Annotated in this window: 62 protein-coding genes (2 of these 62 running past the window's edge); 29 read left to right on the forward strand and 33 right to left on the reverse strand. The window is 64.8% G+C overall.

Annotation, left to right across the window (positions count from 1 at the left end):
• Positions 1–252 carry the beginning of a Y-family DNA polymerase gene (locus tag ACLI1C_RS19530; RefSeq protein ID WP_411399237.1) on the reverse strand. It extends 1,416 nt beyond the left edge of the window, so only the first 252 of its 1,668 coding nucleotides appear in the window; it begins with the start codon at positions 250–252; the stop codon falls past the left edge of the window.
• On the reverse strand, positions 137–943 hold the full coding sequence (locus ACLI1C_RS19535) for a hypothetical protein (protein WP_411399238.1): 807 nt from the start codon (positions 941–943) through the stop codon (positions 137–139). Before ACLI1C_RS19535 ends, ACLI1C_RS19530 begins: the two co-directional genes overlap by 116 nt.
• 240 nt (positions 944–1,183) lie before the next feature.
• Between ACLI1C_RS19535 and ACLI1C_RS19540 the strand changes: the two genes are divergently transcribed.
• The gene (locus tag ACLI1C_RS19540) at positions 1,184–1,624 is read left to right on the forward strand and encodes a TerB family tellurite resistance protein (protein WP_411399239.1); all 441 of its coding nucleotides are present in this window, start codon (positions 1,184–1,186) and stop codon (positions 1,622–1,624) included.
• 3 nt (positions 1,625–1,627) lie between these two features.
• Here ACLI1C_RS19540 and ACLI1C_RS19545 read toward each other — a convergent pair whose 3' ends face one another.
• On the reverse strand, positions 1,628–2,170 hold the full coding sequence (locus tag ACLI1C_RS19545) for a hypothetical protein (protein WP_411399240.1): 543 nt from the start codon (positions 2,168–2,170) through the stop codon (positions 1,628–1,630).
• A 125-nt stretch (positions 2,171–2,295) separates the two neighbouring features.
• Between ACLI1C_RS19545 and ppa the strand changes: the two genes are divergently transcribed.
• Together ppa and ACLI1C_RS19555 are read left to right on the forward strand one after the other, a co-directional pair.
• Positions 2,296–2,829, forward strand: coding sequence for an inorganic diphosphatase (ppa, locus tag ACLI1C_RS19550; RefSeq protein ID WP_411399241.1), 534 nt, complete (start codon positions 2,296–2,298; stop codon positions 2,827–2,829).
• Positions 2,830–2,832: 3 nt separating this feature from the next.
• The gene (locus tag ACLI1C_RS19555) at positions 2,833–3,432 is read left to right on the forward strand and encodes a chloramphenicol phosphotransferase CPT family protein (RefSeq protein WP_411399242.1); all 600 of its coding nucleotides are present in this window, start codon (positions 2,833–2,835) and stop codon (positions 3,430–3,432) included.
• Here the strand turns inward: ACLI1C_RS19555 and ACLI1C_RS19560 are convergent.
• On the reverse strand, positions 3,429–3,965 hold the full coding sequence (locus tag ACLI1C_RS19560; RefSeq protein ID WP_411399243.1) for a cytochrome b: 537 nt from the start codon (positions 3,963–3,965) through the stop codon (positions 3,429–3,431). The two genes, ACLI1C_RS19555 and ACLI1C_RS19560, sit on opposite strands and share 4 nt — an antisense overlap.
• A gap of 74 nt (positions 3,966–4,039) precedes the next feature.
• Between ACLI1C_RS19560 and ACLI1C_RS19565 the strand changes: the two genes are divergently transcribed.
• Entirely contained in the window at positions 4,040–4,480 is a 441-nt protein-coding gene (locus ACLI1C_RS19565; RefSeq protein WP_411399244.1) for a MarR family winged helix-turn-helix transcriptional regulator, read from the forward strand.
• 4 nt (positions 4,481–4,484) lie between these two features.
• On the opposite strand, the gene ACLI1C_RS19570 is transcribed toward ACLI1C_RS19565, so the two are convergent.
• The 10 genes from ACLI1C_RS19570 to ACLI1C_RS19615 form a co-directional block, all read right to left on the reverse strand.
• Entirely contained in the window at positions 4,485–5,042 is a 558-nt protein-coding gene (locus tag ACLI1C_RS19570) for a dihydrofolate reductase family protein (RefSeq protein WP_411399245.1), read from the reverse strand.
• A gap of 583 nt (positions 5,043–5,625) precedes the next feature.
• Positions 5,626–7,770 (reverse strand): sodium-translocating pyrophosphatase, encoded by a 2,145-nt coding sequence (locus tag ACLI1C_RS19575; protein WP_411399246.1) that lies wholly within the window; start codon positions 7,768–7,770, stop codon positions 5,626–5,628.
• Between the two features lie 295 nt (positions 7,771–8,065).
• Positions 8,066–8,398 carry a DUF167 family protein gene (locus ACLI1C_RS19580; protein WP_411399247.1) on the reverse strand — a complete coding sequence of 111 codons (333 nt, stop codon included), beginning with the start codon at positions 8,396–8,398 and terminating at the stop codon, positions 8,066–8,068.
• Positions 8,399–8,403: 5 nt separating this feature from the next.
• Positions 8,404–8,694: a YggT family protein gene (locus ACLI1C_RS19585; RefSeq protein ID WP_411399248.1), complete on the reverse strand. Its 291-nt coding sequence runs from the start codon at positions 8,692–8,694 to the stop codon at positions 8,404–8,406.
• Positions 8,695–8,984: 290 nt separating this feature from the next.
• The gene (locus tag ACLI1C_RS19590) at positions 8,985–9,593 is read right to left on the reverse strand and encodes a DedA family protein (RefSeq protein ID WP_411399249.1); all 609 of its coding nucleotides are present in this window, start codon (positions 9,591–9,593) and stop codon (positions 8,985–8,987) included.
• 158 nt (positions 9,594–9,751) lie between these two features.
• A complete protein-coding gene (gene typA, locus ACLI1C_RS19595) occupies positions 9,752–11,566 on the reverse strand; it encodes a translational GTPase TypA (protein WP_411399250.1) in 1,815 nt (604 codons plus the stop codon).
• A gap of 366 nt (positions 11,567–11,932) precedes the next feature.
• On the reverse strand, positions 11,933–12,316 hold the full coding sequence (locus ACLI1C_RS19600) for a VOC family protein (RefSeq protein WP_411399251.1): 384 nt from the start codon (positions 12,314–12,316) through the stop codon (positions 11,933–11,935).
• Positions 12,313–12,951 carry an RNA polymerase sigma factor gene (locus ACLI1C_RS19605; protein WP_411399252.1) on the reverse strand — a complete coding sequence of 213 codons (639 nt, stop codon included), beginning with the start codon at positions 12,949–12,951 and terminating at the stop codon, positions 12,313–12,315. Before ACLI1C_RS19605 ends, ACLI1C_RS19600 begins: the two co-directional genes overlap by 4 nt.
• Before the next feature lie 64 nt (positions 12,952–13,015).
• Positions 13,016–15,112, reverse strand: coding sequence for a putative bifunctional diguanylate cyclase/phosphodiesterase (locus ACLI1C_RS19610; RefSeq protein WP_411399253.1), 2,097 nt, complete (start codon positions 15,110–15,112; stop codon positions 13,016–13,018).
• 162 nt (positions 15,113–15,274) lie between these two features.
• On the reverse strand, positions 15,275–16,501 hold the full coding sequence (locus ACLI1C_RS19615) for an argininosuccinate synthase (protein ID WP_411399254.1): 1,227 nt from the start codon (positions 16,499–16,501) through the stop codon (positions 15,275–15,277).
• Positions 16,502–16,630: 129 nt separating this feature from the next.
• On the opposite strand from ACLI1C_RS19615, the gene ACLI1C_RS19620 reads away from it, so the two are divergent.
• Both ACLI1C_RS19620 and ACLI1C_RS19625 read left to right on the forward strand, forming a co-directional pair.
• The gene (locus tag ACLI1C_RS19620) at positions 16,631–17,098 is read left to right on the forward strand and encodes an Lrp/AsnC family transcriptional regulator (RefSeq protein ID WP_411399255.1); all 468 of its coding nucleotides are present in this window, start codon (positions 16,631–16,633) and stop codon (positions 17,096–17,098) included.
• A gap of 66 nt (positions 17,099–17,164) precedes the next feature.
• Positions 17,165–17,812, forward strand: a complete 648-nt coding sequence (locus ACLI1C_RS19625) for a LysE family translocator (protein WP_411399256.1) — start codon at positions 17,165–17,167, stop codon at positions 17,810–17,812.
• Here ACLI1C_RS19625 and ACLI1C_RS19630 read toward each other — a convergent pair whose 3' ends face one another.
• The 6 genes from ACLI1C_RS19630 to thpR form a co-directional block, all read right to left on the reverse strand.
• On the reverse strand, positions 17,813–18,187 hold the full coding sequence (locus tag ACLI1C_RS19630) for a VOC family protein (RefSeq protein ID WP_411399257.1): 375 nt from the start codon (positions 18,185–18,187) through the stop codon (positions 17,813–17,815). It lies immediately after the preceding gene.
• Between the two features lie 44 nt (positions 18,188–18,231).
• Positions 18,232–19,440, reverse strand: coding sequence for a 23S rRNA (adenine(2503)-C(2))-methyltransferase RlmN (gene rlmN / locus ACLI1C_RS19635; protein ID WP_411399258.1), 1,209 nt, complete (start codon positions 19,438–19,440; stop codon positions 18,232–18,234).
• A 96-nt stretch (positions 19,441–19,536) separates the two neighbouring features.
• On the reverse strand, positions 19,537–20,325 hold the full coding sequence (gene hisN, locus ACLI1C_RS19640; protein ID WP_411399259.1) for a histidinol-phosphatase: 789 nt from the start codon (positions 20,323–20,325) through the stop codon (positions 19,537–19,539).
• A 97-nt stretch (positions 20,326–20,422) separates the two neighbouring features.
• The gene (locus ACLI1C_RS19645) at positions 20,423–20,926 is read right to left on the reverse strand and encodes an invasion associated locus B family protein (RefSeq protein WP_411399260.1); all 504 of its coding nucleotides are present in this window, start codon (positions 20,924–20,926) and stop codon (positions 20,423–20,425) included.
• An 88-nt stretch (positions 20,927–21,014) separates the two neighbouring features.
• The gene (locus tag ACLI1C_RS19650; protein WP_411399261.1) at positions 21,015–21,536 is read right to left on the reverse strand and encodes an invasion associated locus B family protein; all 522 of its coding nucleotides are present in this window, start codon (positions 21,534–21,536) and stop codon (positions 21,015–21,017) included.
• 216 nt (positions 21,537–21,752) lie between these two features.
• Positions 21,753–22,292, reverse strand: a complete 540-nt coding sequence (thpR, locus tag ACLI1C_RS19655) for an RNA 2',3'-cyclic phosphodiesterase (RefSeq protein ID WP_411399262.1) — start codon at positions 22,290–22,292, stop codon at positions 21,753–21,755.
• A 201-nt stretch (positions 22,293–22,493) separates the two neighbouring features.
• On the opposite strand from thpR, the gene ACLI1C_RS19660 reads away from it, so the two are divergent.
• Both ACLI1C_RS19660 and ACLI1C_RS19665 read left to right on the forward strand, forming a co-directional pair.
• Entirely contained in the window at positions 22,494–23,264 is a 771-nt protein-coding gene (locus tag ACLI1C_RS19660; RefSeq protein ID WP_411399263.1) for a Bax inhibitor-1/YccA family protein, read from the forward strand.
• Positions 23,265–23,365: 101 nt separating this feature from the next.
• Positions 23,366–23,863, forward strand: a complete 498-nt coding sequence (locus tag ACLI1C_RS19665) for an N-acetyltransferase family protein (protein ID WP_411399264.1) — start codon at positions 23,366–23,368, stop codon at positions 23,861–23,863.
• Here the strand turns inward: ACLI1C_RS19665 and ACLI1C_RS19670 are convergent.
• The 5 genes from ACLI1C_RS19670 to acnA form a co-directional block, all read right to left on the reverse strand.
• Positions 23,860–24,282, reverse strand: a complete 423-nt coding sequence (locus ACLI1C_RS19670; RefSeq protein ID WP_411399265.1) for a GNAT family N-acetyltransferase — start codon at positions 24,280–24,282, stop codon at positions 23,860–23,862. The genes ACLI1C_RS19665 and ACLI1C_RS19670 overlap by 4 nt on opposite strands.
• Before the next feature lie 38 nt (positions 24,283–24,320).
• Positions 24,321–24,878 (reverse strand): putative immunity protein, encoded by a 558-nt coding sequence (locus tag ACLI1C_RS19675; RefSeq protein WP_411399266.1) that lies wholly within the window; start codon positions 24,876–24,878, stop codon positions 24,321–24,323.
• A 7-nt stretch (positions 24,879–24,885) separates the two neighbouring features.
• Entirely contained in the window at positions 24,886–25,293 is a 408-nt protein-coding gene (locus ACLI1C_RS19680) for a DUF2794 domain-containing protein (RefSeq protein ID WP_411399267.1), read from the reverse strand.
• Positions 25,294–25,562: 269 nt separating this feature from the next.
• On the reverse strand, positions 25,563–26,300 hold the full coding sequence (locus tag ACLI1C_RS19685; protein ID WP_411399268.1) for a DUF1223 domain-containing protein: 738 nt from the start codon (positions 26,298–26,300) through the stop codon (positions 25,563–25,565).
• Between the two features lie 186 nt (positions 26,301–26,486).
• Positions 26,487–29,159, reverse strand: coding sequence for an aconitate hydratase AcnA (acnA, locus tag ACLI1C_RS19690; protein WP_411399269.1), 2,673 nt, complete (start codon positions 29,157–29,159; stop codon positions 26,487–26,489).
• Positions 29,160–29,329: 170 nt separating this feature from the next.
• Here acnA and ccmA point away from each other — a divergent pair, with 170 nt between their 5' ends.
• From ccmA to ACLI1C_RS19720, 6 genes are all read left to right on the forward strand, one after another.
• Positions 29,330–29,965: a heme ABC exporter ATP-binding protein CcmA gene (ccmA, locus tag ACLI1C_RS19695; protein WP_411399270.1), complete on the forward strand. Its 636-nt coding sequence runs from the start codon at positions 29,330–29,332 to the stop codon at positions 29,963–29,965.
• Positions 29,962–30,615 carry a heme exporter protein CcmB gene (ccmB, locus tag ACLI1C_RS19700; protein ID WP_411399271.1) on the forward strand — a complete coding sequence of 218 codons (654 nt, stop codon included), beginning with the start codon at positions 29,962–29,964 and terminating at the stop codon, positions 30,613–30,615. The genes ccmA and ccmB overlap by 4 nt, the downstream gene beginning before the upstream one ends.
• A gap of 12 nt (positions 30,616–30,627) precedes the next feature.
• The gene (locus ACLI1C_RS19705) at positions 30,628–31,389 is read left to right on the forward strand and encodes a heme ABC transporter permease (RefSeq protein WP_411399272.1); all 762 of its coding nucleotides are present in this window, start codon (positions 30,628–30,630) and stop codon (positions 31,387–31,389) included.
• The gene (gene ccmD, locus ACLI1C_RS19710) at positions 31,386–31,547 is read left to right on the forward strand and encodes a heme exporter protein CcmD (RefSeq protein ID WP_411399273.1); all 162 of its coding nucleotides are present in this window, start codon (positions 31,386–31,388) and stop codon (positions 31,545–31,547) included. The genes ACLI1C_RS19705 and ccmD overlap by 4 nt, the downstream gene beginning before the upstream one ends.
• Entirely contained in the window at positions 31,544–32,080 is a 537-nt protein-coding gene (locus ACLI1C_RS19715; RefSeq protein ID WP_411399274.1) for a DsbE family thiol:disulfide interchange protein, read from the forward strand. The genes ccmD and ACLI1C_RS19715 overlap by 4 nt, the downstream gene beginning before the upstream one ends.
• 69 nt (positions 32,081–32,149) lie before the next feature.
• On the forward strand, positions 32,150–32,290 hold the full coding sequence (locus ACLI1C_RS19720) for a hypothetical protein (protein ID WP_411399275.1): 141 nt from the start codon (positions 32,150–32,152) through the stop codon (positions 32,288–32,290).
• Between the two features lie 6 nt (positions 32,291–32,296).
• Here the strand turns inward: ACLI1C_RS19720 and ACLI1C_RS19725 are convergent, their stop codons facing one another.
• Positions 32,297–32,506, reverse strand: coding sequence for a DUF1674 domain-containing protein (locus tag ACLI1C_RS19725; protein WP_411399276.1), 210 nt, complete (start codon positions 32,504–32,506; stop codon positions 32,297–32,299).
• A 94-nt stretch (positions 32,507–32,600) separates the two neighbouring features.
• On the opposite strand from ACLI1C_RS19725, the gene htpX reads away from it, so the two are divergent.
• From htpX to ACLI1C_RS19765, 8 genes are all read left to right on the forward strand, one after another.
• The gene (htpX, locus tag ACLI1C_RS19730) at positions 32,601–33,584 is read left to right on the forward strand and encodes a zinc metalloprotease HtpX (protein ID WP_411399277.1); all 984 of its coding nucleotides are present in this window, start codon (positions 32,601–32,603) and stop codon (positions 33,582–33,584) included.
• Positions 33,585–33,593: 9 nt separating this feature from the next.
• Entirely contained in the window at positions 33,594–34,895 is a 1,302-nt protein-coding gene (locus ACLI1C_RS19735; protein ID WP_411399278.1) for an RsmB/NOP family class I SAM-dependent RNA methyltransferase, read from the forward strand.
• Positions 34,896–35,005: 110 nt separating this feature from the next.
• Positions 35,006–36,604 (forward strand): heparinase II/III family protein, encoded by a 1,599-nt coding sequence (locus ACLI1C_RS19740; protein ID WP_411399279.1) that lies wholly within the window; start codon positions 35,006–35,008, stop codon positions 36,602–36,604.
• Between the two features lie 229 nt (positions 36,605–36,833).
• The gene (gene purH / locus ACLI1C_RS19745; RefSeq protein WP_411399280.1) at positions 36,834–38,420 is read left to right on the forward strand and encodes a bifunctional phosphoribosylaminoimidazolecarboxamide formyltransferase/IMP cyclohydrolase; all 1,587 of its coding nucleotides are present in this window, start codon (positions 36,834–36,836) and stop codon (positions 38,418–38,420) included.
• A gap of 132 nt (positions 38,421–38,552) precedes the next feature.
• Complete coding sequence (locus tag ACLI1C_RS19750) at positions 38,553–39,911, forward strand: lipopolysaccharide biosynthesis protein (RefSeq protein WP_411399281.1); 1,359 nt, start codon at positions 38,553–38,555, stop codon at positions 39,909–39,911.
• 94 nt (positions 39,912–40,005) lie between these two features.
• On the forward strand, positions 40,006–41,412 hold the full coding sequence (gene leuC, locus ACLI1C_RS19755; protein ID WP_411399282.1) for a 3-isopropylmalate dehydratase large subunit: 1,407 nt from the start codon (positions 40,006–40,008) through the stop codon (positions 41,410–41,412).
• The gene (locus ACLI1C_RS19760; RefSeq protein WP_411399283.1) at positions 41,403–41,828 is read left to right on the forward strand and encodes a metallopeptidase family protein; all 426 of its coding nucleotides are present in this window, start codon (positions 41,403–41,405) and stop codon (positions 41,826–41,828) included. The genes leuC and ACLI1C_RS19760 overlap by 10 nt, the downstream gene beginning before the upstream one ends.
• Before the next feature lie 172 nt (positions 41,829–42,000).
• On the forward strand, positions 42,001–42,309 hold the full coding sequence (locus ACLI1C_RS19765; RefSeq protein ID WP_411399284.1) for a hypothetical protein: 309 nt from the start codon (positions 42,001–42,003) through the stop codon (positions 42,307–42,309).
• A gap of 36 nt (positions 42,310–42,345) precedes the next feature.
• Here ACLI1C_RS19765 and ACLI1C_RS19770 read toward each other — a convergent pair whose 3' ends face one another.
• Entirely contained in the window at positions 42,346–42,645 is a 300-nt protein-coding gene (locus ACLI1C_RS19770; RefSeq protein ID WP_411399285.1) for a hypothetical protein, read from the reverse strand.
• 118 nt (positions 42,646–42,763) lie between these two features.
• Here ACLI1C_RS19770 and rimM point away from each other — a divergent pair, with 118 nt between their 5' ends.
• The 4 genes from rimM to ACLI1C_RS19790 all read left to right on the forward strand — a co-directional run bounded on the left by rimM (position 42,764) and on the right by ACLI1C_RS19790 (position 45,781).
• Complete coding sequence (gene rimM / locus ACLI1C_RS19775; RefSeq protein WP_411399286.1) at positions 42,764–43,300, forward strand: ribosome maturation factor RimM; 537 nt, start codon at positions 42,764–42,766, stop codon at positions 43,298–43,300.
• On the forward strand, positions 43,297–43,983 hold the full coding sequence (gene trmD / locus ACLI1C_RS19780) for a tRNA (guanosine(37)-N1)-methyltransferase TrmD (RefSeq protein ID WP_411399287.1): 687 nt from the start codon (positions 43,297–43,299) through the stop codon (positions 43,981–43,983). The genes rimM and trmD overlap by 4 nt, the downstream gene beginning before the upstream one ends.
• Before the next feature lie 188 nt (positions 43,984–44,171).
• Positions 44,172–44,723, forward strand: a complete 552-nt coding sequence (gene rplS / locus ACLI1C_RS19785; protein ID WP_411399288.1) for a 50S ribosomal protein L19 — start codon at positions 44,172–44,174, stop codon at positions 44,721–44,723.
• Positions 44,724–44,968: 245 nt separating this feature from the next.
• Positions 44,969–45,781 carry an exodeoxyribonuclease III gene (locus ACLI1C_RS19790; protein WP_411399397.1) on the forward strand — a complete coding sequence of 271 codons (813 nt, stop codon included), beginning with the start codon at positions 44,969–44,971 and terminating at the stop codon, positions 45,779–45,781.
• A gap of 36 nt (positions 45,782–45,817) precedes the next feature.
• On the opposite strand, the gene ACLI1C_RS19795 is transcribed toward ACLI1C_RS19790, so the two are convergent.
• The 3 genes from ACLI1C_RS19795 to ACLI1C_RS19805 all read right to left on the reverse strand — a co-directional run bounded on the left by ACLI1C_RS19795 (position 45,818) and on the right by ACLI1C_RS19805 (position 47,916).
• Positions 45,818–46,282, reverse strand: a complete 465-nt coding sequence (locus tag ACLI1C_RS19795) for a Crp/Fnr family transcriptional regulator (RefSeq protein WP_411399289.1) — start codon at positions 46,280–46,282, stop codon at positions 45,818–45,820.
• Between the two features lie 114 nt (positions 46,283–46,396).
• Entirely contained in the window at positions 46,397–47,080 is a 684-nt protein-coding gene (locus ACLI1C_RS19800; protein ID WP_411399290.1) for a response regulator transcription factor, read from the reverse strand.
• A gap of 155 nt (positions 47,081–47,235) precedes the next feature.
• Positions 47,236–47,916: a YggS family pyridoxal phosphate-dependent enzyme gene (locus ACLI1C_RS19805; RefSeq protein WP_411399291.1), complete on the reverse strand. Its 681-nt coding sequence runs from the start codon at positions 47,914–47,916 to the stop codon at positions 47,236–47,238.
• A gap of 155 nt (positions 47,917–48,071) precedes the next feature.
• Between ACLI1C_RS19805 and leuS the strand changes: the two genes are divergently transcribed.
• Genes leuS through holA form a run of 3 tightly spaced genes read left to right on the forward strand, consistent with a single transcriptional unit; the run spans position 48,072 to position 52,205 of the window.
• Positions 48,072–50,687, forward strand: coding sequence for a leucine--tRNA ligase (gene leuS / locus ACLI1C_RS19810; protein ID WP_411399292.1), 2,616 nt, complete (start codon positions 48,072–48,074; stop codon positions 50,685–50,687).
• Positions 50,674–51,186: an LPS assembly lipoprotein LptE gene (gene lptE / locus ACLI1C_RS19815; protein ID WP_411399293.1), complete on the forward strand. Its 513-nt coding sequence runs from the start codon at positions 50,674–50,676 to the stop codon at positions 51,184–51,186. Before leuS ends, lptE begins: the two co-directional genes overlap by 14 nt.
• Positions 51,183–52,205: a DNA polymerase III subunit delta gene (gene holA, locus ACLI1C_RS19820; RefSeq protein WP_411399294.1), complete on the forward strand. Its 1,023-nt coding sequence runs from the start codon at positions 51,183–51,185 to the stop codon at positions 52,203–52,205. Before lptE ends, holA begins: the two co-directional genes overlap by 4 nt.
• A gap of 65 nt (positions 52,206–52,270) precedes the next feature.
• On the opposite strand, the gene ACLI1C_RS19825 is transcribed toward holA, so the two are convergent.
• The 3 genes in view from ACLI1C_RS19825 to rsmG are tightly spaced (at most 23 nt apart) and all read right to left on the reverse strand, a layout consistent with a single transcriptional unit that may run on beyond the window.
• Entirely contained in the window at positions 52,271–53,146 is an 876-nt protein-coding gene (locus ACLI1C_RS19825) for a ParB/RepB/Spo0J family partition protein (RefSeq protein ID WP_411399295.1), read from the reverse strand.
• Between the two features lie 10 nt (positions 53,147–53,156).
• Complete coding sequence (locus tag ACLI1C_RS19830) at positions 53,157–53,957, reverse strand: ParA family protein (RefSeq protein WP_411399296.1); 801 nt, start codon at positions 53,955–53,957, stop codon at positions 53,157–53,159.
• A 23-nt stretch (positions 53,958–53,980) separates the two neighbouring features.
• Positions 53,981–54,202: the 3' portion of a 16S rRNA (guanine(527)-N(7))-methyltransferase RsmG gene (rsmG, locus tag ACLI1C_RS19835; protein WP_411399297.1), read on the reverse strand. The gene runs 426 nt beyond the window's last position; only the last 222 of its 648 coding nucleotides appear in the window; the start codon falls outside the window, past its right edge; it ends in the stop codon at positions 53,981–53,983.

Genomic DNA, 54,202 nt, shown 5'->3' on the forward strand with positions numbered 1-54,202 from the left:
GGGCACCATGGCCCGCGCATCGGCCAGGTTCTGTCCGACGCTGAGCCCGGCCTGGCGCGCTTCGGCATCCACCGCCGCCAGCCGCAACCCGCCCTTGATGCGCTCATAGAGGACCAGCGGACCCTTGAGCTGGCGATCAAGCCGTTTCAGGCAATCGGTCGGCCAGGTGGGCAGGAACAGCACTAGGTAGCGCCGGCTGGGCAGCAATCCGGTTTGCATGGCGGCGTGCAGCATCGCGTGTTGTGAATCCATCTTTGGTCCAGCCCAGAAGCCATTCGGTTTGCTGTTTGCGCAGAACGCCCTTCTCCAGCTGCGCCCGCCAGCGCGGCGCTCCCGGGGCGAGCGGATCAAAGCGCTTGCGGGCGCTCGATGTCGGCACGAGGCGCCAGCGCAGATGGGCGGCGCTGGCTTCGCGCAAGAGGCCATAGCGCAGCAGGAAGATCGAGCAGCCCCGACTGGCAGCCCGCATGCTCAGGCGCCGGCTGACCGTGAAATCGAGGATTTTCGCATGCCCGGCTATGTCGGCCACCACGGCGGCGACGGCCTTGCAGGCCAGGGCTTCTTCGGCCGCCCAGAGCAGCTCCATCATATTGGCGGCACGCACCAGCACCAGCGCATCGGGATCAAAGCCGAAGCTGAGCACGCCCGGCCCGTAGGGCAGTCCCATTTCCTGGGCATCCTTGACCAGCTGCAGGTAGATGACAGCCGGCCGCTGCCGGCTCAGCAGGCTCCTGGCCTGGGCCAGGGCAAAACCCAGCACCGCCCCGGCATGGCGCCGCTCGTCGGTAAACACCTCCTGCAGCAGCCCGCCTGCCGGCAGCGGAAAGCCGGCCACATCCTCCCGCACCAGCGCCCGCGCTTCGGCCAGCGCCGGCTTGCGCTCGATATCGGCAATACGGTCCCGCAGCGCGGCGATGCGCTGCTGGCGATCGGGCGATGGCATCGCGCCAACCTTCCTGATGTGAACAAAACAGGAACATTTAGACTCCGAATCTGCGCAGAGTCGAGTCCTTTTCACGCCGCATGGTGTGGCGCTTCCGCATCAAGCCCGGTCAAGACCGCGTGACCTGGCCTGCAGCCCATTGAGGAAATCGCCCGGACTGCTAACTCTGCTCAGGCCCGCCCTCCCCGGTGCGCAAACCCATTTCGTCGCTCCCGCCACTCCCCGAAGGAGGCTTGCGCCATGTTCGAGGCCATTACCCGATTGTTCAACCGGCCCGATGCCGGCCAGGACAATCACGACCCCCAACTGGCCGTCGCCGCCCTGCTGGTACATCTGGCCGCCGTGGACGGGCAGATGAAGGACGAGGAGCGCAAGGCCATCAAGGGCGCGTTGCAGGACCACTATGACCTCGACGAGGTGAGCGTGGAAAAGCTGGTCCGCGAGGCCGCCTTGCGCGATGCCGAGGCCGTGGATTTCTACCGCTTCACCCAGGGCATTACCCAGCTGCCCATGGATGACCGTGTCGAGATCGTGCGGATGATGTGGATGGTGGTCTTCTCCGACAAGAAGAACCACGAGCTGGAGGACAACATGGTCTGGCGTATCGCCGAACTGATTGGTGTCTCCGGCCGCGACCGCACCATCCTGCGCAACCAGATCGGCAAGGCCGGGAAGGCCTGACGCCTACCAGGCGGCAAATTCGCCGATGACCTCGACCTCGTCGCTGGCGCAGTCGAAATCGCCCGACCGGTCGGCTGCTTCGCGGGCCAGCACATTGGCATCTGCATTGGCCAGCGCATCGATATAGGCGATGTGGCAGCTATTGCCCTCGACCAGCTGCGTCACCACCAGAACCTGACCCTTGTCCTCGCCGGTTTCCGGATCGGCCGTGTGGTAGCGCACGATGGTGGCAATCGGCATCCAGCGGCCCAGCGCATTCGACAAGCGCCATTCCAGCTTGGGCCCCAGCGTGTTGAACGGCGGCAGCGTCTGGCCATCGGCCATCCTGGCGCCGAAGCCATAGATCAGAGAGAAGCGCAGGTCGCCCTCGGTCACCATCAGCGGATAGCCCTTGTAGCCCGGGCAGGACCAGCTGACGCCGAAATCATCGGCATCGAGCACCAGGCACTCGTCGAGATCGATATCGGTATAGGCGCTGTTGAACGCGGCCTGGGCCGGCATGGCCAGCAGCAGCGTCGCGAGCAGGCCGATAAACATCGATTTCATGGTCATTCCTTCCGGGGTCCCGTGCCGAGCATGGCGGGCATCAGCCAAACTGGCTTGCCTTTGCGGCCTGTTGTGGGCACAACGCTGCCACTTTGTCGCCTCCACGATGAACGAGACATGAAGCCATGAATATCGACGCCATCCCGACCGGGAAAAATCCGCCCGACGACCTCAATGTCATCATCGAAGTCCCGATGGGTGGCGAGCCGATCAAGTACGAAATCGACAAGGCCAGTGGCGCGCTGTTCGTCGACCGCTTCCTCTATACGCCGATGCGCTATCCCGGCAATTACGGCTTCGTGCCCCATACCTTGTGCGGCGATGGCGACCCGCTCGACGTCATCGTGATGAATTCCCGCCCCCTGGTCCCCGGCGCCGTGGTGCGCTGCCGCCCGATCGGCGTGCTGTTCATGGAAGACGATGGCGGCCAGGACGAAAAGATCCTCGCCGTGCCGGTCTCCAAGCTCACCCGCATGTATGACGCCATCAAGGATATCGGCGACATGCAGGAAATCCAGGTCGAGCGGGTCAAGCACTTCTTCACCCACTACAAGGATCTCGAGCCCGGCAAATGGGCCAAGATCTCCCATGTCGGGGGCTATGACGACGCCAAGAAGGTGATCCTCGACTCCATCGAAATGGCCAACAAGGCCAAGTAGGCGATGAGCGGGCGCATCGTCATTCTCAACGGTGCGCCGCGCGCGGGCAAATCCTCCATCGCCAGGGCCGTGCAGGACAGCCTGCCCGGCCATTGGATCAATCTGGGCGTCGATGCCCAGAACGCCATGGTGCCAGAGGCGCTGCTGCCGGGGATAGGTTTGCGGCCGGGCGGTGAACGGCCCGACCTCGAACCCTTCGTGCCGGGCCTCTATTTTGCCCTCTATGACGCCATCGCCGCCCATGCACTTCAGGGCTTTGATATCGTGGCCGATCTGGGCCATCACGACCACTATTCCCGACCCCTCGGCATCCTGCCGGCCTGTGCCCGCCGGATGGCCGGGCTCGCCGTGCTGTTCGTCGGCATACGCTGCCCGATCGAGACCATCATGGCCCGCCGCAATGCCGACCCACAGTTCTATGTCGCCGGCCCCGGCGTGCCCGATCCGGTGCGGCGCTGGCAGGAGGCGGTGCATGTGCCGGGCCTTTATGACCTCGACCTCGATACCGGCGCCCTGAGCCCAGAGGCTTGCGCCAGCGCCATCGGCACGGCACTGGCCCAGCCGCCCGAGCCGAGTGCCTTTGAACGCCTCGCCCGGCTCTAGCGTCCCACGCCCATGCGGGCCAGCAGCCGGTCGCGCCGGATGAACTGGTGCCAGAGCGCGGCCCCGATATGGCCGATGAGCAGGGCAATCAGCAGGCGCGCCAGCAGGCCATGCACGCCCATCGGCGCGACCTGGCTGAAATCGGGCAGCGGCAGGGGCGCGGCACCCAGCAGCTGCAGATTGGCCCCGCTGAGAAGGATGGTGGCCGAACCGCTGGCCACCATGACCAGGATGGCCACGTAGAGCCCGTAATGCACGACGCGGGAGGCAATCGCCTGGCCGCGCGACATGCCGGCCGGATCGGCCGGGCGACGGTCGAAGAACAGCCACCAGACGATGCGCAGCACGGTCAGCAGGCCAACGACCGCCCCCGTGACGGCGTGACCGCGCAGCAGCGTCAGTTCGAGCGCCGCATCGGTTGCGTTTTCCGCCGCCAGCCCGCTGGCCAGCATGCCGAAAATGGCAATGGCGGTGACCCAGTGAAGGACGATGGCCACGCTGCCATATCGGGTTGAACTGCTCTTGAGCGACATGGCTGGCTCCTTGCGACAGCACGGCGAATGCCATATAATTAGCATACTATGTATTCAGATAGCAAGCTATGCAAATGGCCCTGATTCGCGAGAACTCGGCCGGTTACCTCACCAATTGGGCGGCGCGGCTCTTTACCCGCGAGCTGGAGCGCCAGCTGGCGCCCACCGGCATTGCCCCAGCCTATATGCCAGTCCTCTTCGCCCTGTCCGATGGCAGCACGCTGACCCAGAAGGCGCTGGCCCGCCGCGCCGCTGTCGAGCAGCCCACCATGGCGGCAACGCTCAACCGCATGCAGCGCGACGGCATGATCACCCGCCGGCCCGACCCCGCGGACCGGCGCTGTGCCCTCGTGACGCTGACGCCGCTGGCCTTGGGCCAGATCGACGCCGTGGAACGCGTGGTCAGCGCCATCAATACGCTGGCGCTCGAACAGCTGGCCCCCGGCGAACGCGAGCAGTTCCTGGGCCTGTTGCGCCGGGTGATCGGCGTGCTGGAAGCCCAGGACACGGCCTAGCGGGCTACGCCTCCCGCCGCGCATAGCGCAGCACCACATTGCCCTTGGAGGTCTGCTGGCTGCCCGTCAGCACGAGCCGTGTCGTCGGCGTGCCGTCCTCGAACAGCCGCCGCCCCTGCCCGGCCACCACCGGATGGATGATGAGCGCCAGTTCATCCATCAGCCCCGCCAGTAGCAGCTGGCTCACCAGCGACATGCCGCCCATGACCGATATCGTGCCGCCCGCCTGCGCCTTGAGCTCGCGCACGAAGGCCTCGAGATCGCCCTCGATCAGGCTGGCATTGCTCCAGCCGAGGTCACCCGGCCTGAGCGTGTCCGAGGCGACGAATTTGGGCACGACGTTGATGAAGCCGGCAAAATCCTGGTCCTGTTCGGCATTGGGCCAGTAGCCGGCCCATTCCTGATAGCCCACCCGCCCCATCAGCACCGCATCGACATCGGCCATGATGCCGCCCAGCAGCGCCCCCAGCTCGTCATCGAAACTGTCGAACTGGAACGTGTCCGGCGCCTCGGCAACGCCATCGACGGAGTAGAACAGGCCGGCAGTGAGTTTACGCATCATGGTCTCCCGATTGGTCTGGCAACCTCCCGGCCGCCATCTGCTTGTGCGACGGGCGAAGCAGGCCGATTTCGACACGCGTCGCGTTTTTCTGGGGCAGCACATCGCTCCGGACGGCCATTCGGCCTCCGGTTGTGCAGGATGGACGGACCCCGAGGCGGATGCCGCCTCTGGTAATTTAAAAAACGAGACGGTAGCCGCCTCGGGGTGCCGGTTTTTGGAACAGTCCCGGTTCTCGCGCAGCATGATCGCTCGCCATGCTGCGGCCAGGTCTCGAACCTGCGCGAGAGGCAAAACCCGCGCCCGGCTCACCCCGCCACTGTTCGCCTGCAGGCCGCCCATGCGGAGTGATGGGGAGGAGTGTGCCACAGGTTCTGGAGAGGGGTATAAGTGGGGGATGATGTTTCAGTCGAGGGGCATCTGGCCCGCATATCGGGGCCCGCACACCCCCTCCCACCCTCCCCCATCAAGGGGGAGGTGCCGTCCGGTGGGTGGGGTGAGACGGTGCCCGCGAGGAACGTCCAGCTGAATTACTCAATGAAAAAGCCCGGAGGTCCCCCCGGGCCTTCTTCAGTTCAGCGTCTGGTCACCCCAGATGCGCCAATACCGCCAGCAACAACAGCGCCACGATATTGGTGATCTTGATCATCGGATTGACGGCCGGGCCGGCCGTGTCCTTGTAGGGGTCGCCGACGGTGTCGCCGGTGACCGAGGCCTTGTGCGCGTCGCCGCCCTTGTGGTGGGTGACGCCGTGGCTGTCGGTGAAGCCGTCTTCGAAGCTCTTCTTGGCATTGTCCCAGGCGCCGCCGCCGGCGGTCATGGAAATGGCGACGAAGAGACCGGTGACGATGACGCCCATCAGCATAGCGCCCAGGGCCGAGAAGCCAGCGGCGGGGCCGGCGATCCAGTTGATCAGGAAGAACACCACGATGGGTGACAGAACCGGGAGCAGGCTCGGCACGATCATTTCCTTGATCGCAGCCTTGGTCAGCATGTCGACGGCCCGGCCGTAATCGGGCTTTTCGGTGCCGGCCATGATGCCCGGGCGTTCCTTGAACTGGCGGCGCACTTCCACCACCACCGACTGGGCGGCGCGGCCCACCGCCGTCATGCTCATGCCACCGAAGAGGAAGGGCAAGAGGCCTCCGAACAGCAGGCCCACCACGACATAGGGATCGGCCAGCGAGAAGGTGAGCGTGCCCATGCCCTGGAAGATGGCCGGGGCATCGGGCAGGTTGGCGAAGTAGATCAGGTCCTGCGTGTAGGCGGCGAAGAGCACGAGGGCGCCCAGGCCCGCCGAGCCGATGGCATAGCCCTTGGTGACGGCCTTGGTCGTATTGCCCACCGCGTCGAGCGCGTCGGTATTGTGCCGCACTTCCTTGTCGAGACCGGCCATTTCGGCAATGCCGCCGGCATTGTCGGTAACCGGACCGAAGGCGTCGAGCGCCACGACGATGCCGGCCAGAGCCAGCATGGTGGCGACGGCAAAGGCGATGCCGAACAGACCAGCCAGGTTGTAGGTGACGATGATGCCGCCGATGATGACCAAAGCCGGCAGGGCCGTCGATTCCAGGGACACCGCAAGGCCCTGGATGACATTGGTGCCGTGGCCGGTCACCGAGGCTTCGGCGATGGAATTGACCGGGCGGCGGCCCGTGCCGGTGTAATATTCGGTGATGACGATGATCAGGCCGGTAATGACCAGGCCCGCCACGCCGCACCAGAACAGGCTCCACGGGGTGAAGGTCTTGTCAGTGGCCTCGATGACGACGTTGAGATCGCCGAAGACGAACCACAGCACCGGGATCAGCGCGACCAGCGACAGCACGCCGGTGGCGATGATGCCCTTGTAGAGCGCGCCCATGATGTTGTTGTCGGCGCCCAGCTTGACGAAATAGGTGCCGATGATCGAGGTCACGACGCAGGCGCCGCCAATGGCCAGCGGCAGCACCATGCCGATCAGCTTGAACTGCTCGGGCAGGATGATGGCGGCCAGCACCATGGTGGCGACGATGGTGACGACATAGGTTTCGAACAGGTCGGCCGCCATGCCGGCGCAATCGCCGACATTGTCGCCCACATTGTCGGCAATGGTGGCCGGGTTGCGCGGATCGTCTTCCGGAATGCCGGCTTCGACCTTGCCCACCATGTCGCCGCCCACATCGGCACCCTTGGTGAAGATGCCGCCGCCCAGACGCGCGAAGATGGAAATCAGCGAGGCGCCGAAGGAGAGCGCGACCAGCGCATCGATGACCGTGCGGCTGGTGGGCGCAAAGCCCAGCATCTGCGTCAGCACCATGAAATAGAGCGTGATGCCGAGCAGGCCCAATCCCGCCACCAGCATGCCGGTGACCGCGCCGGACTTGAAGGCCAGATCGAGCCCCTTGCCGAGCGAGGAAATCGCCGCCTGGGCGACGCGGACATTGGCGCGCACCGAGACATTCATGCCGATAAAGCCCGCCGCGCCACTCAGCACCGCGCCCAGCAGGAAGCCGATGGCGGCATAGATGCCGAGCAGGAAGAAGGCGGCGATCAGGATGACCACGCCGACAATGGCGATGGTGGTATATTGCCGCTTGAGATAGGCCGATGCGCCCTCGCGCACGGCTGCCGAAATCTCCTGCATGCGGGCCGACCCGCTATCGGCGGCAAGCAGTTGCTGGGTCGTATAGACCCCATAGACGATGGACAGAGCGCCACACACGACGATCAGCCAGAGTGCCAAAGTCATAGAAAGTCCCTCTAGATTTTCCTCCGGGGACTCAACCGCATGACCGGCACCGGTCCTCCAACCGGCAACGGACCTGCCCTCCTCTGAGCCCCCTCCGGGGCTGAGATTAGCCAGATTGATTGGTTAAGCAATGGAGATTGCGATGTTTTGTCGCGGTGGCGGCTGAACGCGCTCGTTTCGCGCCTGCGGCCCCACCCCCTCCCGGCCTCCCCCATCAAGGGGGAGGTGCAGCTCCGTAGTTGGGACTGGATCGCAGCACGAGAGTGGAGGGATACCTCCCCCTTGATGGGGGAGGTCAGGAGGGGGTGGGGGGCTGGCTCAATGCCTCGACCCGACCAGCCAGCGCCGCCCCGTCCCCCACCACTGCAATCGTCTTGAGCCGGCTCGTCTCGCCGCTCGCCACGCTCAGCGTCGATTTCGGTACAGCCAGCGCCTTGGCCAGCAGCGCCAGCACGGCCGCATTGGCCCTGCCCTTGTCGGGCACGGCGCTGACGCGCAGGCGCAGCACGGCAGAATTATCGTCGCGGCGCTCGACGCCCGCGATGGCATCGCGCCCGGCATTGGGGGTGACGCGAACGAAAAGGCTCAGCCCCTGGGGGCTGAGCCGGTAGCATTTTGGATCATCCAACGGGATCAGAACACGTTGGGATAGATGTAGTAGATGATGATCCGCTCGATGAAGAAGATGATGATAAAGAGGATGATCGGGCTGATATCGAGGCCCGAGAAATTCGGCATGATCTTGCGGATGGGGCGCAGCACCGGCTCGGTGAGCTGGTTGAGCACGCGCCACAGGCCCTCGACGAACTGATTGCGCGTATTGATCACGTTGAACGAGATCAGCCAGCTCATGATGATCATGGCGAGGACAATCCACCAGTAGAGCTGGAGGATGAGAAGGATGATGTCGAGCACGGCGCGCATGGGCGTCTCCGGGATAAGGTCGCAAATTATCTAGTGGCTGGCGGAGCTTGCGGCAAGGGCGCCGCGCAAGAGCAGCGGGACCCCGCTCCGGTCGCACGGAACGAGGCCCCAATGACTGACATCCGGTACGCAACACTAACTCTCCGGACAGGCACTCCATTGCATGAAGCGTGCCAAGTGCTGCGGCCCCGCAATCCGGGGGCCAGGGCTTAACATGTTGTGAACAGTCGCATTTTGCGGCGTCGCGCGCGTGGCAGAATGCAAGGCGCGTTGCATTTTGCGAGTCGGCGCTATTCGGCCGGCTTGCTCGGGCGCCAGGTCACGACGCGGTAGAGGTAGATCAGCACCACGGCGGCCAGCACGATATAGCTCAGCGGATCGAGCACGACCTCGATGAGCTCGTAATGCTCATGCAGGATATAGCCCGCCAGCGTCAGGATGGTGTTCCAGATCAGCGCGCCGGTGGTGGAGGCGAGCAGGAATATCGGCAGCGGCATGCGGGCAAGCCCGGCGGGGATCGAGATCAGCGTGCGGATGATCGGCAACAGGCGCCCGAACAGCACGATGATCGGGCCGAAGCGGCGGAAAAAGCCCACCGCGACGTCGATCTCCTCGGCATTGAAGGTCATGACCCGGCCGAAGCGGTCGGCCAGCGCCCGCACCCGGTCGAGCCCGAACAGCCGCCCGGCGAAATACCAGGGCAGCATGCCCACCACCGCGCCGATCGTGGCGGCGGCGAGGACGCCGAAGAAATTGAGATCGCCATTGGCGGCGGCAAAGCCGGCAAAGGGAATGATCAGCTCGGACGGAATGGGCGGAAAGATCGATTCCGCCAGCATGACCAGGAAGATGCCGACATAGCCGAGATCGGAAATGGTCTGAATGATCAGGTCGGTCATGGGGTCTCCCGGCGTCTGGCGCTCGTGGCCCCACCCCACCTCATTCCCTCCCCATCAAGGGAGGGAGGCGCAGGCTGAGGCCGCTCGATTCCATCGTCTCCCTCCCCCTTGTGGGGAGGGATCAAGGGTGGGGGCGGCCGGCTGATGCCGGCCCCGCCTTATGCCGACTTGGCGGCGCGGCTCATGCGCTTGCGGTCATTGGGGTCGAGCCAGATCTTGCGCAGGCGGATCGACTTGGGGGTCACCTCGACATATTCGTCTTCGGCGATATAGCCGAGCGACTGCTCGAGGGTGAGCTTCTTGGGCGTGGTCAGGCGCACCGCTTCGTCCTTGGACGTGGTGCGGATATTGGTGAGCTGCTTGCCCTTGAGCGCGTTGACCTCGAGGTCATTCTCGCGGGAATGCTCGCCGATGATCATGCCTTCATAGATGTCGACGCCGGCATCGATCATGATCGGGCCGCGGTCTTCGAGGTTCCACAGCGCAAAGGCCACGGACTGGCCGGTACCGTTGGAGATCAGCACGCCCGTGCGACGGGTCGGCAGGTCACCCTTGAACGGCACGAAGGAGTGGAACAGGCGGTTGAAGATGGCGGTGCCGCGGGTATCGCTCAAAAGCTCCGGCTGGTAGCCGATCAGCGAGCGGGTGGGCACCAGCAGCTGGATGCGGGTGCGGCCGACGCCCGAGGGGCGCATGTCGGTCAGCTCGCCCTTGCGCTCGGTGAGCTTCTGCACGACCGTGCCGGTATGCTCGTCATCGACGTCGATGATGACTTCCTCGATCGGCTCGTGGCGGACGCCGTCAATGTCGCGCATCAGGACCTTCGGGCGACCGATGGTCAGCTCGAAGCCTTCGCGGCGCATGTTTTCGATCAGCACGGCCAGCTGCAATTCGCCGCGGCCGGCCACGTCATAGGAGTCATTGTCGTCGCCCGGCGTCACCTTGATGGCGACGTTGCCTTCGGCTTCGCGCATCAGGCGCTCGCGGATGACGCGGGACTGCACCTTGTCGCCTTCGCGGCCGGCCAGCGGGCCGTCATTGATGCGGAAGGTAACCGACAGCGTCGGGGGATCGATCGGCTTGGAGGCGATCGGCTGGGTCACCGAAGTGGCGCAGAGCGTGTCGGCCACGGTCGAGGTGACGAGACCGGCAATGGCGACGATGTCGCCGGCTTCGCCCATGTCGACCGGGGTGCGCTCGAGGCCGCGGAAGGCCAGCACCTTGGAGATGCGGCCCTTTTCGACTTCCTTGCCTTCACGGTTGAGCGTGTGGATCGGGTCGTTGGCCTTGACGGTGCCGGAGGTGATGCGGCCGGTCAGGATACGGCCCAGGAACGGGTTGCGCTCGATGGTGGTGACCAGCATGCGGAAGGCGCCTTCCTCGACGACCGGCTCGGGCACATGCTCGATGACCTTGTCGAGCAGCGGGCCGAGATCGTCCTTGGGGCCTTCGGGCTCCAGCGCCATCCAGCCCTGCTTGGCCGAACCGTAGAGCACCGGGAAATCGAGCTGCTCGGGCGAGGCGTCGAGCGCGATGAACAGGTCGAAGATTTCCTCGAGCACTTCCATGTGGCGCTCGTCGGCCTTGTCGATCTTGTTGATGGCGACGATCGGACGCAGGCCCTGGGCCAGCGCCTTGCCGAGCACGAACTTGGTCTGGGGCATCGGGCCTTCGGCCGCATCCACCAGGATCACCACGCCATCGACCATGGACAGGATGCGCTCGACTTCGCCGCCGAAGTCGGCGTGGCCGGGCGTGTCGACGATATTGATGCGGGTATCTTTCCAGAGCAGGCTGGTGACCTTGGCCAGAATGGTGATGCCGCGCTCGCGCTCGATATCATTGCTGTCCATGGCGCGTTCTTCGACGCGTTCGTTTTCGCGGAAGGAACCGGACTGCTTGAGCAGCACGTCGATCAGCGTGGTCTTGCCGTGGTCAACGTGGGCGATGATGGCGATATTGCGCAGCGACATATGGGGTCAGGCCTCTTTGGCATGATCCCAAAACCTTGGGCCGCGAAAGGGGCGGCGGCAAACGGCTGAACCATGCAGGAATAAACAGGGCACCGATCCTCGCCGAGGCGGGATTGGTGCATTTGCGGCTGCCTTACAGGAAGATGGCCTTTTCCACAAGCGCAGGGGACGCAGAGGTGGGTTGCGGGGCTTCAAAACCGTGCCGCACGGTGAATCGCTCCGTAGAGCAATTCACCGTGAGAAGGGATCAAGGGTGGGGATGTTCGCCCCGGATAATCGGGCCGACCGCCAGCCCTCCCAGCCTCCCCAGTCAAAGGGGGAGGTGCCTTCCCGTGCAGAGCGAAATCTCGCCTGGGCAATAACTTGCTACTTCAGCGACCTGGGCAATTCCCCCGATTGCCAGAGCCCCAGGCCAAAGCCATCGGGGTCCAGAAAGTCGGCGCTCCAGCCGCCGGGAGCCTCCGAAACCGGCGTGACGATGGTGACGCCCTGCTCGGCCAGCGCGGCCACGATGTCGTCGATACCGCCGTCATCGACGGTGAAGACCAGCGCCGGCGTATTGCCCCGCACCCCTTCCATCTCGAAGAAGATCAGCTCCAGCCCGCTTTCGAGCGAGGCCTGCAGCCCGAAGGGCTCGGCGCCCTCCATACGGGTCAGGTCGAGCCCGAAGGTCTCGCTGTAGAATTTTTCGGTCCGTTTGATGTCGGACACGTAGAATACGATGCTGGCGCTCTTGGCCTTGAAGCTCATGGCGAGCCCTCCTTTATGGTCTGCACCTGCCGTTGCCGCGGGACACCGCTTTGTGAGCGCTGCACCACGAAAAGATGCCCGTCCGGGTCATGGCTGGCAAACAGGCCCCCATCGCGCAGCAATTGCGGCAGCAGGGCATCCCGGATCCGGCCATAGGCGAGGTTGAGGTTCAGCCCCGGCATGTCGCCCGGCGGGACCAGGCCGGCCAGCACGACCCGGCGCCGCAGGGCGGCGATGCGCTGGCGCAGGGCGGTGTCGGACAATCCGAGCAGAAAGGCGATTTCCCGCCGGTTGTGACCGGAGAGGGCCAGCGCCGCCACGGATTTGAGCGCGGGCGGCAGGGAGGCCAGCAGCGCGGCGCTGTCGGGACCGCTCTCGCTGGGCAATGCCACCACCTGGTTGGCCTGCCATTGCCCCTCGCGCCTGCGGCGGCGGCCGGCGCCCCGCGCCGCCATGCGGGCCTGGTTGCGCACCACGCCACCCAGCCATCGCGCGGCATCGGGCGCGTCGAAATCGGTCCGTCCGGCCAGGATCGCCGCCATCATGGCCTCCTGCACCAGATCGTCGGCCAGCGCCGCATCGCGACAGTGGCGGCGGGCTATGGAACGAAGCTGGGCTAGAAGGGCTGGACGCATGGGGCAAGTCTGGCAAAGGGCCTGCCGGAAGGCAATCGCGCGCCCCAGGCCCGGGTGATGGCGCTCAGGAAGCCTTCTTGCCCTTGACCTGGGATTTCACCGCATCGGAATGCAGGAGATTGGCGAGAGCCGCCGATGGCAGGGGCGGCGAGAACAGGAAACCCTGCACTTCCGACACGCCATGCGCCCGCACCATTTCGAGCTGTTCCTCGGTTTCGACGCCCTCGGCCGTGGTCGACATGCCCAGCGACTGGCCCAGCCCGATCACCGCCTTGATGATGGCCTGGCTGTCGCCCCGGCTGGTGATGTCGCGCATGAAGGAGCGGTCGATCTTGATCTTGTCGAAGGGAAAGCTGCGCAGATAGCTCAGCGAGGAATAGCCCGTGCCGAAATCGTCCATGGAGATGCGCACGCCCATGGCGCGCAGATCATGCAGCGCTGCCAGATTGGTGTCGTTCTCGGCCAGCAGCAGGGATTCGGTGATTTCAAGCTCGAGCCGCGTCGCGGGAATGCGCGCCTCGGCCAGCGCCGCCTTCACCACGCCCACCAGATCCCGGTTCTTGAACTGGACCGGCGACAAGTTGACCGCAACCCGCACATCATCCGGCCAGGTGGCGGCCACCCGGCAGGCTTCGCGCAGCACCCACTCGCCGATGGAAACGATCAGCCCGGTTTCCTCGGCGATCGGGATGAATTCGGTCGGCGAAATGGTGCGGCCTTCATGATCCCAGCGCAGCAGGGCCTCGACGCAGATAACGCGGTTTTCCGCCAAGCCCAGCAGCGGCTGGAACACCAGCCGCAATTCGTCGCGCTGTAGCGCCAGCCGCAGCCCCGCCTCGATGGAGCGGCGCTGCTGCAGGTCGGCATCCATGCCGGTTTCGAAGAAATGGTAGGTGGAACGGCCTTCGCTCTTGGCCTTGTAGAGGGCCAGATCGGCATTCTTGACCAAGGTATCGGTCTTGACCCCGTCGCCCGGGCCCACCGCAATGCCGACGCTGGCGCCGATCTCGATCTGCTGGCCGCCGATATGCATGGGCGCGCCAATGGCCTTGATGATGCGATCGGCAACCTTGGCGGCATCGGCCGCGCTGTCGATGGGCCGCATCAGCAGCGCAAATTCGTCGCCGCCCAGCCGCGCCAGCACGTCGGTTTCGCGCGTCGTGCCCCAAAGCCGGGCCGAAGCCTGCTTGATGACTTCGTCGCCCACCGCATGGCCCAGCGTGTCATTGACCGCCTTGAAATGATCGAGATCGATATAGAGCACGGCTGCCATTTCGCCGCGCGACAGCCCCGCCTCGGTCTTGGCCATCTGCTCGAGAAATTCGATGCGGTTGGGCAGGTCGGTCAGCGCGTCGTGCCGGGCCAGATGGCGGATGCGCGCCTCGTTCTGCCGCTGTTCGGTAATGTCTTCATGCGTCGACACCCAGCCGCCATCCTTCATCGGATGGTGCTGCATCATGATGGTGCGGTTGTTGAGCTCATGGATATTCTTGCCATATTCGCGGCGCGCAATGACGTCGCGCCGCCAGGCGATATATTCATCGCGCGTGCCGCCCGCGCTCATCCCCATGTCGAACAGGTGGCTCAGGATATTTTCAAGCTGGGTGCCTGGCTTGAGCAGGTGATCGGGCAGGTTGTAGATGCGCGCATAGGGCTCGTTGCAGATCACCAGCCGGCCTCGCGCATCCATCATGCACAGGCCCTGGCTGATATTGTTGACCGCCGCGTCGAGCCGGATGTTCTGTCGCTCCAGCTCGAGCTTGCGCTTCTGCACCACTTCGGTGCGCGCGATCTCGTCGGTAACGTCTTCATGCGTCACCACCCAGCCCAGCGCCTCGGAATAGACATGGGCGGTTTCGATGATCCGCCCGCCATGCACCACTTCCTGGCTCTTGGTGCGCGCGCCGCTGCGGTTGGACAGCAGGTCGGCAGTATAGTTTTCGTAGAATTCCTCGGACGCCTGGTCCGGATGGTTGCCGAGCTGGGCCGACAGCTGCACCACCTCTTCAAGGCTCATGCCGCGATAGATGGCGTCGGCGGGAAAACCATAGATGTCGCGATAATGCTTGTTCCACATCATCAGGCGGAACTGGGGCGACCAGACGCAGAAGCCATAGGGGATATTCTCGAGCGCAGCGTCGAGCAGCAACGCTTCAGCCATTTCGCTCAAGCTGCCAGCGTCTGATGACTGCACGCGCATTTCCCCCATCATTGCGACGCTGGGGGGAAGCTAAATCGTTCCCATTAACGACCGATTAACTTCGGCGCCGATGGGTGGTGCCCGACCGGCCCCCGAAAGGGGGCCGGCGAGCCATGCGGCCGGCTAGATGTTGCCGGCCTTCTTGTTGCGGGCGGCCCAGGTCTTGAGGCGCAGGCCGTTGAGGCGGATGAAGCCCTCGGCATCCTTGTGGTCATAGGCCACGGCGCCTTCTTCGAAGGTCACGAGATCCATCGAATAGAGCGAGTGCGGCGAGGTGCGGGCGATGACGCTGGCGCTCCCCTTGTAGAGCTTCACGGTGACGTCGCCGGTGACATAGGCCTGGCTCTTGTCGATCAGCGCCTGCAGCATGTCGCGCTCGGGCGAGAACCAGAAGCCATTATAGATCAGCTCGGCATATTTGGGCATCAGCTCATCCTTGAGATGGGCTTCGCCGCGGTCGAGCGTGATCGATTCGATGCCGCGATGCGCCACCAGCATGATCGTGCCGCCCGGCGTCTCGTAGAGCCCGCGGCTCTTCATGCCGACAAAGCGGTTCTCGACCAGGTCGAGCCGGCCCACGCCATGCTTGCCGCCCAGCTCGTTGAGCTTTGTCAGCAGCGCGGCAGGCGAGAGCGCGACGCCATCAATCGAGACCGGGTCACCCTTTTCATAGCCGATGGTGATGATCTCGGGCGTATCGGGCGCCTGTTCCGGATCGACCGTGCGCTGGGGCACGTAATCGGGATAGGGCACGGCCGGATCTTCGAGCACCATGCCTTCCGAGGAGGTATGCAGCAGGTTGGCGTCGACCGAGAAGGGCGCCTCGCCGCGCTTGTCCTTGGCGATCGGGATCTGGTTGCGCTCTGCATAGTCGAGCAGCTGCGTGCGGCTGCGCAGATCCCATTCGCGCCAGGGGGCGATCACCTTGATGGAGGGGTCGAGTGCATTGGCGGTCAGCTCGAACCGCACCTGGTCATTGCCCTTGCCGGTGGCGCCATGCGAAATCGCATCGGCCCCGGTTTCCTGGGCGATCTCGACCAGCCGCTTGGCGATCAGCGGGCGGGCGATCGAGGTGCCGAGCAGATACTGGCCCTCATAGACCGTATTGGCGCGGAACATCGGGAAGACGAAGTCACGCACGAATTCCTCGCGCAGATCCTCGATGCGGATATCCTTGATGCCGAACATCTCGGCCTTCTTGCGCGCCGGCTCGAGCTCTTCGCCCTGACCCAGATCGGCGGTGAAGGTCACCACCTCGCAGTCATAGGTCTCCTGCAGCCATTTCAGGATGATCGAGGTATCGAGGCCGCCCGAATAGGCGAGCACGACCTTTTTGATGTCTTTTGCCATGATGTGGTTTGTCCCAGCTTGTCCGATTGGAACAATAGATCGGACGCGGCGCAACAATCTTGCGAAAAAGTCACGCATGGATGATGGTGTGGCAGAAAACGTCATCCTTGATCTACTAGAAGGCATAAAATGCCAAATACCGTGGACGCCATCGATCGCCGCATCCTGCGCGCGCTGCAGCGCAATGGCCGGATGAGCAATGTGGAGCTGGCCAACGAGGTCGGGCTGTCGCCCTCGCCCTGCCTGCGCCGGGTGCGGCTCTTGGAGGAATCCGGCATCATCGATCGCTATGTCGCGGTGCTGGATGGCGCCAGGGTCGGCCTTGGCCTCACCGTCTTCGCCCGCGTCTGGTTCAAGACCCAGGATGCCGAGATCACCCATCAGTTCGCCGAGACGGTGCGCAACTTTCCCGAAGTGGTCGAGTGCTACCTCACCACCGGGGAATGCGACGCGATAATGCGCATCGTCACCGCGGACCTGCACGCCTATTGGCGCTTCCAGTCCGACTATCTGATGCGCATCCCCAGCGTGCAGAGCGTCAAGACCGACGTGCCGATGGAGACCATCAAGCGCAGCTATGAATTGCCGCTGCCCTAGGGAGCGGCCCCTCGCCTATCGGCGCCCGACGCGCTAAGCATGACCGCCACACGCGCGTAAAACGTCATGCCCGATTTCATCCCCGACCTCTCCGTCATCCTCGCCTTTGCCCTGGCCGGCTTCGTGCTGGCCATCACGCCGGGCCCGGACATGGCGCTGTTTGTCTCCCGCACCATGAATTACGGCCGCACGCATGGCTTTGCCACCGTGCTCGGGGCGCTGACCGGCATCGCGGTGCACACCATGCTGGTGGCCTTCGGCATTTCGGTGCTGATCGTGGCGGCGCCGACCGCCTTCTGGGTGCTCAAGATCGCCGGGGCGCTTTACCTCGTCTGGCTCGCCATCCAGGCGATCCGCGACGGCGGCGGCCTTCTTGTCACCCGCGCCGCCGGCAGGCAGCCCAGCTTTGCCCAGAGCTATATGACGGGGCTCGGCATCAACCTCACCAATCCCAAGGTGGCGCTGTTCTTCGTGACCTTCCTGCCCCAGTTCGTTTCGGCGGACGACCCCGCCGCCTCCAGCAAGCTGCTGTTCCTGGGCGTCGAATTCGTCGCCGTGTCGCTGCCCATCGTCATCGCCATCGTGCTGGCGGCCGAATGGCTCACCACGACGCTGCGCGACAGCAAGTGGGTCTCCAAGGCGCTGAACTGGAGCTTTGCCGCCGTCTTCATGGCCTTTGCCGCGACGATCCTCCTGGCCGAAGGGCGCAAGTGATCAGCCGGGCTGCACCTGGCTCATCAGGGCCAGCGGACGGCCCTCATTGTCGGAAAAGAACGCCATCCATTCCTCCGTTCCATCGGCATGGCGATGGATCATGTGCGGCGCGCCGAGGAATGCCACGCCCCGCGCGCTCAGCTCGGCGTGGCTGGCTGCGATATCCGGCACGCGGAAATAGATGATGTTGCTGTGACTCTCGCCCGGCTCGGCGCTCAGCATCAGCCGCACGCCGTCGCAATCGAAGAAGGCCAGCTGGCCGAATGTATAAAGATGGGGCAGGCCCAGCACATCGCGCCACCAGGCCTCGGCAGCGGCAATATCGGCCACGCTGCGGCTGAGCTGGCCGATGGGGCCCAATCGCGAATGGGTCATGCGGGTCTCCTCCCTGGTTGGGAGAAGCCAGCATGGCACGGAGGCTACGCGCCCGCCAGCGCGTCGCGGTCTTTCCTGGAGAGCCGTTCGCTCTCGCTCTTGAGCTGGCCGCAGGCGGCGAAGATGTCGCGGCCGCGCGGCGTGCGCACCGGGCTGGCATAGCCGGCCTTGTTGACGATATCGGCGAAGCGCTCGATGCGGCTCGAGGGCGAGGTGCCGTAATTGGCGCCGGGCCATGGATTGAACGGGATCAGGTTGATCTTGGCCGGAATGCCGGCCAGGAGGCGCACCAGTTCGCGTGCTTCGGCATCGCTGTCATTGATGCCGTCGAGCATGACATATTCGAAGGTGATGCGGCGGGCATTGGAAAGGCCAGGATAGTTGCGGCAGGCTTCGAGCAATTCCTCGATCGGCCACTTCTTGTTGATCGGCACCAGCACGTCGCGCAGGTCATTGTTGGTGGCATGCAGCGAGATGGCCAGCATGACGTCGATCTCGCGCCCGGTCGGCTCGATGAAGGGCACGACGCCCGAGGTCGAGAGCGTGATGCGGCGCTTGGAGAGGCTCATGCCATCGCCAGCCGAGGCGATCAGCAGGGCCTGCTTGACGGCCTCGTAATTGTAGAGCGGCTCGCCCATGCCCATCATCACCACATTGGTGATGGCGCGCGTGCCATCGGCAGGTACCAGGCCACCGTCATCCGGGCGGCTGCCGCCGGGAAAGTCGCCCAGCCGCTCGCGCGCCATCAGCACCTGGCCCAGGATCTCCCCGGCGGTCAGGTTGCGCACCAGCTTCTGTGTGCCGGTATGGCAGAACGAGCAGGTGAGCGTGCAGCCTACCTGGGACGAGACGCAAAGCGTGCCGCGATCCTGCTCGGGAATATAGACCGTCTCCACCTCGACCGGCGGATAGTTGGGATTGGCCGGGTCGCGGAAGCGGAACAGCCACTTGCGCGTGCCGTCGGACGAGACCTGCTCGGAGACGATCTCCGGGCGATCGAGGATGAAGGTGTCAGCCAGCTTTTGCCGCACCGGCTTGGCGACATTGGTCATCTTGTCGAAATCGGTGGTGCCGTTGACATAGAGCCAGTTCCACAGCTGGCTGGCCCGCATGCGGGCCTCCTTGTCGGCGGCAATGCCGGCCGTGGTCAGCGCCTCGGCGAGCTGGGGCTTGCTGAGGCCGATCAGCGACGGCCGGCTGGCCGCAGCCGGCCGGATAGCGGTCGAATGGTCAAGGTTCAGCGCGATGCTCATGGGCGTGCGAAAGTCTCGAAGCTGCGGGATTGGCGCGGCCAATAGCATATGGGCGCGCTTTAGGCAAAACTTCGCAGCGGCATCGGGCCCATGCGATCAACTTGCGTTGATGAGGTCCAGCGCCTTGTCCAGCAGTTCTGGTGTTGCCGCGGCCACGACATCGCCGCCGGCAGTGGGCTCGCTCCCGTCCCAGCAGGCGATGGCGCCGCCCGCCTCGCGGATGATGGGAACCAGCGCCGCGATATCATAGGTATTGAGGAATGGCTCGATGACCAGATCAGCATGGCCCGCCGCCAGCAGCGCATAGCCATAGCAGTCCATGCCGAAACGCTGCAGCCGCGTGGCGGCTTCAAGGGCCTGCCACTTGGCCATCAATTCCGGCGTGCGGAACAGCGAGGGCGTTGTGGTAAAGACCCGGGCGGGCGCCAGCTCGGTCTCGCCGCTGGTGCGGTTGGCAAGGGTGACGGCGCCGCGGCGATAGGTCGAGCGGCCGGGGACGGCGAGGAAGGTCTCCCCGATGAACGGCTGGCTCATGAGGCCCGCAATAGCCACGCCCTCATGGGCAAAGCCGATCAGCGTGCCCCAGACGGGGGCGCCCGAGATGAAGGCGCGGGTGCCATCGACCGGGTCGATGATCCAGCTATAGGGGCCTTCGCCGCTGGAGCCCCACTCCTCCCCGATAATCGCGTGATCGGGGAAGTGCTCGGCAATGACGGCGCGAATGGCGGTTTCGGCTGCCCGATCGGCCTCGGTCACCGGATCGAACCCCTCGCTGAGCTTGTTATCGACTCCAAGGCCGGAGCGGAACAGGGGCAGCGTATGGCTCGCCGCCGCTTCGGCAGCCAGCAGGAGGGTGGCTTCGACTTTGGCGAGATCGATTGTCATGGCTGGGTCCGGCTGAAGGGCAACGGGCGGAAGCGACGCTGTGACCGGGGTGGCTAGCGGCGCCGCACCTGCGGCGAGCCGCAAAGGGCCGGACCGCCTAGCACTCGGCGCTGATCGACTGCTGCGCGGCGGTGGCGCCGGACAGCGAATAGGACTGGGTCACCTTGATGCCGGCGGCCGTTGTGCCTTCGACCACCATGGAGGAGCCGGCGCGGATGGCGCTGGCCAGCGCATCGGACTGGCTGGTGTCATCGAGCCAGGCGGCATCGTTCTGGGTGAAGAGATTGAACACCTGGCCGCCGACATTGACGGTGGCCATGCTGTCGGGCTGGAAGGCAAAGCCGGCGACGAGGTTGAACTCGCTGCTGACATTCTCGGCCGGGCGGCTGGTGATATAGATATAGGCTTGGCTATAGCCATCGGGCTCGGGCGTGACACTTTCCGGCTTGGTCATGGCAAAGCAGACATTGCCGGAGGCGTCAGTGGCCGCATAGCTCGACCAGGCACGATGCTCGCCCAGAAGACGCACCTGCTGGGCGCTGGCACCGGCGGTCAGTGCCAGGCTGGCGGCAAGAATTAGCACCGGGACGGTCTTGAGCATCAGGGCCTCAACAAACAGACTAGGGCGAAGGACCGGCTTGGCCCCTCGCCCAGATATGGCGGATCGCCCGCATGGGGCAACCCAAAAATCACTGGCAGGCAGCGTCGATGGCGTTCACCGCCGCAGTCGCGCCGGAGAGCGAATAGGTATCGACGGTATTGGTGCCGCGCTGGCTGGTGCCGCGCACCACCAGGTTGCTGCCCGCCTTGAAGGCCTGCACGAAGCCACCTTCATCGCCGGTCGAAGCCAGCCAGGCGGCCGAGCCTTCCGTCACCATGGGGTAGGACTTGCCATCCACCGAGGCGCTGGCATTGGCCGCCGTGGCATTGAATGGATAGCCGATAATGGTCTGCACCTCGTTCTTGGTGCCCATCCCCTTGCGGTGGATGATCATGAAATGGATCGGGTCGCGATTGGCACCGGCCGGCTCGCTGGACTGCGGCGTCGCCGAGACATAGCAGAGCACGCCTGAAGCGTCCGTCGCCTGCCAGGCTGTCCAGGCATTGAAGGTACCGAGCTCGGTCGCCTGCTGCGCCTGGGCGGCAGGAGCCAGAGCCATGATCGCGCCGACCGCGAGCCCAAGTGCAAGGCCACCGGTTTTCGTCGTCATCGCAATATTGTCCTCATCTTATGGGGCCCCGTTCTGGAGCGAGCTGCCCGCCAACTCTGCCCCGAACATGGTTACCAAGGTGTCAAACGCCGCCGCATCCGACTGTATTTGCATCAAGTGCGAGCCAATCACGGCGGCAATTTGACGGGATGGCAGCCATACCCTCCGGTTTGGGCCGTCAGAGTTAACAACGCGCTAACATCTGCGTGACTGTGATCACGCCGCCAGTGGATAGCTCTGTTCGACGACATAGGGCCCGCCGCCGACCGAATCCTTGCTGGAAAACAGCACGAAGCGCCCCACCGGAAAGCTGAGCGGCTCGAACCGCCCGGCCTCGGCCATGAACCGGGCCGCCTCCTCGGCGCTGCAGCCGCGCAGCCGCGCCAGCGAGACATGCGGCACGAACTTGCGACCCTCGGGCGGCAGGCCGGCCCGCTGCAGCACCCGCTCCTGCGCGGCCTGCAGCCGGCTGAGCTGCTCGCTGGGTTCGACCCCGGCATAGAGCGCCCGGGGCTTGTCGCCGCCGAAGGTTCCAAGATGCGTAAGCTTGACCGAAAAGCGCATGGAATTGGCCAGCCGGTCGAGGCTGTCGGCAACATCGTCGGCGGTGACATTGTCTACATCGCCAATAAATCGGAGGGTGATGTGGTAGTTTTCCGGATCAATCCAGCGGGCACCAGTCAGCCCGCCGCGCTTGAGAGAAAGCGCAAATCCAGTTTCGGCCGGGATTTCGAGGCCGGTAAAGAGCCGGGGCATGTGGCCCTCCTCTTCCTAAGGATCAGGTGCGCGATTCGAGCCTGACCCTAGCATAACGACAATGTGCAGCCAGCCCATTCGTCGCACGTCCTCATCAAGTCTTGTAAACGACTGATCGCCCATCCATATTGTCCCGCAAGTGGCAACCAATGCCCACCGGCGGTGCAATAGCCGCTTTTCAATTGGGAAAGGAAACCGACTATGGCTGAATATGACCGTCAGACCCTCGGTGCGCGGGCCGGCTCGGCCTTGGCCATCGACGAGGGCCTGCGCAGCTACATGCTGCGCGTCTACAATTACATGGGTGTCGGGCTGGTTGTGACGGGCCTCGCGGCCTGGTTCGCCGCCGCCGCCGCCATCACAACCGATCCGAACGCCGCCGTGGGCCAGCTTGCCAATGGCCAGCTGGTGACCCAGTGGGGCGCGCTGCTCTATGCCAGCCCGCTGCAGTGGGTTGTGATGCTTGCTCCACTGGCCTTCGTGCTGGTGCTGAGCTTTGGCATCAACAAGCTCTCCGTGCCCGCAGCACAGGCCACCTTCTGGGCCTTCGCCGCGATCATGGGCCTGTCGCTGAGCTCGATCTTCCTGGTCTATACCGACGCTTCGATCGCCAAGGTGTTCTTCATCACGGCAGCCACCTTCGGTGCCATGAGCCTTTACGGCTACACCACCAAGCGTGACCTGACCAATATGGGCAGCTTCCTGATGATGGGCCTGATCGGCCTGATCATCGCCTCGGTGGTCAACATCTTCATGCAGTCTTCCATGCTCGAATTCGCCATCTCGGCGGTCGGCGTGCTGATCTTCGTGGGCCTCACCGCCTACGATACGCAGAAGATCAAGGAAGGCTATGACGAAGCGCATGGCGCCGAAGTCCTGGCCAAGGGTGCCATCATGGGCGCGCTGAGCCTCTACCTCGACTTCATCAACCTGTTCATGATGCTGCTCCGCCTGTTCGGCAACCGCGAGTAAGCACAGGTCTGCTTGATCGCAGGATCAAGCAATTTGGTTGGACGACAAATCGAACCGCAGCCTACAAAGGCTGCGGTTCTTTTTTTGCCTGGATTTGCATCGTGTCCGACTACCAGCTGCGCCAGTTCGAGTGGGCCGACGTGCCCGCCATCACCGCCATCTACAAGCACTACGTGGAAAATACCGCGATCACCTTCGACACCGAAGTGCCGGGCGAGGAGGCGATCGCTGAGAAATATGCGGGCCTCAGGAAGCTCGGGCACCCGCTGATCATCGCCGAGCTGGACGGGCAGCCGGTCGGCTATGCCTATGCCAGCTTCTATCGGCCGCGCGCCGCCTATCGCTTCACCTGCGAGGATTCCATCTACCTGCACCCCGACGCCAAGGGGCGCGGCATCGGCAAGGCGCTGCTGACCGAATTGCTGCTGCAGTCGCGCGCCTTCGGCTTCAAGCAGATGATCGCGGTGATTACGGCCGATACCGCGAATTCCATCGCCATCCACGAAAAATTCGGCTTCCGCCATGTCGGGCGCTATGAGGCAGTGGGCTACAAGTTCGACCGCTGGCACGACATCGTGCATCTGCAGCTGGGGCTCTAGAGCGATTTGCGCATCGGGTAGCTGGTTGAAAAGCCCTCGATCTCGGGCGCGCCGTCATCAGTCCATCCGCGATCGAGGTAGAACCGGTGTGCGGTGGTGGTGCTGATCAGCCGGGCCTGAACGTGGCCATCGGCCCTGAGCACCGCCTCGAGATGGGCCATCAGCGCATCGCTGACGCCGCAAAAACGGTGCCGTGGTGAGACGTAGTTGAACATCACGACACCCTGGGCATTGACGGCCCCGACGGCGGCGATGTCGCCGTTGCGTTCGGCAACGAAGAACGTCTGCGCCGGATTGGCGATCATGCTGGCGACCCCTTCCGGCGTTCGGTTGCTCACCCATTGCCTGATATTGGCGCGGTCATCATGATGATCGGCGCCGCACAGTTCGGTGACCGATGCCGTCATCACCCGGCTCATCTCCAGAACATCCGCGGCCGTGGCCAGCCGAATGGAAATCACCCCACCACCAGCGTGGAATCAGGTGCGGCAAGCCGGGCTTGCAGCTGTTGGATAATGCGCTTCATCTGTCCCGAAGCGAGAAGGCCAGGCCCAAGGGGACCCGAGCGGTCCTCGCCGACAGCGGGCAAGGTTCGCAGGACAGCGCGCATTTCGGCCGTCATCTGCTGGATCTGCCAGATGATCTCGTCATCGGCCGCGCCTGGCTGTTCGGGCGATGCAAGGCCGGCAGCCTTGACGGCATAAGCCGCAGCGCCCAGCGCATGGGCGCCCATATGGCCGACTGCCGAGGCCTGCCCCGCCGACCGCGCCGCGGCGGCCGCTGCCGGAGACACATCGTGCGCCGCGCTGCCCCCGCCGAACCGCCGGCGAATCTCGGCGGCCGTATCGAGCTCGCCGCGTGCATAGGCCTTGGCGCGTGCAATGGCGGCGCTAGGCCGGTCATCCTCGGCCCGTTCGGCCTCGTAGACCCAGAGCACCCGCTCCGCGCAGGCGGCAGCCCAGCCTGCCACTAAGCGCCGATCGGTGTCGCTGAACGTCTGTATGGATGGTGCCATGGCAGCACTACCCCACGACCACCAGGTCCGGATCGAGCACCCGCAGCACCAGCGACAGCTCGTGACCCCGCTTGAGGATGCGCCCCTGCTGGTTAGTCACGGCATACTGGCCCTGCTTGTTGCGCAGCTTGGGCGTCTTTTCGATGATGAAGAGCGGGCGTTCGGAGACGCGGGCATAGATCGAAAACACGGCCCGGTCGCGCAGGAAATCCATGGCATAGTCCCGCCATTCCCCCTGCCCCACCTTGCGGCCATAGACCGCCAGGATCAGGTTCAGCTCCTTGCGGTCGAAGGCGACAATGGCCGGGACCTTGGTCGGCGCCGGGCTCGCGGGCGCATCGCCGGCATGCACCAGCGCCAGACTGACTGACCTGTCATTCGGTGTGCGGCCCTGCACCGTTCCGATCAACTCCAAGAGGGGACGTTCGAAGAGGCGACGTTCAAATCACCGTCATGATTGCGGGAAATTCGGGTGGATGCAAGGGCGATGCAAAAACCCCAATTTGAACACAGTTTGTCCGTGAACGCGCCAGAATGCGCGTTCAGCTTATCCCCATTGCCTCCAGTGGCTGGCATCCGGGCCGACCGAGCCCCCAAACCCAGAAGCCTGGGTGCCAGCCGCCCTAATTAGTTGACCAGTCAAGTTCTTCCCGTCCTTGCCCCCAGGGACGGGATTTTTTTGTCCTAGCGCTCGAAGCTGGCGGCGCCCAGGATCGGGCCGGGCAGGCCGTTGCGCTCCTGCTGCACGATGACGGCAATGCCCGTGCTGCCGGCGTCGAGCACCTCGGCCAGCGGCAGCTTGAGATTGGCGCCGCTCTCCCCCTCCCACATGCCCAGCGCCTGCCGACCGGTCACCACCTGGGTGTAAACCATTGACTTGCCGGCATTTTCGCCGGTGTCGATGGCCACGTCGGCGCGGTCGAGATAGGTGACCAGCCACACCACGGCATCGTCGAGGCTGGTATTGGGCGGGATGGCGATCTTGAGCATGTCGCCGTCATGCACGATATCCACGGGCAGCGGCAGGGTGACCCCGTCCAGCGCACCATGCACCTCGTTGCGGCGCGAGCCGACGACGCCCTTGGCGCCATTGACCACCATCTGCGGCGTATAGATCCGCGACGAGCCCCAGCTCTTGGCATAGGCGCGCTGGCGGTCGGAATAATCCTCGCTGCCGAACGTGTCTTCCCAGCCGACATAATCCCAGTAGTCGACGTGATAGGCCAGGGCCACCACGTCCTCTTCCGCGGCCAGGCTGGTGAGCAGCGCATCGGCGGGCGGGCAGGAGGCGCAACCCTGGCTGGTGAACAGTTCGACCACCGCCTTGGGCCGCGGCCGCGTGGTCTCGGCGGCGGCAGGCAGCGCCAGGGCGGCGAGTGCGGCAAGGATGAGGACAGTGCCGGAAAGGGGTCTCTGCGTCATGGGCAAGGTTGTAAGCCGGGCCGCCGCGCCCTCGCCAGTCAAAAGAGGGTGACAGGCGCAGATTCTGTCCGCGCCGCGGCTTTATCCCCTTTCGGCACGGACTTATCCCCCGCCAAAAGGCACATGGCGGCCCCAGGGGACCGCCATGAAATCGTCACCACTGTGAACGGTGAATGAACGCCTGAATTATGCGGCGACGAGGCTGCGCAGCACGTAATGCAGGATGCCGCCATGCTTGTAATAGTCGAGCTCGTTGGCGGTATCGATGCGGCAGAGCGTGTCGACATTGACCACCGAGCCATCGGCGCGGGTGATCTTGACGGTGACCTGGGCGCGCGGCGCGATTTCGGTGACGCCTTCGATATCGATGGTCTCGGTGCCGTCGAGACCCAGGGTCTGCCAGCTCTCGCCATCCTTGAACTGCAGCGGGATGACGCCCATGCCGACCAGGTTGGAGCGGTGGATACGCTCGAAGGACTGGGCGATCACGGCGCGCACGCCAAGCAGGTTGGTGCCCTTGGCAGCCCAGTCACGGCTGGAGCCGGTGCCATATTCCTTGCCGGCAAAGATCACCAGCGGCGTGCCGGCGGCCTGATAGGCCATGGCGGCATCGTAGATCGCCATCTGGCTGCCATCGGGACCCTTGGTATAGCCGCCCTCGACGCCGGGCAGCATCTGGTTCTTGATGCGGATATTGGCAAACGTGCCGCGCATCATCACTTCATGATTGCCGCGACGGGCCCCGTAGGAGTTGAAGTCGCGCGGGGCAACCTGCCGCTCCTCGAGATACTTGCCGGCCGGCGTCGTGGCCTTGAACGAACCGGCCGGGGAAATGTGGTCGGTGGTGATGGAATCCAGGAACAGCGCCAGGACCTTGGCATCCTTGACGTTGGTGATGGGCTTGGGCTCCATCGACATGCCCTCGAAATAGGGCGGGTTCTGCACATAGGTCGAGCTGGAATTCCAGCCATAGGTCTCGCCACCTTCGATGACGATATTCTGCCAGTTGGTGTCGCCCTTGAAGACGTCCGAATAGCGGCCCTGGAACATCTCCTTGGTGACGTGCTTGCGCACGATCTCGGCGACCTCGTGGTTGGAGGGCCAGATATCCTTGAGATAGACCGGCTTGCCATCCCTGGAGGTGCCGATCGGATCCTTGGTGATGTCGATCTTCATCGAGCCGGCAATGGCATAGGCCACGACCAGCGGCGGCGAGGCGAGGAAGTTCGCCTTGACGTCAGGGTTCACGCGGCCTTCGAAATTGCGGTTGCCCGACAGCACCGAGGCGGCGACCAGATCGCCGGCCTGCACGGCCTTGGAGATCTCGGTGGGCAGCGGGCCCGAATTGCCGATGCAGGTGGTGCAGCCATAGCCGACGAGGTTGAAACCGATGGCGTCGAGATCTTCGGAAAGGCCCGCGCTGTCGAGATAGTCGGTGACGACCTGCGAACCGGGGGCCAGCGAGGTCTTGACCCAGGGCTTGGAGTCAAGACCCAGGGCACGGGCCTTGCGGGCGACGAGGCCGGCCGCGACCAGCACGGAGGGGTTGGACGTATTGGTGCAGGAAGTGATGGCGGCGATGACCACATCGCCATGCGTCAGCGTGTAATCGGCGCCTTCGACCTGCACCTTGGGCTCGTCGGTCTTGCCGAATTCCTTGGGCAGGGCGGCGGCGAAGGCCTGCTTGGCATTGTCCAGCGCAATGCGGTCCTGCGGGCGCTTGGGGCCCGAGATGGACGGCACGACTGTGGTCAGGTCGAGTTCGAGCGTCGAGGTGAAGACCGGATCGGGCGAATTGGTCTCGCGGAACATGCCCTGAGCGCGCGAATAGGCTTCGACCAGCGCCACGCGATCGGCCTGGCGGCCCGACGTGGTGAGGTATTTCAGCGTATCGGCATCGACCGGGAAATAGCCGCAGGTGGCGCCATATTCGGGCGCCATATTGGCAATCGTCGCCTGGTCCTCGAGGCTCAGGTAGTCGAGGCCGGGGCCGTAGAATTCGACGAACTTGCCGACCACGCCCTTCTTGCGCAGCATTTCGGTGACCGTCAGCACCAGGTCGGTGGCGGTAATGCCTTCATTGATCTTGCCGGTGAGCTTGAAGCCCACGACTTCGGGGATCAGCATGGTGATCGGCTGGCCCAGCATGGCCGCCTCGGCCTCGATGCCGCCCACGCCCCAGCCCAGCACGGCCATGCCGTTGACCATGGTCGTGTGCGAGTCGGTGCCCACCAGCGTATCGGGATAGGCGACGGTCTCGCCATTCTCGTCCTTGGTCCAGACGGTCTGGGCCAGGTATTCCAGGTTCACCTGGTGGCAGATGCCGGTGCCGGGGGGCACGACGCGGAAATTGTCGAAGGCCGACTGGCCCCAGCGCAGGAATTCGTAGCGCTCGCCATTGCGCTCGTATTCGAGCTCGACATTCTGCTCGAAAGAGGTGGGCGTACCGAAACTGTCGACCATGACCGAGTGGTCGATGACCAGGTCGACGGGGACCAGCGGATTGATCTTCTGCGGGTTGGCGCCCAGCTTGGCGGTGGCGTCGCGCATGGCGGCCAGATCCACCACGGCGGGAACGCCGGTGAAATCCTGCATCAGCACGCGGGCGGGGCGGTAGGAAATCTCGTGGTCGGAGGTGCGGGTGACCAGCCAAGTGGCCACGGCCTCGATATCGGCCTTGGTGACCGTGCGGTTATCCTCGAAGCGGAGCAGGTTTTCCAGCACCACCTTCATCGAATGGGGCAGGCTGGACACGCCCTTGAGCCCGTTCTTCTCGGCCTCTGCGATCGAATAATAGGTGTAGGTCTTGCCGCCGACCACAAGGGTCGATTTCGACTTGAAGCTGTTAACCGAGGTCATGGTGTTCCGCCCTAATCTTGTCGTTGCGGCAGGCGCGCCGGCCCGGGCGAAGGCCCCGGAAACCACGCAACAGCGCTGCCTTTCCTGGAATGAATCCAATCTATAAGGGCTTATAGAGAAAGACGATTGGGCTTGCCAGCCCGACCTTTCGTTCAATACGAGAAGGGGTCATGACCGATCGGCAAGTCTTTCCCCCGCTGACCCTGCGCGCGACCGGCCTCAGCTGCGGGCGCGGGGGCATGACATTGACGGCCGATCTCAGCTTTGCCGTTGCCCCCGGGCAATGCCTGCTGCTGCGCGGCCCCAACGGCACCGGCAAGACCACTCTGCTGCTGACCCTGGCCGGCATCGTCACTCCGCTGGCCGGCACTTTCGAGCTGGAAGGCACTGACAGCGAGGCCGGCCCGCAGCTGCATTATTGCGGCCACCGCAATGCCGTCAAACCGCGGCTGAGCGTGCGGGAAAATCTCGATTTCTGGGCCCAGGTCAACGGCCCGACCGGCCTGGGCATCCAGGAGGCGCTGGCCGAAGTGGGCCTGGGCGAGCTGGGCGGGCTCGATGCCGGCTATCTCTCGGCCGGGCAATCGCGACGCCTGGCTCTGGCCCGCCTGCTGGTGACCCACCGCCCGCTCTGGCTGCTCGACGAGCCGACCGCGGCGCTGGACGCAGAGGGTCATGAACTGGTGACCCGGCTGCTCGACCGGCATCTCGACATGGGGGGCCTGGCCCTGGCCGCCACCCATGATCCCATCACCCTGCCCGATCCGGGTCGCATGGAAACCCTGGCGCTGGGGGTGCGGGCATGACGGCGTTCCGGGCCATGCTGGGTCGCGAACTGCGCCTGGCGCTGCGCGGCGGCGGCGATGTGCTGACGCTGGTGCTGTTCTTCATCATCACCGGCGCCATCGTGGCCTTCGCCGTGGGACCCGACAGCGTGCTGCTGGCCCGCATTGCCCCGGGCATGGTCTGGGTCGCCGCCTTCCTGGCCATGCTGCTGGGGCTCGACCGCCTGTTCCGCCCCGACCATGAGGATGGCGCGCTGATCCTGCTGCGCCAGGCCGAGCTGCCGCTCAGCGCCGCCATTGCCGCAAAAGTGATGGTGCACTGGCTGGTCTCGGCCCTGCCGCTGATCCTAGCCTCCCCGCTCCTGGCCCTGCAGCTGGCCATGGATGGCGAGACCTTCTGGCGCATGGTGGCCTCGCTGCTGGTCGGCACCCCGGCTCTGGCCGCTTTCGGCGCCGTGGGGGCGGCCGTGACCGTGTCGATCCGGGGCGGCGGGCTGATTGCCCCGATCCTGATCGCGCCGCTGTCGATCCCGGTGCTGATCTTCGGAGTGGGCAGCATCACGGCCAGCCAGTCGAGTGCCGCCCTGCTGTTTCTTGCGGCATTGAGCCTCATGGCCGTGAGCCTGGCTCCCTTTGCCGCCGCCCTTGCGATAAGCTCGGCCGAAGACTAGAGCCGTGAGCCCATGAGCATAGACACCACACCCAAGCAGAGCTGGTGGAGCCGGATCGCCCATCCGGGGCAGTTCGTGGCCTGGACGTCGCCACTGCTGTGGCCGCTGACCATTCTCACCGCGGTCCTCTTCATTACCGGCCTGTGGTTTGCCTTCTTCAATTCGCCGGCCGACTACCAGATGGGCGATACGGTGCGCATCATGTATGTGCATGTGCCCAATGCCTGGCTCAGCCAGTTCGTCTATGGCGTGATGACGGTTTCAGCGCTCGGCACGCTGGTCTGGCGCCATCCCATGGCCGATGTGTCGATGAAGGCCGCCGCACCGCTGGGCGCCATGTTCACGGCGCTGGCCCTGTTCACCGGTGCGCTCTGGGGTCGCCCGACCTGGGGCACGTTCTGGGAATGGGACGGGCGCATGACCTCGACGCTGGTCCTGCTCTTCATTTATCTCGGCATCGTTGCCCTGTGGCGCGCCTTTGACGACCAGCTGCGCGCGGCCCGCATCATCGCCGTCTTCACCCTGGTGGGCGCCATCAACATTCCCATCATCAAGTTCTCGGTGGACTGGTGGAGCACGTTGCACCAGCCGGCCAGCGTGTTCCGTGCCGACGGGCCGACCATGCCCGGCTCGATCCTGACGCCGCTCTTCGTCATGTTTTTCGCGTTTACATTCCTGTTCCTGACGCTGCATCTGAAAGCCATGCATACCGAGGTCAAGCGCCGCAGGGTGATGGGCCTGCAGCGCCGCATGGCCCAGGGGGACGCGGCATGATCGATCTCGGACCCCATGCCGTCTTCATCCTCTGGGCCTATCTCGGCGTCGCCATGACCGTCGCGGCCCTCGTGGGCTGGACGCTCCACGATGCGCGCTCCACGGCCAGAAGGCTAGCCGAGCTGGAGGCGCGCGCCCCGCGCCGCGCCGCCCGATGATGCGTTACCTGCTGTTCGGCCTGCCGCTGATTGCGCTGATCGCGCTGGTTGCCGTCTTCGCCTTTTCCATCGACCGCGATCCCACCCTGGTGCGCTCGGCGCTGATCAACAGGCCGGCGCCGGCCTTTGCCATGGCCGAAGTACCCGAACTGGGCGTGCCCGGCTTCGACACGGCGGCCCTCATGGGCGAAGTGACGGTGGTCAATGTCTTTGCCAGCTGGTGCATCCCCTGCCGGGACGAGCACCCCCTGCTGGTGAATATGCGGGAAGAAACCGGTGTGCGGCTCTTCGGCATCAACCAGGCCGACGCGCCGGAAAATGCCCGGGCCTTCCTGGCCGAGCTGGGCAATCCCTATGACGCGGTGGGCACCGACCGCGACCGGCGCGTCTCGATCGACTGGGGCGTCTATGGCGTGCCGGAAACCTTCGTGGTGGATGCCAGGGGCATCATCACCTTCAAGCATGTCGGGCCGCTGACGCCCGCTGCCATGGAAGACGAGCTGCTGCCGGCCATTGCCGCGGCGCGGGGCTGAGCCCCGTTCAGATTGCGTTCAGCCGGGCTTTGCCATTTTTCTGCCATGCCCCCCGCCGAAAGCATGCCGATGTTGCACAGAGTTCTGCATTTCCTCCGTGAGGCCGGCCTGGGGCCGATCGAATATGTCCTGATCGCCGCCATCCTGACGGTGGCGACCACGGTCGCCGTCTCGGCCGCCGGCTATAGCCTGGCCGATATCGTCGGCTGACCGGGCTCAGAAGTCGCTGGTCAGGCCCTTGATTTCCCAATCGCCATAACGACCCGGCTCGAGCCCGCCGCGGCCACCGGTTTCCTTGGGGGCAAAGGCGCCCCTGGCATCGATGGCGCGCCGGCGCGCCTCGGCCTCCACCAGCGCACGCTTGGCCGCTTCGCTCAGAGGCGGACGCGGATCCCCCTGGTCTGCATAATCCTGATCGTCGGTCATGGTCTGGCCCGCATTACGTTTTGGTCATGCCGCTTGCATGGAACCCTTGGGCACACAACATAATTGCCCAGGAACGCGAACCCAAGGGCTCACAATGTTCAATATGTTTCGGACCGGTGTCCTCATTGCCGCACTCACCGCCCTTTTCATGGTGGTGGGCTATTTCATCGGCGGCACCAGCGGCATGATGATCGCCTTCGTCTTTGCGCTGGCGACCAACCTCTTCGGCTACTGGAATTCCGACAAGCTGGTGCTGCGCATGCAGAATGCCGTGCCGGTGGAGCGCTCCAGGGTGCCCGAGCTCTACGACATGGTCGATATCCTCTCACGCAAGGCCGGCATCCCGACGCCAAAGGTCTATGTCATCCAGACCGACCAGCCCAATGCCTTTGCCACCGGCCGCGACCCCAACAATGCCGCCGTGGCCGTCTCGACCGGCCTGCTGCACCATCTCGAGACGCGCGAAGTCGCGGCGGTCGTGGCCCATGAGCTGGCCCATATCCGCAGCCGTGACACGCTGATCATGACCATTACCGCCACCTTTGCCGGCGCCATCTCGGCCCTGGCCCAGTTCGGCCTGTTCTTTGGCGGCGGCAATAATCGCGACAATCCGCTGGGCGGCGTCGGCGCGCTGCTGATGGTGTTCCTTGCGCCCGTGGCGGCCATGGTGGTGCAGATGGCGGTGAGCCGCACCCGCGAATACGAGGCCGACAAGGACGGCGCCGAGATTTCCGGCGACCCGCTGGCTCTGGCTTCGGCGCTGCACAAGATCGCCACCCTGGCCGGCCGCCAGGTCAATGTCGCGGCCGAGCGCAACCCGGCCATGGCGCATATGTATATCATCAACCCCCTCTCCGGGGCGCGGATGGATAACCTGTTTTCCACCCACCCGGACACCGGCAATCGCATCGAGGCGCTGCGCAAGCTTGCAGCATTGATGCAGGTGGACGATAAGGGCCGCAGGCCTCAGCCTCGCCCGCAGCCGGTTTCGACCGGTCGCGATATCGGTGGCGGCTGGCGCGTGCCGACCGTCGGACGGACCGACGAGGACGGCGGACAACGCGGTCCCTGGGGATAAAGAACAAGCGTGGCGCATAACAAACCTGATCCGGCGGGGCTCAAGCTCCGCCTCGTCGCGGCCCAGCGGCTCAAAGCCGTGCTGGGCGGCGACAATTTCGTGCCGCTGGGCGCCACGGACCTGGCCGACGGGCGCGATCGCGGCCTCGCCAACCGGCTGATCACCACGGCCCTGCGCCGGCAGGGCCAGCTCAATTTCATCATCCACGCGCTGCTCGAAAAGGGCATGCCGGGCAAGTCCGGCACCTTCGAGGCCGTGCTGCGGCTGAGCCTGGCGCAGCTGGTCTTCCTGCCCGACCTGGGCGCCCATAGCGCGCTGTTCCTCGCGGTCGAGGCCATCAAACGCGATCCCAAGGCGCGGCACCTGAGCGGGCTGATGAATGCCGTATTGCGCAGCGCCCAGGCCAATTCCGCCAAGTTCGGCATGCTGAGCGACGACCTGCTGATCCCCGATACCTTTGGCGATACCTGGCTCGAGGCCTATGGCGAGGAATCCATCAACGGCTTTTCCGCTGCCCTCCTGGCGGGCGCCCCGCTCGACCTGACCCTCAAGAGTGACGATGCCGAACTGATCGACGCCCTGGGCGCCGAGCCTGTGATGGCCGATACCGTGCGCATCGAGCAACGCGACCGGCCCGTCGAGGCCCTGCCCGGCTATGCTGAGGGCCATTGGTGGGTGCAGGATGCCGCCTCTGCCATCCCGGCGCGCCTGCTTGGCGCCAAGCCGGGTGGCCGCGTGCTCGACCTCTGCGCTGCCCCGGGCGGCAAGACCGCGCAACTGGTCAAGGCCGGCTACCAGGTGACGGCGCTCGACAGCGACGCCACCCGCATGGAGCGGCTCAAGGACAATCTGAAGCGGCTCGACTATGTTGCCGAGACCGTGGTTGCCGATGCCGGCAATTATGCGCCGGTTTCCCCCTATGATGGCGTGCTGCTCGACGCGCCCTGCTCGGCCACCGGCACTTTCCGCCGCCACCCCGAAGTGATCTGGCATCGCTCGGTTGGCGATGTCGCCGGCCGGGTGCGGCTGCAGCGCGCTTTGCTCACCAATGCCCTCCGCTGTCTTGAAGCGGGCGGCGTGCTCGTCTATTGCGTCTGTTCGCTTGAGCCGGCCGAAGGCGAAGGCCAGGTGGAATGGGCGCTGGACCATCTCCCCGGTCTCGAACTCTGGCCGGTAACCCCGGCCGAGCTGCCGGGGCTCGAAGGCGCCGTAACCGCGCGCGGTCTGGTGCGCACCCATCCGGGCATGGCGCCGGGCGGCCGCGAGGGCGGCATGGACGGGTTTTTCGTGGCCCGCTTCCGGCGTCGCTGAAAAAACAAGAATGAGCGCCATGAAAAGGGCGCCGAATGAGGACGTGACCACGTGACGCGCAGAATCAAGGCAGTGCTGGCCAAGGCCGCGCGGCGGGGGCATATGCGCTGATGGCGCTGCGCCCGCCCCATGCGCTGCGCCGCCTGACGCTCGGCCTGGCCGATGCGGTGGTGACGCTGCCCATCCTGCGCTGGACCTGGCGCGGGCTGGCCGACGACGCCTTTGGCGGCGAACTGCCCGAACTCAGGCCCGCCGATCGCGAGGCAGTGCGCGACATGATGTCGGGCCGCTACCTGCTGGCATCCAAGCTGATCGAGACCAACGGCGTCTCGCCCTTCAGCCTCGATGTCGACCATGCCGACTGGTGGGCCAACCTGCATGGCTTTTCCTGGCTGCGCCATTTCCGCGACGTGCGCGACAGCGGCGAGCGCCATTTCGCCCGCATGCTGGTGCTCGACTGGATCAGCCATGAGGCCCAGTTCCAGCATGACACCTGGACGCCGACGCTGACCGCCCAGCGCATCATCAACTGGCTGCGCCACCTGCCGCTGCTGCTCGATGGCGCGACGCCGGGCGAGGCCCGCTCCATCCAGCGCGTGCTGGGCGCCCAGATCCAGAGCCTCAAGGTCCGCGCGCCGCTGGCCAGCGACCCCGTCGACGCCCTCTTCGCCGCCATAGCCCTGCTCGGCGCCGAATTCTGCGAGCAGGCCGACAAGACCGATGTGCCGGGGCGCGTCGAGCGGCTCAACGCGCTCCTGGCCAGCCAGCTCGACAGCGATGGCCTGCACCGCTCGCGCAATCCCCGCCTGCAGCTGCAATTGCTGGTGGAGCTGGTCAGCATCCGTCACATCGCCGCCGCGACGAAATCGGAGGCCGGCAACGAGCTGGTCGCCCAGATCGACCGCATGCATGAATGCCTTGATGCCCTGACCCTGTCGACCGGCGAGCCGGTCTATTTCAATGGCGGCGGACACCTGCCGCATGACGTATTGATCGCCATCCAGGCCAATGGACCGACGCGCAAGCGCCGCTCAATGCTGCTGGGTGGCTATGGCATATTGCGCGATGGCGAGGCCGTGGTGATCGCCGATTCCGGCCTGCTGCCGGAGCCTGGCCTGGCCGGCGACCTGCATGCCAGTGCCCTCGCCTTCGAATTCTCCCACGGCACCGAACTGATCCTGGGCTCCTGTGGCCCGGCCCCCGCCGACCTGCCCGATAGCAAGCCGCTGTTCCGCCAGGGCGTGGCCCATTCGGCCCCCACCATCGACGCTGAGGACATACCCCCCCAGCGCCAGCCGGGCCTGACGCTCGATGCCGCCGACCAGCTGCTGACCCTGACGGCCACCGGCTATGGCAAGCGCTTCGGCGTCGAGCTGGAGCGCCGGCTGACGCTTCTGTCGGGCGGCACGACCCTGGTCGGGCAGGACCGGATGATCGCCAAGGGCACCCCATCGGGCCTGCTCGCGATCCGCTTCCACCTGGCGCCCGGCACCATGGTGCGCCGCAATCGCGGCGAAGGCATCGTGCGGCTGGTGCTGCCCAATGGCGCTGTGTGGAGCTTTCTCTGGGAAGGTGCCAGCTTCCGCGAGGAGGAAAGCGTGCGCCAGTCGGCCTATGTCGGCTTCCACAAGACCCGCCAACTGGTGCTCGAGGCCGACGTGGCCGGCGACGCCGAGGTGGCCTGGATCTTTACGCTCGAGCAGTCATAGACGCCTTTCTCTGCGCGTGTGGCCCCACCCCACCCTCAATCCCTCCCCATCAAGGGGAGGGAGGCGCCAGCTCGATCGCCCGTGTTATCGTCTCCCTCCCCCTTGTGGGGAGGGATCAAGGGTGGGGGTAGGTTTGGCCACGTTGCTGGTGTGCGGCAATGGCCAGTTGGCCTTTCTCTCGCTTCGTGCTAGCGAGCGCGCATATCACAGCAACGGGCGAAAAATCCTTATGGGCAAGACGGTCAAGGTCGGGCGGGCACTGCTTTCGGTATTTGACAAAACCGGCATGGCCGACTTCGCGCGGGGGCTCTCCGCTGCAGGCGTGGAGCTGGTCTCCACCGGCGGGACGCACAAGTTGATCAAGGATGCCGGCCTGCCGGTGCGCGAGATTTCCGACCTGACGGGTTTCCCCGAAATGATGGATGGCCGGGTCAAGACCCTGCATCCCAAGGTACATGGCGGGCTGCTGTCGGTGCGTGACAACCCGACCCATGCCGCCGCCATGGCCGAGCATGAGATCGGCGCCATCGACCTCGTGGCGGTCAACCTCTACCCCTTCGAAAAGACCGTCGCTTCCGGCGCCTCCTATGACGAGATCATCGAGAATATCGACATTGGCGGGCCGGCCATGGTGCGCTCGGCGGCCAAGAACCATGCCTATGTGACCGTGGTCGTCGACCCGGCCGACTATCCGGAAATCCTTGCCTCCATCACCGAGACCGGCGGCGTGCCCTTCGCGCTGCGCCAGAAGCTGGCCGCCAAGGCCTATGCCCGCACGGCCGCCTATGACAGCGCCATTTCGACCTGGTTCGCCAGGGCCATCGATTATCCCGAAATCCCCTATCGCAGCTTTGCCGGTACGCTGCGCGAAGTGATGCGCTATGGCGAAAACCCGCATCAATGGGCCGGCTTCTATGCCAATGGCGAAAGCCGCGCCGGCGTCGCCACCGCCACCCAGGTGCAGGGCAAGACGCTGAGCTACAACAACATCAACGACACCGACGCCGCCTTCGAGCTGGTCAGCGAATTCGACCCTGCCGAAGTCGCCGCCGTCGCCATCATCAAGCATGCCAATCCCTGCGGCGTGGCCGTGGCCGGCGACCTCTTGACCGCCTATCGCGACGCCCTGCGCACCGATCCGGTCTCGGCCTTTGGCGGCATTGTCGCCACCAATCGCGAGATCGATGCGGTGACCGCCACCGAGATCGTCAAGGTCTTCACCGAAGTGATCGTCGCCCCCTCGGCGACCCAGGAAGCCCAGGACATCATGGCCGCCAAGAAGAACCTGCGCCTGCTGCTGACCGGTGGCATTGCCGACCCCAAGGCCGATGGCTTGGTCGTCAAGTCGGTGGCGGGTGGCCTGCTGGTCCAGTCGCGCGACAATCGCAATGTCGACGACTGCGAGCTCAAGGTGGTTACGAAGCGCCAGCCGACCGAGGCCGAAATGGCCGACCTGCGCCTGGCCGCCAAGGTGGCCAAGCACGTCAAGTCCAACGCCATCGTCTATGTCAAGGCCGGCGCCACCGTCGGCATCGGCGCCGGGCAGATGTCGCGCGTCGATTCGGCGCTGACCGCCCATCGCAAGTCGATCGACGCCGCCAGGGCGGCCGGGATCGAGGGCGCGCTGACCGCCGGTTCGGTGGCCGCATCGGACGCCTTCTTCCCCTTTGCCGATGGGCTCGAGGCCCTGGTGGCGGCGGGCGCGACGGCGGTGATCCAGCCCGGCGGCTCGATGCGCGACGACGAAGTCATCGCCGCGGCCGACGCTGCGGGCATCGCCATGGTGATGACGGGGATGCGCCACTTCCGGCACTAGCAGCGGCCACACCGCGCGGGCGCAACCTTACGAAAACGTAATATGCGCCCGACCGGAAGGTAAGAGCTTCTTGAGGGAGGCTATGGCAGATTGGCCTTGCTGCGGGTGGTGTCCGCAGCCCGAGGCGTCCCCATGCGACTTTCCATACCCTCCGACCTGTCGGCCCTGCTGCGCAGGGGTTTCTGGCGCGCCGGCGCTTCGCTTGGCATCAAGGTCGCGACGGCCGGCCTGACCTACCTGACCTTCGTGGTGCTGGCCCGGACCATGACGCAGGCCGAATATGGCCACTTCGCCTTCGGCCTGGCTCTGGCGACCGTCCTCGCCGTCGCCGCCGCTTTCGGCCAGCCCAATGCCATCCTGCGCTTCTGGTCGGAATCCCAGGCGGCGGGTCGTCCGCAGGACGCCCTGCAGGCCGTGCGCTCGGGAACGACGCTGATTGGCCTCGCCGCCCTCGCCATCACGGCGCTCCTCTCCATCGTCGTCTTCGTGGTCACCGGAACCGTGACCCTGACCGATACGACGACCCACTTCTATGGCGCCGCCTTTCTGGTGCTGCCCATGGCGCTGGCCGAATTCAACTCCGCCGCCCTGCGCGCCCAGGGCTCGCTCTGGACCGCGCTGCTGCCGCGCGACATTCTCTGGCGCCTTGCCATGCCCGCTGCCACCATCGCGCTGTTTGCCCTCGGCATCGTGCTGAGCGGCGCCGATGCGCTGGCCCTCTATTCGGGCCTGCTGTTCGGCACCCTGGCGCTGCAATATGGCCTGGCGCAGCGGCGCGGCTATGAATTGCGGGCCGGCTGGGCCGGCACCGCCCAATACTGGCGGGAGCGTGGCGGAATCAGCCGCTGGCTGCTGCTGGGCGCCCTGATCGAATCGGCCGCCCTCAATGCCGACGTGGTGCTGGTTGGCCTGATGGCGGGGCTGGAAAGCTCGGCGCTCTATTTCAACGCCCTGCGCACCGCGGGACTCATGACGCTGATCAGCTATGCCATCGTCCTCGTCATGGCCCCTGTCATCACCCGGCACTACTATGCCGGCGACCGCTTCAAGACCCAGCTGGTAACGGCGGCCGGCGCCTGGGGTGGCTTTGTCTTTGCCGTCTGCACCTTCGGGCTCTTCGTGCTGTTCGGCAGCCCCATCCTGTCGCTGTTCGGCCCCGTCTATGGCGATGCCCACCTGATCCTGGTGCTGCTATCGGCGGGCCTTCTGATCGATGCGGCGACCGGCCCAACCCTGACCCTGATGACCACGACCGGGCAGGAACGGGTCTTCGTCTATGCGCTGGGCGCCATCACCCTGGCCAGCCTCGTGCTGCAGGCGATGATCCTGCCGGCCTATGGGCTTGTGGGCGTGGCCGCGGTCAACATGATCGCCCGGCTGGTGTCGCAGGTCTTCATGGCCCTCTGGTGCATCGCCAAAGTGGGGGTCGACCCCACCATCTTCGGCGTCCTGCGCCTGCGCGGCATGAATCGGCATGCCCAGCCGCAATAGCGCCGCTCAACCGTACCCATGAGTACGCTTGTGCTTGACCCTATGCCCGTCCGGGCTTAGAACCACTCCAAACTTCCCCTGCCGGAATATCGCTATGACCAAGGCCCGCACGCTCTACGACAAGATCTGGGACGACCATCTGGTACAGAACAACGAGGATGGGACCTCGCTGATCTATATCGATCGCCACCTGGTTCACGAGGTCACGAGCCCGCAGGCCTTCGAGGGGCTGCGCCTCAACAAGCGCAAGGTGCGCCATCCCGAGCGCACGCTGGCCGTGGTTGACCACAATGTGCCCACCACCGATCGCTCGCTGCCCAATCCCGACCCGGAAAGCGCGATCCAGATCGCGGCCCTGGCCGAGAATACCAAGGATTTCGGCATCGAATATTTCGACCCCTTCGACAAGCGCCAGGGCATCGTGCACATCGTCGGCCCCGAGCAGGGCTTCACCCTGCCCGGCATGACCATTGTCTGCGGTGACAGCCACACCTCGACGCATGGCGCCTTCGGCGCGCTGGCGCATGGCATCGGCACCTCGGAAGTCGAGCATGTCCTGGCCACCCAGACGCTGATCCAGCAGAAGGCCAAGAACATGCTGGTGCGGGTCGACGGCCAGCTGCCGCCGCACGTCACCGCCAAGGACATCATCCTTGCCATCATCGGCGAGATCGGCACGGCCGGCGGCAATGGCCATGTCATCGAATTTGCCGGCGAGGCCATCCGCTCGCTCTCCATGGAAGGCCGCATGACGGTCTGCAACATGACCATCGAGGGCGGCGCCCGCGCCGGCCTGATCGCCCCGGACGAAAAGACCTTCGAATACGTCAAGGGCCGCAACCGCGCCCCGACCGGCAAGGCCTGGGACATGGCGCTCGACTACTGGAAGTCGCTCTATACCGACGAGGGCGCCGTCTATGACAAGGTGGTGATCCTCGATGCCGCCAAGCTCCCGCCCATCGTCTCCTGGGGGTCGTCGCCCGAGGACGTGATCTCGGTCACCGGCGCCGTGCCCAATCCGGACGACATTGCCGACGAGAACAAGCGCGCCTCCAAGTGGCGGGCGCTCGACTATATGGGGCTCAAGCCGGGCACCCCGATCACCGAGATCGGCATCGACCGCGTCTTCATCGGCTCCTGCACCAATGGCCGCATCGAGGATCTGCGCGCCGCCGCCGCCGTCATCGGCGGCCGCAAGGTGGCCTCCACCGTCAGCGCCATGGTCGTGCCCGGCTCGGGCCTCGTCAAGGACCAGGCCGAGGCCGAGGGTCTCGACACGATCTTCAAGGATGCCGGCTTTGAATGGCGCGAGCCGGGCTGCTCGATGTGCCTGGCCATGAACCCGGACAAGCTCAAGCCGCAGGAACGCTGCGCCTCGACCAGTAACCGCAATTTCGAGGGTCGCCAGGGCTTCAAGGGGCGCACCCACCTCGTCTCGCCCGCCATGGCAGCCGCGGCGGCCATTGCCGGCCATTTCGTCGACATCCGCGAGTGGCAGTAAGCCAGACCGACTGGGGGGCGCGTTTCGCGCCCACCCTTGACGATATCGAGGCCCTTGCCACGCAGGCGCTCACCACCCTGCCCGAGCCGTTCCGCTCGCTGGCGGCGGATGTGACCTGCTCGGTGGCCGAATTTGCCGAGGACGACGTGCTCGAAGGCTTCGGCATGGAAAGCCCGTTCGAGCTGATGGGGCTGTTTTCCGGCATCGGGCTGACCGAGGACGGCGCCGTGCCCCAGACCGGTCAACTGCCCAATACTGTCTTCCTCTACCGCCGCGCCATTCTCGACTACTGGGCCGAGAACGATGACAATACTCTGGGCGAGATTGTCACCCATGTGCTGATCCATGAGCTGGGCCACCATTTCGGCTTCTCGGACGAGGATATGGAAGCCATCGAGGCGGCGGCGGACCAATAGCCCGGTTTTGGCGGCTTTCCGATTGGTTCCATGCCCCGGCCAGGCATTTGGCCGTTAAGGTAAATTTCGGGTAAATCTTTGGTTTTTCGACAGTAAGGCTATGAGTAGTCCCCTGTGTTCAGGTGACTCATCTACCGTGCCCTGGACAACTGTTTCACTGGTGGAGAAAGACATGACCGTTCGGTCCAAGACTGCCCTGAAAATCGTTCAGCCGGAAATCGAAGAAATGGAAGCTGTACTGCAAGACGCTGCCAAGCAATCCGCCCCGATGGTCCAGCGCCTCGCCGCGCATCGCGACAAGATCGACCTCGCGGTCAAGGAGCTCGAAAGCGAGCGCTTCGACCTGATCTCGCGCCGCGACCTGCTGCGCCGCCAGGCCGAAGCCGTGGAAGCTGGCCTCAACATGCATATCGAGGACATCGAAGCCACCATGCGGCTTTATGAGGGCGGTCTCAACTCGCTCTCCGCCCCGACCGAATAAGGTGGGCGCATTGTTGGAGGCAGCAGAGAGGCCGTTCTATTCGCGCTCGACGAATTCGAACTCTGCCTCGCTGCCTCCAGCCGGATCATCGGACACTCTGAGGGCCAGGTTGCCCTCATCGAGCGCCGCGAACCATTCTTCCCAGCTCACCAGGTGAAAGCCGCCGATCCGGTCCGGCCCTTCATTGCCATCGGTATTGATGGCATGCTGGCCAAAGGTCAGCTGCAGCAGCGTGCGAATGCCGGTACCGTCGGGCGTATCCATCAGCATGGGATTGCCGCCACGGGCCTCGGCCCATTGCCGAATGTCGTCGCGGTTGGTGAGGATTTTGGCCATCGGGAACTCCTGTGCGGTTGCCTGCTTCGACAATAGCAGCAACCGGGCGTTGGTTCCGCCGCAATTCCCAAGCCGGCCAACCCCTGCTAAGACGCCCTGCAGAACTGCCGGAGCGAGCATGAACACCACCAGCAAAGCCATTTTCGTCGGCCAGATCGGCGCCGCCCACGGCATCAAGGGCGCGGTGCGCATCGCCACCCATACCCAGGACCCCATGGCCATCGGCAGCTATGGCCCGCTGCAGACCGACCGGCCCGGCCTCGTCGTGACCCTGAGCAAGCTGCGCCAGCACAAGAATGTGGTCGTTGCTCACATCAACGGCATCAACGATCGCACCGCGGCGGAAAACCTCAACGGCGTAAGCCTTTTCATCGACCGCGACAAGCTGCCCGCGCCCGAGGACGATGACGATTTCTACCATGCCGACCTGCTGGGCCTCGAAGCCCGGCTCGACACCGGCGTGGTGATCGGCACGGTATCGGCCCTGCCCAATTTCGGCGCCGGCGACCTGATCGAGATCCGCGACCCCCAGAGCGGGGATACCTATCTCTACCCGTTCACCAAGGCCGTGGTCCCCACCGTCAACCTGGCGGAGGGCTACCTGACCATCGTCGTCCCGCTCGATGCGGAAGAGGGCGAGGAAGAGCCCGATTGAGCTTTTCCGCGTCGATCATCACCCTGTTTCCGGACCTGTTTCCCGGCCCGCTCGGCGCCTCGGTGCTGGGACGTGGCCTCAGCGACGGGCTGTGGTCGCTCGAGGCGCGGCAACTGCGCGACTTCGCCACCGACCGGCACCACACGGTCGATGACACGCCCTCGGGCGGCGGCGCCGGCATGGTGCTCAAGCCCGATATCCTGGCCCGCGCCATCGATACGGTCTCTCCCCCGGGCGACATGCGGCCCCGCATCCTGATGTCGCCGCGCGGCACGCCGCTGACCCAGGCCCGCGCCCGCCAGCTGGCGCTGGGACCGGGCGCCGTCATCGTCTGCGGGCGCTTCGAGGGCGTCGACCAGCGCGTCATCGACGGCCGGAACCTCGAAGAAATTTCCATCGGCGACTATGTGCTGGCCGGCGGGGAAGTGGCTGCCATGGTGCTGCTGGAGGCCGTGGTGCGGCTCATTCCGGGCGTCTTGGGCGGCGCCGACAGCCATGCCGACGAGAGCTTCGAGAACGGCCTGCTCGAATATCCGCAATATACGCGGCCGCAGAGCTTCGAGGGCGTCGACATTCCCGCCGTGCTGACCTCGGGCGACCATGGCAAGATTGCCAAATGGCGGCGCGAGCAAAGCCTGTCCCTGACCCGGGCGCGCCGCCCCGACCTGCCGGCGGCCAAATAGCCACAAAACCGTCACTTGTGCTGGACTCAGGGCGGTTTTTCGCCTATGGAGCCGCCACTACCGCGCACTTGGGCTAATCGGACCCGAGCCGCACTAACAAGAAGACTGAAAACCTCCGTTACAACCAAGACCGGGCGCCGCGCCTCAAAAACGCGACAAGCGCTCCTTTGAAAAGATCAGGACGGATCATGAATATCATCCAGCAGCTCAATGCTGAGCATGTCGAAGAACTGGCCGCCAAGCGCGAGCTTCCCGACTTCACCCATGGCGATACCGTCAAGGTGTGGGTCAAGATCCGCGAAGGCGAAAAAGAACGCCTGCAGGCCTATGAAGGCGTCGTGATCGCCCTCAATGGCGGCGGCATCACCGCTTCCTTCACCGTGCGCAAGATTTCCTACGGCGAAGGCGTGGAACGCGTGTTCCCGCTCTATTCCCCGAACGTGGCCTCGGTTGAAGTGCTCAAGCGCGGCAAGGTGCGTCGCGCCAAGCTGTACTACCTGCGCGATCGTCGCGGCAAATCGGCCCGTATTTTCGAATCGACCAATTCGCGCACCAAGAAGATCGAAGCCGGCGAGCGCACTGCCGCCCAGGCTGCTCGCGAAGCCCGCGAAGCCGAAAAGATCGCCGCCGCCGAGGCCTTTGCCGCCGAGCAGGCCGCCAAGGATGCGGAAGCCGCAGCAGCCGCCAAGGCTGCCGAGGCTGAGGCCGCTGCAGCAAGCGAAGAGCCCAAGGCCGAATAAGCCCTGGCGCCGTACTGAATTGAGAAACCCGGTCGCAAGGCCGGGTTTTTTGTTGGCCGAGAGAAGGATCAGGGATGGGGTGACACCCCTCTGAGCCTCCCACCCTCCCCCATCAAGGGGGAGGTGCTGCTCCACTCGGATGGCAGCAGCCATGGCAGACCTCACGCCCACTTTGCGACAAAACCGGCTTGTCCTGCCCAACGCTCTTGGCGATAAGAATGTCCCTCGCCAGCCAAAGGCCAAAGATGCCCGTCTCGATCGTCACCTGGAACATCAATTCGATCCGCCTGCGCCTGCCCATGGTGCTCGATTTCATCGCCCGGCATGCGCCCGACGTGATCATGTTCCAGGAGATCAAGTGCACGGATGACCAGTTTCCGCGCAATGCCTTTACCGGGGCCGGCTATCCCCACCATGCAGTGCACGGCCAGAAGGGCTATCATGGCGTGGCCATCGTCTCGAAATTCCCGTTGACCGACGTGTCGAGCCGGATGTTCTGCGAAATCCCCGAATCGCGCCATATCTCGGCGCTGACCGATTTCGGCCACGGCCCGGTGACACTGCACGATTTCTACATTCCCGCCGGCGGCGATGAGGCCGACCCCGAAATCAATCCCAAGTTCAAGCACAAGCTGGGCTTCCTCAGCGAACTGACCGGCTGGTTCAACGAGCCCGTGTTCCAGCGCGGCCACCTGATTGCCGGCGACTTCAACATCGCGCCGCACGAAAACGATGTGTGGAGCCACAAGCAGCTGCTCAAGATCGTCAGCCACACGCCTGTCGAGACGCAGGCGCTCGACGCCATCCTCAATGGCGGGCATGGCTGGGTGGACCTCGTGCGCAAGCATGTGCCCCATGACCAGAAGCTATATTCGTGGTGGAGCTATCGCAGCGCCGACTGGGAAAATGCCAACAAGGGCCGGCGCCTCGACCATATCTGGTCCACCGCCGATGTCGCCGAGCACTGCATCGGGACCGAGATCATCAAGGCCTATCGCGGCTATAGCCCGCAACCCAGCGACCACGTGCCGGTGATTGCGCGCTTTGCGGGGGTCTGACCTTCACTTCTTGCCCAAGGGAGAGGCAAGAAAAGGCTACTTGTCGCCTGCCTTCATGCGGCGGCCGACCGGCTCGATGGCGCCCAGATAATTGCCCAGATCCCGCTCGACGCGGGCGACGGCGCGTTGCGCCAGGTCGGGTGACTGCTGCACCAGCTTGAGAAAGGCGGTGCGGGGCACGAACAGCGCCTCGCTGTCGGTGACGGCGGTAATGGTGACAGGGCGCGGCTTGGAGAGGATCAGCGCCATGGACGACACGACACTGCCCGGCTCGGAAATGGCATAGGGCTTGCCCGCGCCGGGGCCTTCCGGCTTGGCCTTGAGCGTCCCCGAGACCAGCACGAAGGCGCCCTGCGGCACCGCGCCGGCCTGGTAGAGCACCGCGTCGGGCTCGAACTGGCGCAGGTCGCCGGCAAAGGCCAGCATGCGCCGCTGCTCGTCGTCGCAGATATCGAAGAATTCGGCCAGAGCGAGTGCCTCGGCCGCATCGTCCCTGATCATAGGCCCCAATCCGGATGCGTCACGGCTCCGCCAGAGCGGAGCCGGTTCATCCTATAGGGCATTTGACGTGATTTTATACCGGATTTTGCGCCCCGGAGGCGCCGTCCCCGGGTTTCACGGAACGAGGCGATAGCCGCCCTCTTCAGTGACCAGCAGCCGTGCATTGGACGGATCGCGCTCGATCTTCTGGCGCAGGCGATAGATATGGGTTTCCAGCGTATGCGTGGTGACGCGGTTGTTGTAGCCCCACACTTCCTTGAGCAGCACGTCGCGCGTGATGGTCTTGGGCCCCTGGCGATAGAGGTATTTGAGGATCGAGGTTTCCTTGTCGGTCAACCGCACCTTGTTGCCGTCATTGGCCTCGAGGATCTTGGCCGAGGGCTGGAAGCTGTAGGGACCGATGGTGAAGACCACGTCCTCGCTCTGGTCGTGCTGGCGCAAGGCGGCATTGATGCGCGCCAGCAGCACCGGAAAGCGGAATGGCTTGGTGAGATAGTCATTGGCGCCGGAATCGAGGCCGCGGATCTGGTCGGCATCGCTGTCATGGCCCGTCAGCATCAGGATGGGGCTCTTGTAGCCCTCGGCGCGCAGCACCTTGACGGCCTCGCGCCCATCCATATCGGGCAGGCCGACATCGAGGATCATCAGGTCGATATTGCTCTCGCGGGTAACCTTGAGCGCGTCATTGGCCGTGCCGGCCTGCAGAATGTCGAATTCGGGATGAGCTTGCAGCTGTTCGACCAGGGTCTCGCGCAGATCCGCATCATCGTCCACCAGCAGGATGCGTCGCTTGTTCATTGTTTTCTCCGGTCTTTTCGCGCCAACCAGCCATGGTCACAATATTGCGACCGGTTTTTGGCCAGCCAATCACAACGGCGTTACAGTCATCAGCAACGAAAATTACGGCTGGAAGTTGCAGTGTTTCGCCCCCGGACGTGCGAAATACTGTTGTTTCAGGCGCCCAATGGCGGGCGGTGGCCGAACAGCGCCGAGCCGACCCGGACATGGGTTGCGCCCATGGCAATGCCGACCTCGAAATCGCCGCTCATCCCCATGGAGAGGCTGGCAACCGCGGCGGCGCGGCCCAGCTCGGCCAGCTGGGCGAAATAGGGCCCCGGCGGCACCCCGTCGGGGGGAATGCACATGAGGCCGACGATATCGAGGCCATGCACGCTCCGGCAGCGCTCGACAAAGGCCACGGCCTCGGCCGGGGCAATGCCGGCCTTCTGTTCTTCGAGACCGATATTGACCTGCACGAAACAGGGCAGCTTGCGGCCAGCACGCTGCATTTCTGCTGCCAGCGTGCTGGCGAGTTTCTCGCGGTCGACCGTCTCGATGACGTCGAACAGCGCCACCGCCTCGCGCGCCTTGTTGGTCTGCAGCGGTCCGATCAAATGCAGCTCGATATCGGGCCAGGCTTGGCGCAGGGCCGGCCACTTGGCCTGGGCCTCCTGCACCCGGTTTTCCCCGAAGACGCGCTGCCCGGCTTCGAGGAACGGGATGATGTCCTCGGCGGCAAAGGTCTTGGACACGGCGACGAGCTGCACCCGCTCGGGCGGCGCCCCGAAGCGCTCCTGCGCCCGGGCGATGCGCTGGCTTATGGCGTCGAGCCGGTCGGCTGCACGAGTGTCCATGCTTTCGCCCTGTTGCTGTTGACCTTGGGGGGGATTTCTGGTGATGGTCCGGTAGCCAAAATCCCCAAGAAACGCAAGCTGCGCCGGACATTTGCGCCGCTGAGCGACACTTTACTCCCGGGCGCCAAGCGCCGATCATTCAAGGACGAGACCCAGTGAGCGGCGAACGCTACAATCCGCGCGAGATGGAACCGAAATGGCAGAAGGTCTGGGACGAAAACCAGAGCTTTGTCAGCTCCAATGACGACAAGCGCGAGCCCTACTACGTCCTCGAGATGTTCCCCTATCCCTCGGGCCGCATCCATATGGGCCATGTGCGCAATTATTCCATGGGCGACGTGGTGGCGCGCTACCAGCGGGCGAGGGGCAAGAATGTGCTCCACCCCATGGGCTGGGACGCCTTCGGGCTTCCCGCCGAGAACGCGGCGATCGAGCGCAAGACCCACCCCGGCACCTGGACGCGGGCCAACATCGCCGCCATGAAGGCGCAGCTCAAGTCCATGGGCCTCGCCATCGACTGGACGCGCGAAATCGCCACCTGCGAGCCGGAATATTACAGGCACCAGCAGTCGATGTTCATCGACATGATGGCGGCGGGCCTCGTGACGCGCAAGCAGTCCAAGGTCAACTGGGACCCGGTCGACATGACCGTGCTGGCCAATGAGCAGGTCATCGACGGGCGCGGCTGGCGCTCGGGGGCCGTGGTGGAACAGCGCGAGCTGACCCAGTGGTTCTTCAAGATCTCCGACTTTGCCGAGGACCTGCTGACCGGCCTCGACGGGCTGACCGACTGGCCCGAAAAAGTGCGCACCATGCAGCGCAACTGGATCGGCAAGTCCGAGGGCCTGCGCCTGCTGTTCGAACTGGTGCCGGCCAATGCCACCGCGGCGACCAGCATCGACGTCTTCACCACGCGCCCCGATACGATCTTCGGCGCCTCCTTCATCGCGCTGTCGCCCGACCATCCGCTGACCGCCGAACTGGCGGGCGGCAATGCCGAACTGGCTGAATTCATTGCTGAATTCCGCCGCCAGGGCACGGCGACCGAAACGCTGGAAAAGGCCGAGAAGAAAGGCGTCTTCACCGGGCTGCACGTGAAACATCCCGTGCTCGAGGGCCAGACGCTGCCCGTCTATGCCGCCAATTTCGTGCTGATGGACTATGGCACCGGCGCCATTTTCGGCTGCCCGGCGCATGACCAGCGCGACCTCGACTTCGCCCGCAAATATGACCTGCCCGTCTTGCCCGTGGTGCGGCCCGCCGATGCGGATGCCGGCTTTGTCGTGGGTGACGAGGCCTTTACCGATGACGGCGTGATCTTCAATTCCGGCTTTCTCGACGGGCTGGCGATTGCCGAGGCCAAGAAGGCCGCCGCCGCCCATTTCGCCGGCCGGACCGTCGATGGCCAGCCCCAGGGCAAGGTCGAGGTCAACTATCGCCTGCGCGACTGGGGCGTATCGCGCCAGCGCTATTGGGGCTGCCCCATTCCGGTGATCCATTGCGAGGTCTGCGGCACGATACCAGTGCCCAAGAAGGACCTGCCGGTGGTGCTGCCCGAGGATGTCAGCTTCGACAAGCCCGGCAATGCGCTGGACCATCACCCCACCTGGAAGCATGTCGACTGCCCGCAATGCGGCGCCCCGGCCCGCCGGGAAACCGACACGATGGACACCTTCGTCGATTCGTCCTGGTACTATGCCCGCTTCACCGCGCCGCAGGCCGAAACCCCGACCGTGCCCGACATCGCCAATCGCTGGCTGCCGGTCGACCAGTATATCGGCGGCGTCGAGCACGCGATCCTGCACCTGCTCTATTCGCGCTACTTCACCCGCGCCATGAAGGCGACGGGCCATGTCGGGCTGGACGAGCCCTTCAAGGGCCTCTTCACCCAGGGCATGGTGACGCACGAGACCTACAAGTCGCCCGCCGGCGAATGGGTCGCGCCCGCCGATATCGTGGTCGAGACCTTTGGCGAGGGCCGCCGCGCCACGCATCTGACCTCCGGTGAACCGATCAGCATCGGCTCGATCGAAAAGATGAGCAAATCCAAGAAGAACGTCGTCGATCCCGACGAGATCGTCGCCACCTATGGCGCCGATACGGCGCGCTGGTTCATGCTGTCGGACTCTCCTCCCGAGCGCGACGTGCAGTGGACCGAGGCCGGCGTCGAGGGCGCCAGCCGCTTCCAGCAGCGCGTCTGGCGTCTGGTGGGTGAAACCATCGCCTTGACGGAACAGTCTGCCGGGACTGTTCGCGGTTCTGACGACAGCGAGGCGCTGGCGCTCCGCAGAATCGTGCATCGCGCCGTGCATCAGGTCGGCGGCGATATCGAGGGCCTGCGCTTCAACCGCGCCGTGGCGCAGATCTATGAGCTGACCAATGCACTGGTGCGCTCGGCCGGCCTCGTGGCTGCCGCTCCGGACAGCCGCGTCGATGCCCTTGCCGAGGGCGTGGAGCGGCTGATCCAGCTGATTGCCCCGATGATGCCGCATCTGGCCGAAACCTGCTGGGAGGCGCTGGGCAAGCCGGGGCTGGTGGCCGATGCGCCCTGGCCCGAAGTCGATCCGGCCCTGCTGGTCGACGACAGCGTCACCATGCCGATCCAGATCAACGGCAAGCGCCGCGGCGAGATTACCGTGGCCAAGGGCCTGCCGGCAGCCGAGGTCGAGACGTTGGTCTTGTCTTTGGACGAGATAGTCCGCATTCTCGACGGCAAGGCACCCAAGAAGATCGTCATCGTCCCGGACAGGATCGTCAATGTCGTGGTCTAGACGCAGCCGGCCCATCGCTCTGGCCGCAATCCTGCTCGCAACCGGCGCCGCTCTGGGCGCCTGCAGCTTCTCGCCGGTCTATAGCGGGGCGCTGGCCAGCCAGCCCCTGCTGAACCTGGCCTATGCCAAGCCCAATAGCCGGCTCGAACAGGTGGTCTATCAGGAACTTGCGTTGCGGCTGGGCAGCTCGACCTCCGAAACCGCGCCGCTGGCCACGGTTTCCGTCTCTTCCTCGGCCGGTGGCCTCGGCTTCCTCACCAGTACGGCCAATCCCAGCAAGCCCTACCGGGTGACCGTCACCGCCACCCTGACCATTGCCCGGCGCGATGGCAGCGATATCGAGCCCATCAGCTTCACCCGCCGGGCCACCGCCGAATATACCGCCAACAGCCAGGTCCTGGCCGATACCACGGCGGCGACCGAAGCCACCGAACGCGCCGCCAAGGCGGCCGCCGAATCGCTGCGGCTGGCAGTCCTGGCCGCGCTCAGCCGCGGATGACGGCTCTCAAGGCCCACGAAGTCGCGCGCTTTCTGGCGCGGCCGGACCTGACCGAGGGCATTTTCCTCGCCTATGGCCCCGATGCGGGCCTCGTCCGCGAGACGGCGCAGCGGCTGATCCGGCAACTCAGCGGCGACGATCCCGAATCGGTCAGTCTCGTCACGCTCGATGGCGCGGAAGTGGATGCCGACCCCTCCATTCTTGCCGTCGAGGCGCGGACCATGTCGCTGTTCGGCGGCAAGCGCATCGTGCGGGTGCGCGGAGCGGGGAAATCCCTGGTCATGACGCTGACAGAGCTACGCGACGACCCGGCCGGCGCCGCCATCGTGCTCGAAGCGGGTAACCTCACGCCCAAGGATGCGCTGCGCGCCCTGGTGGAGGCGGCCAGGCTGGGCCGCGCCCTGCCCTGCTATCCCGACAGCGACGAGACACTGCAGGCGCTGATCCGCGAAACCTTCAACCAGCAAGGCATCCGCATCGACGCCGATTTGGTGACGACATTGCGCGAAATCCTCGGCAATGACCGCGAGATCACAAGGCGGGAGCTCGAAAAGCTCTGCCTCTACGCGGCGTCAAGCAAGGTGCTGACGCGCGAGGACGTGCTTTTATTGTGTGCTGACAATGGCATGCTGGTCATCGACGCCATTCTCGACGCCACCGGCGGCGGCCACGCCGAAAAGCTGGAACTGGCGCTGAACCGGGCGCTGTCCTCAGCGGTCGATCCGCAGCGGCTCCTCGCCATGTGCAATATCCACTTTGCCAATCTGCGCCGCTGGCGGACCGAAGTCGACGCCGGCAAGGCGCCGCGCCAGGTGCTGGAGGGGCTGCGGCCCAAGCCGCATTTCTCACGGATTTCCGCACTGGAGCAGCAATTGCGCCTGTGGTCGGATAGCGCATTGGCAACGGCGTCAGAGCGCATCCTGCAGGCGACGGCAGACAGCCGGCGACGGCCGGGCCTGGCGGAAGCCGGGCTCAGGCGGGCGTTGCTGGCCATCTGCATGATGGCCGCCGCGCATTAGCGGCCCTCAGAATGTTTCATGTGAAACATCGAACCAACGATCGCCGGTAAGACAGCCGCAACCGACTAGTTCGCGTAGCCCGTCAGCTTGAGGCAGAGGCCGTCGAGCTGTTCCAGCGTCTTGTAGCGGATTTCGAGCTTGCCGCCGCGCTCGCTATGCGCCAGCGCCACCGAAAGCCCCAGCGCATCGGACAGGCGGCGCTCCAGCGCCACCGTATCGGCATCGCGATCCACCTGCGACTCGCTTGGCTTCTTCTTGCCGGCCACTTCGCGTTGCTGGCTCAGGGCTTCAGCCTCGCGCACCGACAGACCCCCGGAGACGATCTGCCGCGCCAGGGTTGCCGGATCCTCGGCGGTGATCAGCGTCCGGGCATGGCCGGCCGTCAGCGTGCCGCTGGCCACCATTTCGCGTACGTCTTCGGGCAGGCGCAGCAGCCGGAGGGTATTGGCGACATGCGAACGGCTTTTGCCGATCACCTGGGCCAGGTCCTGCTGGGTATAGTCGAACTGCTCGATCAGCTGGCCATAGCCCATGGCCTCTTCCAGCGGATTGAGATCGGCGCGCTGCACATTCTCGATAATGGCCAGCTCGAGCGCTTCCTTGTCGCCGACATCGCGCACGATAACCGGCACTTCATGCAGGCCCGCCTTTTGCGCCGCCCGCCAGCGGCGCTCGCCGGCGATGATCTCGAAAATATTCGGATCGTCGCTGGGGCGCACCAGGAGCGGCTGCATCACGCCTTTTTCACGAATCGAATTGGTCAGCTCTTCGAGTTGGTCATTGTCGAAGGTGCGCCGCGGATTGGCCCGGTTGGCGATGATGAACTCGACCGGCAGCTTCTTGACGCCGCCCGATTCGGTGACGCGCGCACCCTCGACGGTGGCCATGTCGCCGATCAATGCCGCGAGCCCGCGACCAAGACGTGTGGGTTTGTCGTTCATATCCGGGCTCCTATGCCGCGTTGAGCTGCCGCTCGCGGCGGATCACTTCGGTTGCCAGCCGCAGATAGGCCTGGCTGCCGGCACATTTCAAATCATAGAGCAGAGCCGGCTTGCCATAGGACGGCGCCTCGCTCAGCCGCACATTGCGCGGGATGACCGTGTCATAGACCAGCTCGCCCATCTCGCTGCGCACGTCCTGCAACACCTGCTCGGACAGGTTGTTGCGCTTGTCGAACATGGTCATCACCACGCCCTGGATCGACAGGTTCGGATTGAGCGTCGAGCGAATTTGTTCAATGGTCTGAAGCAGTTGGCTGAGGCCTTCCAGCGCGAAGAACTCGCATTGCAGCGGCACCAGCACGGCATCGGCAGCCACCAGGGAGTTGATGGTCAGCAGGTTCAGCGACGGCGGGCAGTCGATCAGGATATAGCTGACCGGCTTGTCATTGATGGAGAGTTCGCCCAGCCGCTTGAAGGCATTGCGCAGCTTGAAGGCGCGGTCCGCATGGCCGGCAATGGTCAGCTCGACACCCAGCAGGTCCATGGTCGAGGGCACGATGGCCACATTGGGCACGCTGGTCATGATGGCCGACTGCGCCACCGTGGCTTCGCCGATCAGCAGGTCATAGGACGAGACTTCGCGGTCGGTGCGCGAGATTCCGAGTCCGGTCGAGGCATTGCCCTGCGGATCGAGATCGACAATCAGCACGCGTTCGCCGATCGCGGCCAGCGCCGTCGCCAGGTTGATGGCGGTGGTGGTCTTGCCCACGCCGCCCTTTTGGTTGGCCAGTGTCAGGATACGGGGCGCCACTACAGGCCTCCAGCTCGTTGCCGCTAACGTACTGATTTCAAACGGAGATTGCTTAATGTAAGCAGGACTCCGCTCGCATCGGTGTCACTGGTCGTTACTAACACGTTAAAGTCCCAATGCGTAGCGGCTTCGGCAAGTTCTTCAACATGTTCCCGGCCTTTATGCAGAATGGCCCGTGTTTGCGGGGCAAAAAACGGGGCCATCCACTGGCAAAGCTGCGGCAAGCCGGCCAGGGCGCGGGAGGT

The sequence above is a fragment of the Devosia sp. XGJD_8 genome, from assembly GCF_046614475.1.
Classification (GTDB): domain Bacteria; phylum Pseudomonadota; class Alphaproteobacteria; order Rhizobiales; family Devosiaceae; genus Devosia.

Coding starts and splice junctions, on each gene's coding strand:
- ACLI1C_RS19795 (WP_411399289.1), bottom strand. CDS start 46,282: ATGATCAGGGACGATGCGGCCGAGGCACTCGCTCTGGCCGAATTCTTC.
- purH (WP_411399280.1), top strand. CDS start 36,834: ATGGGCAAGACGGTCAAGGTCGGGCGGGCACTGCTTTCGGTATTTGAC.
- ACLI1C_RS19675 (WP_411399266.1), bottom strand. CDS start 24,878: ATGGCACCATCCATACAGACGTTCAGCGACACCGATCGGCGCTTAGTG.
- ACLI1C_RS19800 (WP_411399290.1), bottom strand. CDS start 47,080: ATGAACAAGCGACGCATCCTGCTGGTGGACGATGATGCGGATCTGCGC.
- ACLI1C_RS19535 (WP_411399238.1), bottom strand. CDS start 943: ATGCCATCGCCCGATCGCCAGCAGCGCATCGCCGCGCTGCGGGACCGT.
- ACLI1C_RS19600 (WP_411399251.1), bottom strand. CDS start 12,316: ATGAGCTTCAAGGCCAAGAGCGCCAGCATCGTATTCTACGTGTCCGAC.
- ACLI1C_RS19570 (WP_411399245.1), bottom strand. CDS start 5,042: ATGATGCGTAAACTCACTGCCGGCCTGTTCTACTCCGTCGATGGCGTT.
- ppa (WP_411399241.1), top strand. CDS start 2,296: ATGAATATCGACGCCATCCCGACCGGGAAAAATCCGCCCGACGACCTC.
- ACLI1C_RS19705 (WP_411399272.1), top strand. CDS start 30,628: ATGAGCATAGACACCACACCCAAGCAGAGCTGGTGGAGCCGGATCGCC.
- ACLI1C_RS19805 (WP_411399291.1), bottom strand. CDS start 47,916: ATGGACACTCGTGCAGCCGACCGGCTCGACGCCATAAGCCAGCGCATC.
- leuC (WP_411399282.1), top strand. CDS start 40,006: ATGACCAAGGCCCGCACGCTCTACGACAAGATCTGGGACGACCATCTG.
- ACLI1C_RS19620 (WP_411399255.1), top strand. CDS start 16,631: ATGCCAAATACCGTGGACGCCATCGATCGCCGCATCCTGCGCGCGCTG.
- ACLI1C_RS19610 (WP_411399253.1), bottom strand. CDS start 15,112: ATGGCTGAAGCGTTGCTGCTCGACGCTGCGCTCGAGAATATCCCCTAT.
- ACLI1C_RS19825 (WP_411399295.1), bottom strand. CDS start 53,146: ATGAACGACAAACCCACACGTCTTGGTCGCGGGCTCGCGGCATTGATC.
- ACLI1C_RS19660 (WP_411399263.1), top strand. CDS start 22,494: ATGGCTGAATATGACCGTCAGACCCTCGGTGCGCGGGCCGGCTCGGCC.
- ACLI1C_RS19630 (WP_411399257.1), bottom strand. CDS start 18,187: ATGACCCATTCGCGATTGGGCCCCATCGGCCAGCTCAGCCGCAGCGTG.
- ACLI1C_RS19715 (WP_411399274.1), top strand. CDS start 31,544: ATGATGCGTTACCTGCTGTTCGGCCTGCCGCTGATTGCGCTGATCGCG.
- rlmN (WP_411399258.1), bottom strand. CDS start 19,440: ATGAGCATCGCGCTGAACCTTGACCATTCGACCGCTATCCGGCCGGCT.
- lptE (WP_411399293.1), top strand. CDS start 50,674: ATGTCGTGGTCTAGACGCAGCCGGCCCATCGCTCTGGCCGCAATCCTG.
- hisN (WP_411399259.1), bottom strand. CDS start 20,325: ATGACAATCGATCTCGCCAAAGTCGAAGCCACCCTCCTGCTGGCTGCC.
- rplS (WP_411399288.1), top strand. CDS start 44,172: ATGAATATCATCCAGCAGCTCAATGCTGAGCATGTCGAAGAACTGGCC.
- thpR (WP_411399262.1), bottom strand. CDS start 22,292: ATGCCCCGGCTCTTTACCGGCCTCGAAATCCCGGCCGAAACTGGATTT.
- holA (WP_411399294.1), top strand. CDS start 51,183: ATGACGGCTCTCAAGGCCCACGAAGTCGCGCGCTTTCTGGCGCGGCCG.
- ACLI1C_RS19725 (WP_411399276.1), bottom strand. CDS start 32,506: ATGACCGACGATCAGGATTATGCAGACCAGGGGGATCCGCGTCCGCCT.
- ACLI1C_RS19740 (WP_411399279.1), top strand. CDS start 35,006: ATGGCGCTGCGCCCGCCCCATGCGCTGCGCCGCCTGACGCTCGGCCTG.
- ACLI1C_RS19545 (WP_411399240.1), bottom strand. CDS start 2,170: ATGAAATCGATGTTTATCGGCCTGCTCGCGACGCTGCTGCTGGCCATG.
- ACLI1C_RS19560 (WP_411399243.1), bottom strand. CDS start 3,965: ATGTCGCTCAAGAGCAGTTCAACCCGATATGGCAGCGTGGCCATCGTC.
- ACLI1C_RS19670 (WP_411399265.1), bottom strand. CDS start 24,282: ATGAGCCGGGTGATGACGGCATCGGTCACCGAACTGTGCGGCGCCGAT.
- ACLI1C_RS19575 (WP_411399246.1), bottom strand. CDS start 7,770: ATGACTTTGGCACTCTGGCTGATCGTCGTGTGTGGCGCTCTGTCCATC.
- ACLI1C_RS19650 (WP_411399261.1), bottom strand. CDS start 21,536: ATGACGACGAAAACCGGTGGCCTTGCACTTGGGCTCGCGGTCGGCGCG.
- ACLI1C_RS19555 (WP_411399242.1), top strand. CDS start 2,833: ATGAGCGGGCGCATCGTCATTCTCAACGGTGCGCCGCGCGCGGGCAAA.
- ccmD (WP_411399273.1), top strand. CDS start 31,386: ATGATCGATCTCGGACCCCATGCCGTCTTCATCCTCTGGGCCTATCTC.
- ACLI1C_RS19585 (WP_411399248.1), bottom strand. CDS start 8,694: ATGCGCGCCGTGCTCGACATCATCCTTCTCATCCTCCAGCTCTACTGG.
- rimM (WP_411399286.1), top strand. CDS start 42,764: ATGAACACCACCAGCAAAGCCATTTTCGTCGGCCAGATCGGCGCCGCC.
- ACLI1C_RS19615 (WP_411399254.1), bottom strand. CDS start 16,501: ATGGCAAAAGACATCAAAAAGGTCGTGCTCGCCTATTCGGGCGGCCTC.
- ACLI1C_RS19765 (WP_411399284.1), top strand. CDS start 42,001: ATGACCGTTCGGTCCAAGACTGCCCTGAAAATCGTTCAGCCGGAAATC.
- ACLI1C_RS19750 (WP_411399281.1), top strand. CDS start 38,553: ATGCGACTTTCCATACCCTCCGACCTGTCGGCCCTGCTGCGCAGGGGT.
- ccmB (WP_411399271.1), top strand. CDS start 29,962: ATGACGGCGTTCCGGGCCATGCTGGGTCGCGAACTGCGCCTGGCGCTG.
- ACLI1C_RS19645 (WP_411399260.1), bottom strand. CDS start 20,926: ATGCTCAAGACCGTCCCGGTGCTAATTCTTGCCGCCAGCCTGGCACTG.
- htpX (WP_411399277.1), top strand. CDS start 32,601: ATGTTCAATATGTTTCGGACCGGTGTCCTCATTGCCGCACTCACCGCC.
- ACLI1C_RS19605 (WP_411399252.1), bottom strand. CDS start 12,951: ATGCGTCCAGCCCTTCTAGCCCAGCTTCGTTCCATAGCCCGCCGCCAC.
- ACLI1C_RS19770 (WP_411399285.1), bottom strand. CDS start 42,645: ATGGCCAAAATCCTCACCAACCGCGACGACATTCGGCAATGGGCCGAG.
- ACLI1C_RS19790 (WP_411399397.1), top strand. CDS start 44,969: ATGCCCGTCTCGATCGTCACCTGGAACATCAATTCGATCCGCCTGCGC.
- acnA (WP_411399269.1), bottom strand. CDS start 29,159: ATGACCTCGGTTAACAGCTTCAAGTCGAAATCGACCCTTGTGGTCGGC.
- typA (WP_411399250.1), bottom strand. CDS start 11,566: ATGTCGCTGCGCAATATCGCCATCATCGCCCACGTTGACCACGGCAAG.
- ACLI1C_RS19565 (WP_411399244.1), top strand. CDS start 4,040: ATGGCCCTGATTCGCGAGAACTCGGCCGGTTACCTCACCAATTGGGCG.
- ACLI1C_RS19720 (WP_411399275.1), top strand. CDS start 32,150: ATGTTGCACAGAGTTCTGCATTTCCTCCGTGAGGCCGGCCTGGGGCCG.
- ACLI1C_RS19540 (WP_411399239.1), top strand. CDS start 1,184: ATGTTCGAGGCCATTACCCGATTGTTCAACCGGCCCGATGCCGGCCAG.
- ACLI1C_RS19590 (WP_411399249.1), bottom strand. CDS start 9,593: ATGACCGACCTGATCATTCAGACCATTTCCGATCTCGGCTATGTCGGC.
- ACLI1C_RS19625 (WP_411399256.1), top strand. CDS start 17,165: ATGCCCGATTTCATCCCCGACCTCTCCGTCATCCTCGCCTTTGCCCTG.
- ACLI1C_RS19685 (WP_411399268.1), bottom strand. CDS start 26,300: ATGACGCAGAGACCCCTTTCCGGCACTGTCCTCATCCTTGCCGCACTC.
- ccmA (WP_411399270.1), top strand. CDS start 29,330: ATGACCGATCGGCAAGTCTTTCCCCCGCTGACCCTGCGCGCGACCGGC.